Genomic DNA, 57,098 nt, shown 5'->3' on the forward strand with positions numbered 1-57,098 from the left:
GACGCGGGTGTGCTCCAGGTGCGCGGCGCCACCGTGGACGACGTCGGCACCGCGGCCCGCCGGGCCGGCGTGACCGTGCTCGAGCTCGCCAGTGAGTCCGGCTCGCTCGAGGACGCCTACCTCCAGCTCACGGGCGACGCGGTCGAGTACCGCGCGGCCGACGCCGCGGGCGGTGCGCGATGAGCGCCGCGACGACGACGTCCCGGGCGACCCAGGCGGTCACGGCCGCCCGCCCCGGCCCCACGTTCGGCCGCCTGCTGGCCGCCGAGTGGACCAAGCTGACGTCGCTGCGCTCGCCGTGGTGGATCGCCGGGGTGACCCTGGTGGTGGCGTTCGCGATCACTTACCTGAGCGCCGAGGCGTCGTCGGTGAACCCGACGTTCTACCCGCTCGAGTCGCTGCCCACGGGCCTCCTCCTGGCCCAGGTGGGGCCCCTGGTGCTGGGTGCCCTGGTGGGTGCGGGTGAGTTCCGCACGGGCGCCTTCCGCACCACGTTCACGCTGGTCCCGCGGCGGTGGCCGGTGGTCGCGGCGCAGGCGCTCGTGCTCGTCGGGTTCACCCTCGTGCTCGGGGTGCTGACGACGGCGGCGTGCGCCGTGGGCGTGCTGCCCTCGGCGGCGTCACGCGACGTGCCCGTCGACCTGACCGAGGGCGACACCCCGGGGATCATGCTTGGGATGGTCCTGTTCGTCGTGGGGCTGACGCTGTTCGGCTACGCCCTCGGCGCGTTGATGCGGCGCACGGTGCCGGCCGTGGTGACGGCGTTGACCATCGTCCTGATCCTGCCCGTGGTGCTGCTGGTCGGCGGTGACCTGGTGAGTGGCCCGCCCGGGATGGCGCCCGCCGGCGAGATGCCCGCGGAGGCCGAGCTGACCGTGGTCGACACACTCGTGACGGTCTCGCCCGGTGGCGCCGCGCAGCTCCTGACCGTCCCGGCCTCCGAGGGCCCGATCGAGGGCTCGCCGGACCTGGGCCCCGTGGGCGGTGGCCTCGTGCTCGCCGGGTGGACCGGCCTGGTCCTCGGCGTCGCCGTCACGCGCCTGCGGACCCGGGACGTGCGGTGACCACGGCGACGCGAGGCCAGCCGACGTCCGCGCGCGCGGACCACCGCACGGCTCCCCGCACGCGTCCCACCGCGATGCGCGTGCTCCGTGCCGAGTGGACGAAGCTCACGAGCGTGCCGGCGCACCTGTGGCTCGCCCTGGGCACGGTGGCCGCCGCGGCGACGACGGCGTTCGGCCTGGGCATGTTCGTCGACGCCGCTGACGGTCGGTCCGGTGCGTGGGTCGTGACGTCGGGCTTCGTGCTCGCCCAGATCGGGTTCGTCGTGCTCGGCGGGCTGGTCGGGACGTCCGAGTACGTGACCGGCACGGCCCGGACCACCTTCACCGCTGTGCCCCGACGGCTCCCTGTGCTCGCGGCGCAGGTGCTGGTCACGCTCGTGGCGTCGCTCACGACGGCGGTGCTCGCCCTGGGCGCCTCGTACCTCGCGACCACGTGGGCGCGCGCGGCCGAGGCGCCGCCGCTCGACCTCGCGGTGCCGGGCACGGGCCGCGCACTGGCGGGCTTCGCACTCGCCGCGGCGGCCTACGCCCTGCTCGGGCTCGCGTTGGGGGCGCTGCTGCGGCACCCGGCCGCGGCGATCGTCGGCGGCCTGATGCTCACCCTCGTCGGGGACCAGATGCTCGCGACGAACCCTGGCCGGGTGACGGACACGATCCGGGCCTTCCTGCCGTCGGCGGGCTCGCGGCTGCTGCAGGACGACGCCGCGGTAGCGTCGCTCGACGCGGCGAGGCACGGCCCGGACCTGGGGACCTGGGGCGGCGGGGCCGTCGTCCTCGCCTGGGTGGTCCTGACGCTCGCCGCGGCCGCGTACCGGCTGAGGCGGCATGACGTCCGCTGAGGGGCCGACGCACGCGGCGCGGGCCGAGGAGAGCGCGTCCCGGGCGGTCGGGCGACCGGCGGCCGCGGTGGCCCAGCACGCCGGCGCACCCGGATGGGACAGTGGGCCCGTGGTGATCCGACGTCCGAGCGCGGCGCAGGTCGCCGCGTACGGCCCGTCCGGACGGCCCGAGGACGCGCCGCTCACCGAGGCCCAGGTGCGCGGCGGGAGCCCCGTCGCGCGCCTCGTGAACGCCCGGCCGTGGGTCATGGACCTCACGGTGGCCGTGCTGGTGGTGCTCGCCGGGCTGCTGGGCGCGGTCTTCGCGTGGGAGTCCGCCGTCGGCGCCCGGTATCTCGGCATGTACCCGCCGGACTCGCGCATCGAGGACGTGGTCGGCACCACCTGGGTGGTTGGCGTCCTCGGCGGCGGCGCGCTCCTGCTGCTGCGCCGGGCTCGACCCATCACCGTGACCGCGCTGCTCACGGTCGCGAGCGTGGCGTCGCTGCTCGTGGGCGGCGTGCTCGGCATCCTCGGCGTCTGTGTGGCGTGCGCGCTCTACAGCGTCGCGGCGGCGCGAGAACCGCGCGTCACCTGGTCGGTGTTCGGCGGGGTGCTGGTGGTGCTGACCCTGGCGCTGTGGCGGTGGGAGCACCTCGGGATCATCGAGCTGGTCTCGTGGTTCGGCGTGTCCACGAGCATGCCGTGGGACCCGGTGCGAGCCCTCGACGAGCCGACGTTCTCCCCGGCGTCGCGCACCACGTCCGTGCTGCTGCTGCTCGTCCTCCTGCTGCTGGGCCTGGCCGTTGGGTCCGCCGCGCGGTCCCGCCGGATGCACGCGGCGGAGCTCGTCGAGCGCTACCGGGCGCTGGCGCGCGAGCGCGACCAGAGCGCGGCCCTCGCGCGGGCGGCCGAGCGCGCCCACATCGCACGCGAGATGCACGACGTCGTCGCGCACAACGTCTCCGTGATGGTCACCCTCGCCGACGGCGCCGACGCCGCGTTCGACCGCGCGCCAGACCGCTCGCGCGACGCCGTCCGGCAGATCGCCAGCACCGGCCGTACCGCGCTGCTCGACATGCAGGGCGTGCTCGGCGCCCTCGGCCGGCCCGAGGACGACGGCGAGCACCGTGCCGCACCCACCGAGATCGACCTGCCCACGCTCGTCGAGCGCTTCCGCACCGCGGGGGTCCCGGTGCGCGCGACCGGCCTGGACACCGAGCTGCCGCGGGACACGACCGCGCGACTCGCCGTGCTGCGCATCCTGGGAGAGGCGCTCACCAACGTGCTGCGCCACGCGCCGGCCACGTCGCTCGTCGAGGTAGCCGTGCGGCGCGCGTCCGCAACCATCGAGATCGACGTGGTCGACGCCGGCAGCACAGGTCCCGGCGCGGGCACCGGCACCGGACGCGGCCTCATCGGCATGCGCGAGCGCGCGGACCTGCTGGGCGGGCACGTCACCGCAGGTCCACGAGCCGAGGGAGGCTGGCGGGTGCACGCGGTGCTGCCGTGGCCCGGCGACGAGGGGCAGGAACGATGACGACGGTGCTGCTGGTGGACGACCAGGCGCTCCAGCGCGTCGGGTTCCGGCTGGTCATCGAGTCGGAGCCGGACCTGGTGGTCGTGGGCGAGGCCGCCGACGGTCAGGTGGCCCTCGACCAGGTGGCGGCGCTGACGCCCGACGTCGTGCTGATGGACATCCGCATGCCGGGCGTGGACGGCATCGAGGCGACCCGTCGCATCGTCGCGACGCACCCCGGCTCGCGCGTGCTGGTCCTCACCACCTTCGACGTCGACGACCTCGCGTTCGCGGCCCTGCGGGCCGGGGCGAGCGGGTTCCTGCTCAAGTCGGCCCGTCCCGACGAGCTGGTGGACGCGATCCGCACCGTGGCCGCGGGCACCGCCGTCGTCGCCCCTCGCGTGCTGCGCCGCATGCTCGACCTCTTCGCGCCGCACCTGCCCACGGGCGGTGAGGCGGCGCCCGCCGACGACCGCGCGGACCCGCGCCTGGGCTCGCTGACCCCACGCGAGCTCGACGTGCTGCGGCTGATCGCCGGCGGCGCGTCGAACTCCGAGATCGCCGAGGAGCTCGTGGTCTCCGAGACCACGGTCAAGACGCACGTCGGCAACGTCTTCGCCAAGCTCGGCGCCCGCGACCGCGTGCAGGCCGTGATCATCGCCTACGAGTGCGGCCTGGCCCCCGGCGGCGTCAGCCCACCTGGGTCGGCGCGCCCCTGACCGCCCGCCCGGCCCCGGCTCCCAGCCCTCCGGCCAGCGAGGCCGCACATCCGCACCGGGGCCGTACAAGCAGATGTACGGCCCCGCTGCAGAGGTACGGCCTCGGCGCCGGGAGTCAGGCGGTGGTGACCTCGCGGTAGTGCTCGACCGTGGGGAACGGGTCGTAGAAGTGGTGCAGCAGGCGCTTCCACTCCTGGTACTCCGGCGAGGCGCGGAAGCCCTCGGTGTGCGCCTCGAGCGTGTCCCACCGGACCAGCAGCAGGTACGTCCCCGGCCGCTCGACGCAGCGCGACAGCGTGAGGTGCCCGAACCCGGGCATCGCCGCGATGATCGCCTTGGCCTGGCTGAAGGCCGCCTCGAACGCGTCGGCCTGCCCGGGCCGGACGTCGAGGACGGCGTGCTCGAGGATCATGCGCCCATCCTGGCGGAGGGGGGCGCGCTGGTGGGCCGCAGCTCGTCAGCCGGCCTGGCCTAGCGCGTCGCGGCCCCCGCCGCTCGGTAGACCCTCGCCTCCCACGGTGCCAGCGTCGCCGTCGGCCCCGGCTCGACGTAGTTGGCCAGGACCATGTCCCCTGGCCCGGCACCTGCCTCCAGGACCTCCTCGGGCACGTCCTCCGGCGCACCGCTGAGGTTCGCCACCACGGTCAAGGTCTCGTCGTCGAGGCGGCGGACGAACGCGTACACCGTCGGGTGATCCGCCACCAGCATCGTGAAGTCGCCGTCGACCACCACGGGAAGGGTGTGCCGCAGCTCGATGAGGCGGCGGTAGTGGTGGAAGACGGAGGCCTCGTCGTCGTACTGCGCCGCCGCGTTGAGCCAGGCGTGGTTGGGGTTGACCTCGAGCCAGGGCTCACCGGTGGTGAACCCCGCGTGCGGAGAGCCGTCCCACTGCATCGGCGTGCGCGCATGATCCCGGCCCATGGCGAGCAGCCCGCGCCACACGACGTCCGGGTCCTGGCCGAGGGCGACGGCCGTGGCGTGGTGGCGCACCGCCTCGACGTCACGCATCGACGCGATCGACGCGAACGGCGCGTTCGTCATCCCCAGCTCCTCCCCCTGGTACACGAACGGCGTGCCGCGGTGCAGGTGCAGCACCGTGGCGAGCGCGGTCGCGGACTCGCGCCACCACCGCTGCGCGTCCCCGAAGCGCGAGACGGCGCGCGGCTGGTCGTGGTTGCACAGGTAGAGGCTGTTCCAGCCGCGGTCGGCCAGCCCCGCCTGCCACCGCCCGAGCGAGGCCTTGAGGTCGCGGAGGTCGAGCGGCACGGGATCGAACTTGCCCGCGGGCCCGTGGTCGAGCGACACGTGCTCGAACTGGAACACCATCGACAGCTCGCGTCTTGCCGGGTCGGTGAACCTCGCCGCCTCCTCGACCGTGACCCCCGGCATCTCCCCGACCGTCAGCAGCTCCGCGCCGCGTCCCTCGAAGACCTCCCGGTGCATCTCCTGGAGGAACTCGTGCACCCGGGGGCCGGTGCCGTAGTGCTCGAACCCGTCCCCCAGCGCCCCGCGACCGTTCGGCGGGCCGTCCGGTAGCGCCGGGTCCTTCGAGATCAGGTTGATCACGTCCATGCGGAAGCCGTCGACCCCTCGGTCGAGCCACCACCGCATCACGGCGTGCACCTCGCGGCGCACCTCGGGGTTCTCCCAGTTCAGGTCCGGCTGCTTGGCGTGGAACAGGTGCAGGTAGTACTCCCCCGTCGCCTCGTCGAGGGTCCACGTCGGTCCCGAGAAGAAGGACTCCCAGTTCGTCGGCTCCGCACCGGGCTCCCCGACCGCGAGGCCGGGCCGGGGCGGGCGCCACCAGTACCAGCCGCGCTTGGGGCTGTCCCGCGACGAGCGTGACTCCACGAACCACGGGTGCTCGTCGCTGGTGTGGTTGACCACGAGGTCGAGGATCACGCGGATGCCGTGGCCGTGGGCCTGCGCGAGCATCTCGTCGAAGTCCGCGAGCGTGCCGAGGGCCGGGTCGACGGCCCGGTAGTCGCTGATGTCGTAGCCGTTGTCCGAGCCGGGCGACGGGTAGATCGGCGACAGCCAGACGACGTCGACCCCGAGGCGCGCGAGGTGACCGAGCCGTGACGTGAGACCACGGAGATCACCCACGCCGTCGCCGTCCGAGTCGGCGAAGCTGCGGGGGTAGACCTGGTAGACCACCGCCGAGCGCCACCAGGAGCGCGTCGAGGGGTCCGGGGTCAGGGGCGTCAGGCTGGAAGCAGGGCTCGTCGTCATCTCGTTCCTCGGTCGTGTGGTGCGGGCCGGCCCACCTGCCGGCCCGCACCACGGTCGGATCAGAAGGGCAGGCTCCAGCGCTGGCTGACGCCGCCGTGGCAGTCCCACAGGTGCAGCCGGGTGCCGTTCGCGCTCAGCCCCTGCACCACGTCGAGGCAGCGCCCGGACGCGGGGTTGCGGTACTGCCCGTCGGGGGTGTGCTCCCACTGCTGGGACGCCCCGGTGTGGCAGCTCCACAGGTGGACCAGGGTCCCGTTGGCCGTCCCGCCACCCTCGAGGTCGAGGCACGTGCCGAGGACGGTGAGGCGCCCGGCGTCACGGTCCCACTGCATGGCGGGCACACCCGCGCAGTCCCAGAGCTGTACCGCCGTCCCGTCCGCAGCGCTGCCGCCGGCGGCGTCGAGGCACTTGCCGGCGTAGCCGACCACGTTGCCCGGGGACGTCGTGTCGGCGCTGCGGTCCAGGTAGACGAAGCTCCAGGCGTCGAGCTCCGGCACCGTGAACGAGACGAACCGCCCCCCGGCGTCCTTCCCGACGGTGAACGGCAGCGTCGCGCTCACGCCGTTGTCCCGGTCCGGGCTGGCCACCCGCACGGCGCGTGGAGCCACGCCGTCGTCGAGGTAGTACGTCACCGGGACGTCGGTCTGCGTCGGGATGGGGTTCTTGGGGCCCTCCCGCCAGGTGCCGCTGTTCCCCAGCAGGTTGACGAGGTGGACGACGTCGTGCGACGACGTGCGCATCGCCGAGGCCCACACGGTGCCGCCGGTGCCGTCGTCGCTCGCCGGGCGCCCCGCGACCTCGACCGCGTTGTCCGAGGACTCCAGCGTCGGGCCGAAGAGGACGTTCTCGTACGCCGTGATCACGTCGTAGTACGTCTTCTGCCACACCGCGAGCTCGACCGACATCTGCTTCGAGTGGTCGAGGAAGTACGGCGCCGAGAGCATCTGGTCGCCCTGGCCCATCTCGATGTGCGTGGCACCCGACGCCGCGAAGGCGGCGTTCGCGAGCTTCGCCGACGTCGTGTCGAAGGTCCCCAGGGTGATGCTGTCGAGGTTGATGTAGCCGGTGTCGTCGGGCTCCACGGAGACCGTGACCGTGTGCGTGCCCGCCTCCATGTACGCGGCGAACCCGCCGTCCACACGCCAGTCGTCCCAGCCCGAGCCGCTCTGCAGCCGCCAGCGGCCCACCTCGACGCCGTCCACGCTCACCGTGCGCATGGCGACCTGCGGCGTCCCGTTGGCATATCGCGCCACGAGGCCGTACCTGCGCGACTCCGGGACGGTCACGGTCACCGTCACCTCGTCACCCGTGGCACCGAACTGGTCGACGAAGCCGCTGCCGGTGAAGCCCGCGTGGTCGGAGTCCACCGCGGCGTCTCCGCCGAGCACGCCGTCCTCCGCCTCGGCCCGCAGCCCCGTGTTGGAGTGATTGTTGACGTAGGCGGCGACCACCGCGGGCTTGCCCCCCGACGCGTCGCGCTGGGCGTCCAGGTACTGCTGGACCTGCGCGTACGTCTCGTGGTTCTCCCACAGCTCGGTGTAGAGGTAGTCGCTGCGCGACGCGGCGAGCGCCTCGCCGCCGAACCCGTCGACGGCGTTGAAGCCCACGACCGGACCCTTCGTCCCGCTCGTGACCGCCGCGGTGGTGTCCACGAGCGCCGCGAACGCGCCGGGCAGGTCCACGCGCTGCCCGGAGACGTCCTGCATGCCGCCGTCCGTCTCACCACCGGGCACGCTGCGTCCCCAGTTGCCGAGCTGGTCCAGGTGGGTCCCGTCGAAGCCCATCGTGGTGACCTGGTCCAGGTACTCCGCCGTGATGTGGTCCCGCCAGCCGGGGTCGGCCGGGTTCATGAGGTGCAGCACGGTGTCCGGCCGGTCCTGGATCATCTGGAAGCTCCAGTCGGCCCCGGTGTCGGCGTACTGCAGGCGCCACGCCGGGTCCACGCCGTGGGCCTCGAAGCCCTCGAGCGCCGCGTAGCTCATGGTGTACGGCAGCGCCGCGACGCCCCGCTGGTTGGCGTCGGCGATGTAGTCCTGCACCGTCTGCGGAGCGATGACGTCGTCGTTCCACGCCGTCCAGGTGCTCACCGGGTCACCGGCGGCGTCCCGCTCGATCGGCTTCTCGTGCCGCCACATCCAGTCGTAGAACTGCAGCGCGTTGAGGTGGTACCGGCGCACCAGGGTGTCCAGCTCCTCGGCTCGCTCCGCGGCCGTCACGTCGGGCCCGTAGTCGTGCAGGTAGCCCATGCGCGGGAACACGGTCCAGTCGCTCGACACGTCGATCGCCGTCGTCGTCGCGTCACCACCGGCCTCGACCTCCACCAGGTAGCCGGTGAAGTCGGTGCTCGGCGGCGTGACCCTCCACGTCGCGGTGGTCGTCCCGCCCGCGGGCACGGACGCGTTCACGCTCCCGGTCTGCACGACCTCGCCGAGGTGGCTCAGCGTGAACGACACCGCACCGCTCCAGCCGTCGTCGTCGCTGAGCACGGCGTCCACCTGCGCCGGCTGGCCCGGCTCGTACCGGGCGAGGTCGACGTACGCCTCGACGACGTCGACCTCGCCGTCCGCGGCGGCGGCCGCCGACGGCGCCGTCACCGTCGCGACCCCGACCGCCGTCACGGCGGTGGCGACCGCGATCGCGCGGCCCGTCCTGTGCTTCCGTCTCATGTCACTCCCTCGTGTCATGACCTGCCGCGGTCGGGCGGTCCCGCGGGTTCGCGGGGCCGGAGTCTCACCAGTCGACGACGACGACCTGCCAGACGTGCGGCTCGGGCAGCTCGGCGACGGCGACGTCGCCGTCCGCGCGCACGGCCACGTCCACCAGACGCGCCGAGCGGTCCGGGTCCGCGACCCGGACACGGGGCAGGGTGGCGCCCACCCGGCGCACGCGCAGCACCCCGGACCCCACGGCCGCCGGAGGCCGCTTGGGGCCGTCCCAGAGCGTGTCGTCCTGCCCCGCGAGGTTGACGAGGTGCAGCACCAGGCGACCGTCGACCTCGGTCGCGCGTGTCCACACGGCACCCGGTTCGGGCATGGTCGAGGCGCGCACGTCGCCGTGCGTGACCTCGACGGTCTCGTTGTACGCACCGAGCCAGGCGCCGGTGACGTCCGTGACGCCCGGCGCCATGAGGATCTCGTCGTGCTCGACGAGGAAGTCGTACCAGCGGCGCAGCATCTGGGCCGTCGTCGGCTCCACGGGGTGGTTCCGCACGTAGTAGGGGTCGACGAGCACCCGGTCGTCCTCACCCGCCAGGAGCTGTGTCGCCCCGTGCGAGTACAGGGTGGCCATGGTCAGCGCCGTCGCGACGTCGGCCTCGGTCGCGGGCGCGGCGCTGTAGACGTGCTGGTACGCGGCGATCGCCACGGGCTTGCCCTGGCCCTCGTGGCGGGCCCGCGTCACGACCCTCGCCAGGTCGCCCAGCGTGACGTGCGGCTCCCACACCTCGATGTAGACGGCGTCCTGCGGCGCGGACGCCGTGCGCCAGGTCGGGAAGTCGTTGACGTTGTTGAAGACCAGTCGCGCCGTCGGCAGCGCTGCCCGGAGGCCGTCGAGCATCCCGACGAAGGACTCCGCGACGTCCACGCGCGTGCCGTCGCGCCGGACGGCGAGCCGCGGGTACCCGTACTGGTCGAGGTGGAACCCGTCGAAGCCCACCTGCTCGACGGACGCCGCGAGGTCCGTCGACAGGTGCTCGAGCCACCCGGCGTCCACCGGGTCGACGAGGAAGAGGAAGTCACCGAGCGCCCACGGCGTCCCGTCGCTGTGGACCAGGGCCGCGTGCTCCCAGGTCGGCCACTCCTCGGGCCCCACGGCGTACACCGCGGCATAGCCGAGGGCGTCGGCCCCTGCCCCCTGCACCGCGGCGACCAGCCGCCGCACGGTCGCCAGCGAGATCGGCTGGTCGAGTGCGTCGCGGTACTCCTCGCCGCCGCCCACCAGGTCTGCGTGGCGGTAGGCCCAGTCGTAGAACTGGACGCCGGTGAGGTGGAGCCGCCGCACCGTGTCGGCGAGTCCCGTCGGGTCACGGTCCGGCCGGTACGACGCCACGAAGCCGTAGCGCAGGCGGGCCCGCGGGTCGGCGGTCACCTCGACGGCCGTCCGTGCGACCCCGTCACCGCAGCGCAGCTCGACCCCGTACCCACCGGCGGGCAGCGCCCCCAGGTCGATGCGTCCGGTGGGCGGTACCTCGCGGCGCAGCACCTCCTCCCCCAGGTGGTGCACGGTCACGGTGCCAGGCCTGGTCATGCCCCGTACCTCGACGACGACGGCGTCGTCGGGCACGGTGGTGGAGCGCTCGGGCAGGAGCTCCAGCGCGAGCTCGGGCAGGTTCACGGCTGCGGTCCTCCGGTGGTCGTGGGGCCGTACGCGGGCATGCGGCGGCCGGGGTGGGTCGGGCGTGCGGTGTCGGTGCGGCGTTCAGCCCTTGAGAGCGCCGCTGGTCAGTCCCGAGACGATGTGGCGCTGGAAGAGGACGTAGACCACGACCACCGGCAGCACCGCGATCACCGACGCGGCGAAGACCAGTCCCCAGCTCGTCCCGTGCTGCCCCCGGAACAGGGCGATGCCGATGGGCAAGGTCCGGTTCGAGACGTCGTTGATCACGGTCAGGGCCCAGACGAACTCGTCCCAGCTGCCGAGGAACACGAAGATCCCGGTGGTCGCGAGCGCGGGCTTCGACAACGGGAGGGCCAGGTTCCAGTAGCGACGCCACGCACCGGCGCCGTCGATGAGCATCGCCTCGTCGAGCTCTCTCGGGATGCGCTCGAAGAACGCACGCAGCAGGAACGTCGTGAAGGCGAGCTGGGTGCCGACGTAGAACGGCACGAGGCCGGGAAGCGAGTCGATCAGCCCGAGGTCCTTCGCGAGGAGGAACTGCGGGATGATCAGGAGCATCGTCGGGATGGTCAGCCCGAGGACGACGGTCGCGAACAGCACGCCCCTGCCGGGGTAGCGGAACCTCGCGAAGCTGTAGGCCATCATCGACGCGAGCAGGACCGTGCACACCGTCGTCGCCAGCGCGACGCTCGCCGAGTTCAGGAAGTACCGCCCGAAGTTGTTCGCGCCCCACGCGGTCGCGTAGTTGGCGAGGGTCGGGTCCGCGGGGACGAGGGTCGGCGGGTACTCGAGCAGGAGGGTGCGCGGCTTGAGCGACGTCGAGACCATGTAGACGAACGGCAGCGCCAGCACCGCGGCGGCGAGGACGAGTGCGCCGTAGCGAGCCGCCGTGACGGTCCAGCGGCGCCTCGTGGAGCCCGTGATCATCCGTCCACCTCCGATGCCTTGCGGCGGGTGATGCCGTACTGCAGCGCTGCGAGCGCGAGCACGACGAGCGTGAGCAGGAACGAGATCGCCGAGCCGTACCCGAAGTCGAGGAACGTGAAGGCCTGGCGGTACATGTACGTCAGCGGGACCTGCGTCTGGTCCAGCGGCCCGCCCCCGGTCATCAGCAGCACGGAGATGAAGACGTTGAAGCTTCCGATGACGAGCAGGATCAGGACCGTCGAGAGCGTCCCGCGGATGAAGGGCAGCGACACGTAGCGGAAGCGCCGCATCGCACCTGCGCCGTCCAGCGCGGCAGCCTCGTGCAGCTCACGCGGGACCCCGGTCAACGCCGCCAGGAAGATGATCATCGACCACCCGACGCCCTTCCAGATGCCCAGCACGGAGATCGCCACCAGCGCCGGCCAGCGTTCGCCCAACCAGGCGACGTCACCGTCGAACAGGCCCGTGACGTCGACGAGCAGCCAGTTGACGACCCCGCGGTCGGTCGCGAAGAGGTACTGGAAGAGCAGCGAGACGACGACCCAGCTCGTGACCACAGGGAGGTAGAAGAGCACGCGGAACAGGGTGCGACCCGGCAGCTTGGCATCGAGCAGGACGGCGAGGAGGAGGCCGATGACCACCTGCGCCGGGACGGTGGCGACCATGTAGAACCCGGCGTTGACGAACGACCTCAGGAGCACGGGGTCCTCGAGCGCGCGGGCGTAGTTCTCCAGCCCGACCCAGGGGCTCGGCGCCCCGGGCGTGATCGCGTAGTCGCGCAGGCTGATGAGCAGCGCCTGCACGGCCGGGTAGAGCATGATCAGCGCGTAGACCGCGAACCCCGGCAGCGCGAAGGCGTACCCGGCGACGGCGGCACGCCTCCGCGCGGCGGACCCGGGTGCGCCCCGGGTCCGCCGGCGGCCCACGGCCCTCCCCGGCGCCACGGTGGGCGGACGGGACGGCGTGGTGGTGGTGGTCATGGCGTCGGTCAGCCGGCGTACTGGGCGAGCAGCCCGTCGATCTCGGTGGCCGCGTCACCCAGCGCCTGCTCGGCGGTCTTCTCCCCGCGGAGCGCGAGCTGGACCTCGCGCGACAGGACCTCCTCCACACGCGGCCACGCCGGTGTGGGCGGGCGGGGACGGGCGTTCTCGACCTGCTCGACGAAGGGGGCGTAGTAGGGCTGGACCTCCGGGAGCTGCTCGGCCAGAGAGCTGAGCACGGGCATCTGCCCGACGGCCGCGAGCTCGAGCTGGACGTCCTCGGAGAGCAGGAACCGGAGGAACTCGGCCGCCGCGGCCTTGTTCTCGGAGGCCTGCGTCAGGACGATCGACTCACCGCCGACGACGGAGACGCTGCCCCCGTCGCCTGCCGGCACCGGCGCGGTCATGAGGTCGAAGTCGGGGTACTGGCTCTCGAAGATCGGGAACATCCAGGGCCCGTCCAGGATGGTCGCGTACTCGCCCGCGGGCAGGCCGTCCGAGGTCTGGGTCCCGCCCTCGGCCCCCAGCATGAGATCGGGGATCGCACCCTGCTCGTAGAGGTCAACGAGGAGCTCGACGCCCGCGACGGACTCCGGGCTGTCCAGGTGGCCGGTGGCCGTGGTCACGTCGGCGTCGGTGATGTCCCCGCCTGCGCTCCAGATCCACGGCAGCACGTTCCAGCCGCTCGTCCCGTTGTCGGCGAAGAGGTAGCGCCCGTCGTCGGCGAAGGCCGACGCCATCTCGCGCATGTCCGCGAACGTCTCGGGCGGCCCGTCGACCCCGGCCGCGTCGAGCGCCTCCTGGTTGTACATGAGCACGCGGGTGTTCGTGTCGAGCGGCAGGCCGTAGTAGCTGCCCTGCCACAGGTTCGTCTCGAGCGGCCCCTCGTACATCTGGTCCGCGTACTCCTGGAAGTCCGGCATCTCCTCGTCCAGGGGCACCAGCACGCCGAGGTCGGCCAGCTCGGGCACCCAGATGATGTCCGAGCGCACGAGGTCCGGCAGGGCGTCACCGGCCACTGCGGTCACCAGCTTCTGGTGGAGGTCGTCGTAGGGGACGGGCACGGACTCCACGGTGACGTCGGGGTGCTCCTCCTCGAACGCAGGGATGATGCTGTCCTCGAGCGTGCGTACCTCGGGAGAGTCGGCGCTGTACGCGTGCCAGAAGGTCACGGTCCCGCTGAGCTCGCCGGCACCCGCCTCGGCGATGGGCTCACCACCGCTCCCCGAGCCGTCGGCCTCACCCCCGCACGCGCTGAGCCCCAGCGCGAGCACGGCGACACCGGCTCCCCACGCTGCCCTGCTGCTTCTCATCCCAGCCTCCTGTGACATCGTCGTCGCACGGCCGGGCAGCGGTCAGCCGCCCGGACTCTGTGGGTTTTCTTCGTTGCGACACTAACGCAAGGTCGTGGCAACCTGTCAACAGGCCGTCGGCCTGGTTTTCTTCGGAGCGAAACTCTGGATAACGGTTCCGTTACGACACTATGCTGTCGCCGTGAGCTCAGACACGGACCAGGCGACGACGCCTTCGCCCTGGCGCACCCTCTCGCCGACGGCGCGCAGGGTCGCCCTCGAGGTGCTGCTCCACGGGCCCCTGGCGCGCACCGAGCTGGCCCAGCGCCTCGAGCTCTCGACGCCCAGCCTGACCCGCCTCAGCAAACCGCTGCTCGACATGGGCCTGCTGCGTGAGTCCGAGGACACCGCGGCGCGCAACGGCGGCCGACCACTTCAGCCGCTCGACCTCGACCCCGACGTCCAGCACTTCGTCGGGGTGAAGCTCACGGGCTCGCACGCCCACGGCGTCCTGACGGACCTGCGCGCCGGGATCAAGACGGCGATGGACCTACCCCTGCACGAGCACGCCCCCGATCGGGTCGTCGACGCGCTCACCGCTCTCGTGACCCGGCTCACCGCCGGACGAGCCGGGCCCGCCGCGATCGGCGTCGGCCTCGGCGGGGTGGTCCGCGACAACGCGCACGTGCTGCGCGCGCCCTTCCTCAACTGGGGCGCGGTCGACCTGGCGGACCTGATCGAGCAGCAGATCGGCATCCCGGCCGTCATCTCGAACGACCTCGACGCCCTGACCGAGGCCGAGCGGTGGTTCGGCGCCGGTCGGGACGTGGACGACTTCGCCGTCGTCACCATAGGCGCCGGCGTCGGGCTCGGCGTCGTCGTGCACGACGCCCTCGTCACCGGACCGGACTCCGGCCTCGGGCTCCTCGGGCACTTCCCGCTCGACCCCCTCGGTCCCGCGTGTCCCGAGGGCCACCGCGGGTGCTCGAACGCCCTGCTCACCACCGACGCCATCCGCGTCCACGCCTCCCTCGCGCTAGGACGTGCGCTCACGTACGACGAGGTGCTCGACCTCGCGGCGGACGGCGACCCGGCAGCCGACCAGATCATCGGGAACTCGGCGCACGCGCTCGGCGCGCTCGTGGCCGCGGTGGCCAACATCGTGCAGCCCCGCCGCATCATCCTGACCGGTGAGGGCATCCGGCTCGCCGTCGTCGGCCGGGAGCGCCTGGACGCGGGCATCGCGAGCAACCGCCTCCCCGAGGCGTCGCCGCTCGATGTCTCGGTGCTCGAGGACGACCCGACGATCTGGGCGCGTGGCGCCGCCGCCGTCGCGATCCAGGAGACCGTCCTCGCACGGGGGCGTCAGGCGTCCTGACCTGCCGCCGGCGCCAGCGCGCCCGCCCCCGTCAGGCGTCGACAGCTGCCACCGGCACCGGGCCTGTGGTGGCGCGGAGGGTGAGCGACGTCGCGAGCTCGACGTGCCGGGACGCGGGCTCGGTGCCTGCCGCCATGGCGAGCACGGTCTGCACGGCCATGCGCCCCATGCCGTCGAGGTGCTGGTGGACGCTCGTGAGCGGTGGCGTGGTCCAGGCGGCCTGCGGGGTGTCGTCGAAGCCGACGATGCTCAGGTGATCGGGCACCCCCTGCGGGGCGCCTTCACGGCCGACCACGCGCCGGTGGTGTCCGGCGTGCTGGCCGTGGCCCTTCCCCTGCTGGTGGTGTTCGCCGTCCTCGGCAAGCAGCTCGTGGCGGGCGTGATGGCCGGCGCGGTCAAGGGTTGACCGGAAGCCGTCACGGGCACGGGCCCGACGACGCGTGCTCGCGCCCCGCACTGCGCCCGCGCCGAGTTCGTCCTGCCGCACCGAGTTCGCACAGCCGGGAGTGCGAACTCGGTGCGCGAGTGCGAACTCGGCGAGAGCCCGGCCCCGCACACCGGGACGGGTAGCCTGCCCGCGAGAGGAGTCCCCGTGGCAGTCACGATGCAGGACGTCGCCCGGCGCGCCGGGGTGTCGGCGAAGACCGTGTCGAACGTGGTCAACGGCTACCCGTACATCCGCCCCGAGACCCGCGACCGCGTGCTCGCGGCGATCGCCGACCTCGGCTACCGGATGAACACGTCCGCCCGGAGCCTGCGCACGGGACGGAGCGGCCTCATCGCGCTCGCGGTGCCGGAGCTGAGCGTGCCGTACTTCGCCGAGCTCGCGAGCCAGGTCATCACCGCGGCGGAGGAGCGCGGGCTCACCGTGATCATCGAGCAGCACGGCGGGCGCCGGGACCTCGAGCTCGACGTGCTCACGGGCGAGCGGCGCACGCTCACCGACGGCCTGATCTACAGCCCTCTCGCGCTGGGACCGGGTGACGAGGCGCTGCTCGACGTGCCCTACCCGCTCGTCCTGCTCGGCGAGCGCATCTTCCACCCCGGCATCGACCACGTGACCATGCAGAACACCGCAGCGGCGAGGCTCGCCACCGAGCACCTGCTGGCACAGGGCCGACGACGGGTCGTCGCGCTGGGCCCCAACCCGGAGCAGGACGTCGGCTCGGCACCTCTCCGCTTCCGCGGGTACCGGGAGGCGCTCGACGCGGCCGGCATCGCACCCGACCCCTCGCTCGAGGTCCCGACCAACCGGGCCTGGACGCATGCGACGGGGGCGCGCACCATCGGCCGGCTCGTCGACGACGGCGTGCGGTTCGACGCCGTGGTCGGCTTCAACGACTCGCTCGCGCTCGGCGCGATGCACGAGCTCCAGGTGCGCGGGTTCCGCGTGCCCGACGACGTCGCCGTGGTGGGCTTCGACGCCATCGACGAGGGGCGCTACTCCAACCCGACCCTCACGACGATCGACCCGGGGCGCGCCGAGATCCCGCGTGAGGCGGTCCGGATGATCGACGAGCGCAAGCGCGGCGTCGCGGGCGAGCCCACGCGCATCGCCCCCGAGTTCCGCCTGGTGCCCGGGGGCTCGACCGGTGCCGACGAGCGCGTGGACACGGCGGTCGCGACCGCCTGACGGGCCCCGAGGCGCCCGCGAGCGGGATCCGCGTCTCGGGGTCAGACTCGGTCGTGACGGCCCGCACTCGCCTCGGCCGGGTCCTGCATCGATGAGGTAACGAACCTTGACCGCCGCTCTTCATCGATGAAGACTCGCGGCAAGCGTAGGGACGCGACCCCGGGCGACGGCGCGCGGGCTCGGATCAAGGAGGATTCGGATGCGGACGACTCGACGAGCGGGACGGCGCACGGCCGGCCTCGCCCTTGTCCTCGGCGCGGCGACGGTGCTCGCCGCGTGCGGCAGCGGCGACGGAGGCGACGGGGGCGGTGACGGCGGCGGGGGCAGCGCAGCCGGCTCCTGCACCAACACGATCGTCAACGAGGATGCGCCCGTGGTGACCGTCTGGGCCTGGTACCCGGCGATGGAGCAGGTCGTGGACCTGTTCAACGAGACCCACGACGACGTCCAGGTCTGCTGGACCAACGCGGGCCAGGGCGGCGACGCCTACCAGGCGTTCAGCACTGCGCTCGAGGCGGGCTCGGGCGCCCCGGACGTGATGATGATCGAGGCCGAGTTCCTCGGGCAGTACACGATCCGCGACGCGCTGGTGGACATCGGCCCGCTGGGCGCGGCCGAGGTGGCCGACGACTACACCGAGGGCGCGTGGTCCGACGTGAGCACCGGCGACGAGGTCTACGCCATCCCCGTCGACGGCGGACCCATGGGCTTCCTCTACCGCCAGGACATCTTCGACGAGTACGGCGTCGCGGTGCCCACCACGTGGGAGGAGTTCGCGGACGCCGCGCAGGCGCTCAAGGACGCCGGGTACGAGGGCTACATCGCCAACTTCCCGCCGAACTGGTGGGCCTTCACGCAGGCGATGGCTGCGCAGAAGGGCTGGGCGCCGTTCGAGTACGAGGCGGGCAGCACCGACCTCCGCATCGACATGAACAGCCCCGAGGCCGTCGAGGTGCTCGCCTTCTGGAACGAGCTCGTCCAGAACGACCTGGTCGCCACCGACGAGGCGTTCACGGCGGACTACAACGCGAGCCTCGTCGACGGCACGTACGCCTCGTACGTCGCCGCCGCGTGGGGCCCGGGCTACCTCGCGGGGCTGTCCGACGCCGACGCGGACGCCGTCTGGCGCGCCGCGCCCCTTCCCCAGTGGGAGGGCGAGGAGCCGCGCTCGGTCAACATCGGTGGCTCGACGTTCGCCGTCTCGGAGCAGGCGGAGAACCCGGAGCTCGCGGCCCAGGTCGCGATCGAGATCTTCGGTACCGAGGAGGCCTGGAAGATCGGCATCGAGGAGGCCGCGCTGTTCCCGCTGTGGCGTCCGATCCTCGAGTCGGACTACTTCCGTGACCTCGAGTACCCGTTCTTCGACGGCCAGCAGATCAACAACGACGTGTTCCTCGAGGCCGCCGCAGGGTACGAGGGCTTCGCGACGCCGCCCTTCCTGACCTACGTCTACGACCAGGGCACGCAGCAGCTCACGGCCATGGTCGAGGGCAGCGTCGACGCCGCGACCGTGATGGCGAACATGCAGGACGACGTCGCGGGCTACGCGGAGGCGCAGGGCTTCGACGTCTCGCAGTGACCTGAGGACCGCCCGGACCGGACGCACGCCGTCCGGTCCGGGCGGCCGGCGTCCCCGAGGAGGGCGGACAGACATGGCGACGACGACGTCGACCGAGGTGAGCAGGGCAGGCACGGCCACGCGTGCGCCGCGACGGCCACGGGCGGGACGGATCGAGCGGAACCGGCAGCGCTGGGGCTGGTTCTTCCTCGCCCCGTTCGCGGCCGTGTTCCTTGTGCTGCTCGTGGCGCCGCTGGCCTACGCGTTCTGGATGAGCCTGCGCACGGACACCCTGGCGGCCGGCGAGTCCTTCACCGGCCTGGCGAACTATCAGCGGGCCTTCACGGACCCGCTGTTCCTCGGCGGCCTCGGGCGCGTCGGGCTGTTCGTCGCCGTGATGGTGCCGATCCAGCTCGGCGTCGCGCTCGTCGCGGCGCTCGTCCTGGACACGCTCGCCACCCGGCTGTCGCGGTTCTCACGACTGATGATCTTCGTCCCGTACGCGGTGCCGGGGATGATCGGTGCGCTGATGTGGGGGTTCCTCTACAGCCCGCGGTTCGGGCCGGCGACGGACATCTTCGGGCTGTTCGGCGCGACCCCGCCCGGGTTCCTCGCGCCGGGCACGGTGTTCTACAGCCTCGTGAACATCGTGACGTGGCAGTGGGCCGGCTACTACATGATCATCATCTACGCGGCGCTCCGGGGCATCGACCCGGCCGTCTACGAGGCGGCCCGGATCGACGGAGCGAGCGGCTTCCAGATCGCCACACGCATCAAGGTGCCGATGATCTCCGCCGCGCTGGTCATGGTCGTGATCTTCGCGCTCATCGGGACGCTGCAGTTCTTCACCGAGCCCTCGATTCTGCGCAACGTCGCCGCGGGCGCCATCCCGGTGCACTACACGCCCAACATGTACGCGCACGGGCTCGCGTTCTCCTACCAGCAGTTCAACTACGCGTCGACCATCTCCTTCGCCCTGGGCGTGATCGTCTTCGCGTTCTCGTACCTGTTCCTGTTCCTGACCCGCAAGCGGAGCGGACTGAACTCATGAGCCTCCAGACGACCGGTGGCGCCGCCGGCGCCCCGCCCACCGACCGCACCGCCCGTCGGCGCCCTCGTCGGGACCGCGGGACGGACCACGCCGCACGTGGGCCGCACAGCTCGCGCGTCGGGTCCCACCTGTTCCTGCTCGCGCTCGTCCTGTACTTCGTCACCCCGCTGTGGTGGCTCGTCGTCGGAGCCACCAAGTCCAACTCGGGCCTGTTCGCGAGCAGCAGCAGCCCGCTGTGGTTCGCCGACGACTTCTCGTTCGTCGAGAACGTGCAACAGCTGTGGACCTACCAGGGCGGCATCTACTTCACCTGGCTCGGCAACTCGTTCCTCTACGCGCTCGCCGCGGGCGTGGGCGCGACGGTGCTCGCGCTGCTGGCCGGGTACGGCTTCGCGAAGTACCGCTTCCGCGGCCGCAACGCCGCGTTCGCGCTGCTGCTCGGCAGCGTCATGGTGCCGCTCACGGCGCTCGTCATCCCGACGTTCGTGCTGCTGGCCGAGATGGAGCTGGTCAACACGCGTTGGGCCGTGATCCTGCCGTCGCTGCTGAGCCCGCTGGGCGTGTACCTGGTGCGCGTGTACGCGCAGGACGTGGTGCCCGACGAGATGCTCGACGCCGGCCGGGTCGACGGCGCGGGCGAGCTGCGCCTGTTCTTCCAGGTCGCGCTCCCCCTGCTGCGGCCCGCGCTCGTCACGGTGCTGCTGCTGACGGTCGTCGCGACCTGGAACAACTACTTCCTCGCGCTGACCATGGTCCGCAGCCCGGACCTGCTGCCGGTCACCGTGGGTCTCGCCCAGTGGCAGGCGCTGTCCAGCGGCGGCGCGGGCGGCGAGACGCTGTGGAACCTCGTCGTGACCGGCGCGTTCCTGTCCGTGCTCCCGCTCATCGGCGCGTTCCTCGCGCTCCAGCGCTACTGGCAGGGCGGCCTGGCCCTGGGCGCGATCAAGTAGCGAGTGCCGGTCGGGAGCCTCAGCCGCGCCCGCCGGTGATCGGGCGGTGGCGCTGCTGCACGCCGGCCTTGCCGTAGGGGTAGTCGTCGACGCGCGGCGCGCTCGCCTCGGTCAGCCGGTCGAGCTCGTCGCGCGTGAGCTCGAGGTCGGCGGCGCCCATGTTGTCGACGAGCTGCTCGACCGTGCGGGCGCCGAGGATCACCGAGGTCACGGCCGGCTGCGCGGCGAGCCACGCGAGGGCGACCTGGGACATCGAGCAGTCGTGCGCCCCGGCCACCTCACGCACGGCGTCGATCACGCGCCAGGTGCGCTCGTCGGCGTTGCGGGCCTCCCACGCCTCCATGCCCCGCGTCGGGTTCTCGCCGAGGCGCGTGCTGCCTGTGGGCGGCACGTCACGCTCGTACTTGCCGCTGAGCCAGCCGCCGGCCAGGGGTGACCACGGCAGCAGCCCGATGCCCGCGTCGAGCGAGGCCGGCACCACCTCGTGCTCGATGTCCCGCACCAGCAGGTTGTACTGCGGCTGCAGCGTCACGGGCGCCGACCAGCCGTGCGCCGCGGCCACGTGCACCGCCTTGGTGAGCTGCCAGCCGAGGTAGTTGGAGAAGCCGTAGTACGAGATCTTCCCGGCCCGCACGGCCTCGTCGAGGAACCCGAGGGTCTCGTCGACCGGGGTCAGGGCGTCCCACGCGTGCATCTGGTAGAGGTCGATGTGCTCGACGCCGAGGCGGCGCAGCGATGCGTCGAGCGCCGTGCGCAGGTGGCGACGCGAGAGCCCGACGTCGTTCGGTCCGTCCCCCATCGGGAACCGCCCCTTGGTCGCGACGACCACCTGGGCGGCCTCGGTGGGGTGGGCGGCGAGCCACCGGCCGATGATCTCCTCCGAGACCCCGGCGCTGTACACGTCTGCGGTGTCGAAGAAGGTCCCGCCGTTCTCGACGTAGGCGGTCATGATGTCGCCCGACGTCGCCTCGTCGGCCTCGGCCCCGAACGTCATGGTGCCCAGGGCCTGGGTGGAGACGACCGCCCCCGAGCGGCCGAGCGTGCGGTACTGCATGGAGACCTCCATCGGGTGGAGGGACGCAGGACGGCGTCGTGCGTCTGCGTCCACAGTGCAGCACCGGAGCGGTCGCGGCGACCGATCCGACGCGTCCGGACCTTCGACCCTGTCGTGGGGGCGCATCCCGGCATAGGCCTGGAAGGGAGCAGCCGTCAGGACGGGGGCGGTCGACATGCGGACGCGACCACCAGAGCCTGCACCACCCACCGAGTCGGAGATCAAGGCCGACCTGGACGATCTGGCGCGGACCGCCGGCGAGGCGGCGAAGCTGGTCATCGCAGAGGTCGAGGGCCGGCGCGCGGGAGCTCGCACCGTCCAGCAAGCCGCGGCCGGCATCGCGGCCCTGTACACCGGCGTGCTCGGGCTCGTGTTCTCCGTCACGGACAACCCGCTACCCGTCCGTGGCGTGCTGACGCCGTTCTTCCTGGGGCTGGCCATCGTCTTCGCGACGACGTACCTGGCGTGGGTGCCCCCGACGGACCACACTCCCGAGCTGCCGACGACGGGCACCGACCTCCAGGCGAACGTGCGCGAGCGTCTGAGGTGGTTGGCGTCGCTGGCCGCGCGACGCACCCGGACCGGCAGCAGCTCCGTGCGCGTCGCCGTCGTGGCGCTCGGGTTCGGCCTGCTGTGCATCGCCCTGCCGTTCGTGAGCCTGCCCGGTCACCTCGAGCCAGGTTCGGACGAGCCCTGGCCGCCGGCGACGGTGGCGCCGGGCGAGAGCGAGGCACTCGCCGAGCTCCGGTACGCGAGGGAGCTCGAGGAGGCCGTCCGGGAGCGCGCCGACGTCGTCGTCCCCGACCTCGCCTTCGAGGTGCGCCTGGTGGCGGGTGCGGCGGCGCTCGGGCTCTCGCTCATGGCCCTCGCAGCGCTCCTCGACCGTCCCCGGGAGCCCGACAAGACCTGATCCCCCGAGCCAGGTGAGCGGGCCTAGACCCACCCCCAACTGCCGAGTTCGCACGCCCGCATCGAGGCCGCACTCTCGGCGGTGCGAACTCGATGCGGGGGTGCGAACTCGGCGGAGGGGCCGGAGGGCCAGGCCCTAGGCGACCGCTGTCGCCAGGCGCGTGGTTCGGTTCGCAGCGATCGTCGTCGCGACCAGGGCCAGGAGCACCACACCGAGGCTGACGACGGCGTACTGCGCCAGGTCGACCACGGGCGGGCCGTCGAGCAGCCCGGCGCTCACGCCGATCACCGCGGGCACCACCGCGACCGTGCCCAGGGCCCAGGCGGTCACCCCGGTGACGAGCGCCTCGACCGTGGTCATCGCCATGAGCTGGCGACGTGTGGTCCCGGTGCGGTGCAGCAGGCGCAGCTCCTCCCGGCGGGACGCGGTGGTCAGGGCCAGCGTGCTCGCCGCGCCCACCGCCACCACCACGAGCAGCAGCAGGAGCAGCGCGGTGGAGATGTCGTTCTCCCCACCGGCGGACTGCGTGGCCGTCGTCGCGTACCCCGGCACGTCGCTCGTGGTGGCGCCGAGGGCGCCGATCGCCCCCGCGACGTCGTCGGCCACGGCATCCTCCGCCACGTCCACCAGCACGGTGTCGGCGACCACGGGCAACCCGTGCGCCTCGGCGGTCGCCGGGCCGGCGACCAGGCCGGCCACTCCCATGCCGCGCGAGAACTCCGCCACGACGGTCGCCTCGAGCTCGTCCTCGCCCAGTCGCAGGATGAGCGTCTCCCCCACCCCGGCGCCCGTCTCGAACGCCGTGTCGCTACTGACGGCCACGGTGTCCGGAGTCCCGAGGGCCGCGAGGTCGCCCGCGACGACGTCGGGATCCAGGGTGCCCGCGAGGTCGGCGGGCAGGATGCGGACGGCGGCCGCCTCCCACGCGAGCCCGCTCGCGAAGGCGAGGTCCTCGTCGCCGTCGGTGCGGACCTGGGCCGGGACGGTCGCCAGCGGCACGGCCGCGGCCACACCGGGCACCTGGGCCACCTGCGCTGCGAGGTCCGCCGCGGGCTCGTCCGGCACCGCGACCAGGTCGGCCGTGACCGCGGCGTTGATCTCCTGCTCGGCCGCGGTGGTGATCGCCTGGTTGACGCTGGTCTGCACGGTCGCGGTGGCGACCACCAGGGCGAGCGGCACGACGACGGTCGTCAGGCGCCGCGAGAAACCGCGCACGTTGCGCACCGCGAGCATCCCGGCCGGGCCGCCGGCCGACGGGTGCAGCCGCGCCACGCGGTCGAAGAGCCAGCCCACCAGCACCGGCCCGGCGAGCGCGGCGGCACCGACCAGCATGAAGGCCGAGATCGACGCCGTCGCGCCGCCCACGATGCCCGGGATCCACAGCGACGAGAACGCCGCGGCGAGCCCGCCCGCGGTCAGCACGAGGGCGAAGAGGCGTCGCACCCGGCCCACCTCGCTCGCCTCGACGGCGCTGTCCTGGAGCGCCGCGGTCGGCGCGATCCGGGCCGCCTCCCGTGCGCCGAGCCGGCCCACGGGCACCGCGGTCGCGACGATCAGCACCACCGCGACGAGCACCGGCAGGGGCGAGAGGGACGAGGCGAAGTCGGGTGCGACCATGCCGGCCCGCACGAGCATCGGATCCAGGTACCGGGCGCCGAAGAGCCCGGCGACCGCACCCAGCGGTGCGGCGACCAGCGACACCGCGGCCACCTCGAGGGTGACGGTCTGTCGCACCTGGGCCGGCGTAGCACCGACGGCGCGCAGCATCGCGAACTCCCGGCGGCGGCCCCGCAGGGCGAGGCTCACGGTGGCCGCGACCACCATGACCACGACGACGAGCGCGGTGCCCGCGTAGGACGAGGCGAGCGCCATGAGCAGTCCACCGGAGAGAAGGTCACCCGAGGCGCCGGTGCGCAGGCCGGACTCGAAGAGCACGCCGGTGACGGCGATCACGGCCGAGGCGACGGCGAGCACGAGGGCGGTGCCGGCGTAGGCACCGCGGTGGGCGCGGACGCCCGTGGAGGCGAGCTGCCACATGGTGCTCACCGGCCCTTCGCGAGCAGGCGGGCGGTGACCTGCTCGGCGGTGGGCCGCTCGAGGTGGTCCACGACGAGGCCGTCGGCGAGCACGACGACGCGCTCGGCCGCGGCGGCCACGGTGGCGTCGTGCGTGACGACGACGACGGTCTGGCCGAGCCGGCGCGCGGTCTCGCTGAGCACGTCGAGCACGGCGGCACCGGTGCGCGAGTCGAGTGCACCCGTGGGCTCGTCGGCGAAGACGACGGCGGGCCGGGTGATGAGCGCCCGGGCGATCGCGACGCGCTGCGCCTGACCGCCCGACAGCTCCCCGGGCAGCCGGTCCATGAGGTCTGCGACGCCCAGCAGCTCGAGCAGCGCGGACTCCCACACCAGGTCCACCGCGCGGCCCGCGAGCGCGAGCGGCAGGCGCACGTTCTCGCGCGCCGTGAGGTGCCCGATCAGGTTGTACGCCTGGAACACGAACCCCACGTGCTCGCGGCGGAACCGCGTGAGGTCGTCGGGCCGCAGCACGGTGAGTTCGTGGCCGCCGACGACGACGGCCCCGCGGCTGGGGGTGTCGAGCCCGGCCGCGCAGTTGAGCAGCGTGGACTTGCCCGAGCCGGACTGCCCGACGACGGCTGTCACCGACCCGGCGGCGAGCTCGAGGGAGACCCCGCGCAGCGCGTGGACGGGCTCGCGGCCCGGGTAGGTCTTGTGGATGTCGACGAGGCGGACGGCGGTGGCCGTCACCTCGGTGGTCGTGGTGGCCATGGTCGGCTCCTGGGATCGAGGACTGGTGTCGGTCTCGAACCTAGGAATCGACGGGTGGCCCCATCGAGCCTCGCAAGGAGGGCCCGCGAGGGTTCCATCCTTCGATGGAGGAGCTCAGCCGCCGACGTCGACCACGCGGTTCTGGTACGCCCACACCACGGCCTGGAGCCGCGAGCGCACGCCGAGCTTGGGCATCATCCGTGCGAGGTGGGACTTCACCGTGGACACCTCGAGGTAGAGCGCCTGCGCGATCTCCTCGTTGGACATGCCCTGGGCCAGGTGCAACAGGATCTCGAGCTCGCGCGCGGTCAGCAGCTCGTTCGCGCGCGCGGCCGTGACGGGCTGGGTGCGGCGGCGGGTGAGCAGCTCGCTGACCACGCGCTTGGTGAGCGTGTCCTGGAGGGTGCCGTTGCCGGCGGCGACGGACCGCACGGCGTCGACGACGGCGGCCGGCTCGGCGTCCTTGAGCAGGAACCCCGAGGCACCGGCCTCGAGCGCGCCGAACAGGTACTCGTCCACGTCGAACGTCGTGAGGATGAGCACGGGCACCGGGTCGGCGACGTCCGGTCCGCACAGCGCGCGGGTCGCGGTGATGCCGTCCGTGCCGGGCATGCGCACGTCCATGCAGACGACGTCGGCCTCCAGGCGCCGGGCGGCCTCGACGGCCTGCGCGCCGTCGGACACCTCCGCGACCACCTCGAGGTCCGGCTCCACGCCCAGCATCGCGCTGAGCCCCGCGCGCACGAGGGGCTGGTCGTCGGCGATCACGACGCGTGTCATGGGGTTGCTCCCTCGATCGGTGCTGCTGGTCCTGGCGACGGGGCCTCGCCGGCGTCGTGGTGGGCCGGGACCGCGAGCGTGACCCGCCAACCGCCGTCGGGCCGGGGCCCGTGGGTGAGCGTGGCGTCGGTGAGGTCGGCACGCTCCTGCATCCCGACCAGGCCGAGCCCTCCTCCGGTGCGGGCCTCGTGCGCAGGCCCGGTCCGGTCCGGTCCCTGCGGCACCGGGGGCGGGCCGTTGCTCACGCTCACGCGCAGCACGCCGGGATCGCGCGCGTCGAGCACCACCTCGCAATCGGTGCCGGGCGCGTGGCGCACCACGTTGGCGAGGGCCTCCTGCACCGTGCGGAACGTGGCGAGCTGCGCGAGGGGCCCGACGGCGTCCCACTGCGCGGCGGGGTTCCCGAGGACGGTCAGGCTCGCGTCCACGCCCGAGGCACGCGCCCGCTCGACGAGTCCGGGCACCGCCGCGAGCGTCTCGACGGGGTGCTCGGCCTCCTCCGGACCTTCGCGCAGCAGCCGGACAAGCGTGCGCAGCTCGTCGAGCATCCCCGATGTCTCGGCCCGCACGCGCTGGACGGCGGCCTTCGCGGCCTCGGGGTCCACGTCGATCTGCCGGCCGATCGCCCCCGTCATCACGGCGATGCCCGAGAGGTGGTGCGCGGCGATGTCGTGAAGCTCGCGGGCCATGGCCGCGCGCTCGCGCGCGACGGCGGCCTCGAGCAGCGCACCCTGCTCGCGGCTGAGGGCCTCGACCTGTCGGGCGCGGGCCTCGGCCGCCTCCCGCCGGGAGCCGACGACCACCCCGACCACCACGGCGATCCCCACGACCGAGAGCGCTTGCACCACCGGTGCCCCGAGGCGCACGAGCAGTGGGACGTCGTCGGCCGGCTGGGCCATGAAGGTCCCCGCGGCCACGAGCAGCGCGGCCACCGCGAGCGCGGGGACCGTCCGGCGCCACGTCCCGACGACGGTCGCGGTGTAGGCCGCGACGAGCACCGGGACGGACGTCACGCCGATGGCGTCGCCCAGTCCGGCGAGCGCCCCAGCGGGCACGCCGGCGGCCACGAGCACCAGCACCGGGCGGGGGTGGACGCGCCGGAAGGCGACGGCCACTGACTGCGCCACGAGCACGGCGATCGCGAACCACCACGGCCCGCTCCCGGGCGACGGCGTGGCCCCCGCCGCCGTCGGGTCCAGCTGCACCGCGGCGAGCACCGACAGCAGTGCCGTGATCGCGAGCACGCACGTCCCACCCGCCACGGCGAGGTCGGGGCGGGTGGGCGTGCGCGGGCTCGATGGCACGGTCGCCATCCTGTCAGTGCCGGTAGCCGAGCCGCCCGCGGGTGCCGGCGAGCACCACGGCGGCAGCGACCGTGGCCCCGGCGAGCAACGCGTGCTGGACGACGGTGTCGTCCGTCGTGGGGAACACCTCCGCCCAGGCGATCGACGCGAAGTTGTTGACGCTGACGTGCAGCAGCATCGCCATCGGCAGGCTCTGCCCGGTGCGGTTGAAGACCCACGTCATGACGACGTTGAACGCGATGCAGAAGAGCACGAACTCGACCGGCCGGTACCAGGGCGCGTCGGGCCAGCCGCCCCACTCGGTCAGGTACAGCGGCAGGTGCCACATGCCCCACAGGGCACCGATGGCGACGGCGGCTCCGGGCGCGCCGATCAGCCGCTGCATCCGCGGTAGGGCGAAGTCGCGCCACCCGGGCTCCTCGGCGAGACCGGTGGTGATCATCTGGGCGAGGAGCCCCGGGATCAGGGCGAGCAGCACCATGGTGGACGGCGCGCGCACCTCGCCGCCGGAGAAGGCGAGGCCGGACACCACCATGGCGGCGGGGACGCCCAGCAGGATGCCCGCGTACCAGCGCCAGCTGACCTTCCACTTCCACAGGCGCCTCGCCCACGCCCGCAGGCCGGGGCGGCCGTCCGCGATCGCGGTGACGACGAGGGCCGAGCCGATGGGGCCGAGGTAGGCGCCGGGCAGCATGCCGAGCAGCTGCCCGCCGATGCTCCCGCCGGGGAAGGTGAAGTCCCAGACGCCGAGCCCGTGCAGGGACAGGATGTACGGGACCCAGACGAGCCAGCTGGCGAGGTTGGCCAGCACGAAGAACGAGAGCAGGGGACGCTGCCGGACGACGTCGAGCAGACCCCGCCGTTGCGGAGGTGCCGGCCGTGACGAACCTGCCGGGGCTGTGAGGACGCTCATGGGAGTTCCCTTCGTCGTGGTCGCTGAACGTGACTTCGACGCTAGGAACGGGCCCGCTCCCCTCGCGCGAGGCCGAGGGTGGAACCCTGCGGCTTGCATCCAAAGGTGGACGGACAGTCCCCCGGAGGTCAGGGCCGCGCCGTGGCATGCCGGGCCACAGCGGGTGAAACGCCCCAGAACGCCTGTATCCGCCCATGTCTCGCTGCCAGACTGGGGCACCGGCCGCCTCCCCCACGGCCGGCGTAGGAGGTGACGGCCCATGGACCACCTCGTGGCGCTACCCACCGGCCGGCGCGCTGACGACCTCGCCCGCCTGGCGCGGCGCATCGTCGCGCTCGGCATCGCCGTCTGCGCCCCGGTGCTCGTCGGTATCTGGCTGACCGACGGGACCGACGACCGGTGGGTCCGGTGGGGCTACCCACCCCTGGCCGCGGCACTGCTCGGCTTCGCCTGGATCCTGGTCGCACGACCCACGTGGGCCGCACGGGCCGCCGTCGTGACCCTCGTCGGGATCGAGGCGTGGTGGCTCGTGATGATCAGCGGTCGGGTGGCGCAGGCTCCCGACGCCGCGACCGCGTGGGCGTCCTTGCTGCCCACGCCCCTGCTCGACGTCGTCGTGTGCCTCGCCGTGGGGTTCCTGTTCCAGCGGACCCGCACGGCCCTGGTGCACGGCGGCATCTACGCCACCCTGGTCACCGTCGTGCTGGCGGCCGAGCTGGGCCGGCACCCGGGTGGGACCGACCTCTTCTGGCCGAGCGTGCGCTACGGCGTGTACCTGTGGGTGTTCCTGGGGCTGCTGCTCGTCCTGTCCCGGGCCAAGGAACACTTCGCGGCAGCGATGGCCGACGTCGCCAGGTCCGACGCCGCCGCGGCGCGGATGCGCGAGATCGCCCACATGGACGAGCTCACGGGCATCGCGAACAGGCGCCGCCTGGTCGACGAGCTCGGCCACCAGGCGGGACTCGTCGGGCCGGACCACCCGGTGAGCGTCCTGTACTTCGACCTCGACCACTTCAAGCAGGTCAACGACACGTACGGGCACGACGTCGGCGACCAGGTGCTTCGCCTCGTCGCCCAGATCACGGCCGGGACGGTGCGCGACGGCGACCTGCCGGCACGGTTGGGCGGCGAGGAGTTCGTGGTGGTCGCCCCTGCCGCCGATCACGAGAGTGCGCTGGCGCTGGCTGAACGGCTCAGGTTCGCGCTGCCGCAGGGCCTCGAGCTCGAGGTGAGGCTGCGCGTGACGGCGAGCTTCGGTGTGACCCAGCTCGAGCCGGCGGAGTCGGCCGACGCCGTCCTGAGGCGCGTGGACGAGCTGATGTACCTGGCGAAGCTCGGCGGTCGTGACCGCGTGCAGTCCGGCGCACCCGACGTGCCTGACCGCTCCCACTCACCTGCCTGACAATGGGCCCGACGGCGCACCGCGGCGCTGCTAGCGTCCGCGTCGTGGCCACCGACGAGTACCTCGAGCTCAACCGCACCAACTGGGACAGCCGTGCGACGGTCCATGCCCAGGGCTACGGGATCGACCGCCTGCTGGCGGACACGGCCGCGCTCTCGGACGTCGTGGCCTTCGACCGGCCGCGGCTCGGCGACATCAGCGGGCTCGAGGCCGTCCACCTCCAGTGCCACATCGGCACCGACACGCTGAGCCTCGCGCGACTCGGCGCGCACATGACGGGCGTGGACCTCTCGGGTGCGTCGCTCAACGAGGCGCGCAGCCTGGCGGAGCGCGCGGGCGCCGCGATCGAGTACGTCCAGTCGGACGTGTACGTGGCCCCGGAGGCGCTCGGCGGCCGCCAGTTCGACCTCGTCTACACCGGCATCGGCGCCATCTGCTGGCTGCCGAGCATCCGCCGCTGGGCACAGACGGTCGCGGCCCTCCTGCGCCCCGGGGGCCGGCTGTTCATCCGCGACGGCCACCCCGTGCTGAACGCGGCCCTCGCGATGACCATCGGCGCCGAGCACCCCGACCGCGCGCAGCAGACGTGGATCAGCGGGCCGGGGGACATGACGGTCGCGCTCGAGCTCCCGTATTACGAGCAGGCCGAGCCGCTGGTCTGGGACGACGAGTGCACCTACGCCGGCGACGCGAAGGTCGCGCAGCCGCGCTCGATGGAGTGGAACCACAGCCTGGGCGAGATCGTCACGGCGGTGCTCGACGCCGGCCTGGAGCTCACGTCGCTCACGGAGCACGACAGCGTCCCGTGGGACGCGCTGCCGGGCTTCATGGTGCTCGACGAGCAGATCGGCGAGTACCGCCTGCGCGAGCGACCCGAGCGCCTTCCCGCGAGCTTCACCCTCACCGCCCGCCGCCGCTGAGACTCCGCCCACCCGCGAACGCGAGAGCCCTCACTCGTCGCCGGGCGGGTCGACCGCGTTGCACAGCTCGAGCACGACCATGACGGCGTCAGCCTGCTGCATCGCGTACGTCGCCCAGGACTCCTGAGCCTCTGCCTCCCACGTCGTGACGTCCTCGCCATGCTCCTCGAGCAGCGCGAGGGCATCCGCCGCGCCTGACGCCATCTCCTCCACGACAAGGGCGCCTTCGAGGTAGCGGACGTCGTCCTCGGCCGCGAGCCTCAGCTGCTCGGCCGCCAGGGTGAGTGCGCGCTCCTGCTCCCGGAGGGGTGCGGGCTCCGTCCCGCCGAGCGGCATCGCGTCGATCGCCGCGCAGGCCGCGAGCGCGGCGTCCTCAGCGCTCGCCGTCGCGGGAGCGGCGTCGTCCTCGGCTGCGGGCGTGCGGGCAGTCGGAGCGTCGGCCGTCGACGTCGCGTCCGGGGCTGACCCCGTCGGCGATACGCCACCGCATGCCGAGAGGAGCATCGTCACACCGAGCAGACAGGTGAGGTGAGAAGGTCGAGCGGTCGTCATGGAAGTCCCCCTGGATGCCGGCCGGATCGTGGCGCCCGGCGTGCCGCACCTCTCCATCGACACGTCCGACCACCCACTGAAGGGGACCAGCCGGCCCTTCCCGCCCGACGTCCAGCCCGCCGCCGACTACCGTGGCGCGGTGCCCGTCACCCTGCACCGCTCCGAGGTCCGGTCGATGGACCCGCTCACGCTGTACGCGATCCTGCGGCTGCGCGTGGACGTCTTCGTCGTCGAGCAGCGGGCCGCCTACCCGGACCTCGACGGCCGCGACGCCGAGCCCGGTGCCGAGCTCCTCTGGGCCGCCGACGGCGACGAGGTGCTCGCGACGCTGCGGATCCTCCGCGAGCCCGACGGCGCGCTACGGGTGGGCCGGGTCGCGACGGCCCCGGCGGCACGGTCCCGCGGGGTCGCGTCGATGCTGATGCGCGTGGCCCTCGAACGCTGCGCCGCACTGGACCCGACGGCGCCTGTCGTGCTCGACGCGCAGGCGCACCTGGCCGGCTGGTACGCCCGCTTCGGCTTCGAGGTGGCCGGTGCGGGCTTCGACGAGGACGGCATCCCGCACGTCCCGATGCGACGCACCGCCTGACCCCCGGGCCCCACCCTCAGGTCAGCCCGAGCCGCCGAGGTCGTCTCCGTCCGCGAGCTCGGTGAACCGCTCGAAGATGGCGAGGATGGCGCGTGACATCAGCGAGGCGTCCTCCTCACCCAGGGGGTCGTCGAGGAGGGCCGGGTCCGCGTACCAGGTGACCACGGAGCCGGCGATCTGCGCGGCGATCACGCGGGAGAGGTCGCGCACCTCGAACGGCGGTCGCATCCGCCGCCCATAGACCTCGAGCAGGCCCTCGTAGGCCTCGTCGACCGAGGCGTAGAAGGCCTCCTGCCGGTGGCTGAGCGCTGCGCGCACTCGCGCGTCGACCGCACCGATGAGGAAGCTCAGCTCGACCCGGTACATCGGGTCCTCGCGGTAGTGGCGGTGGACGTCCTCCATGATCCGCAGGACGAGCCTCTCGAGCGGCACCCCCGCGGCCTTCGCCTCGCGGAACCGCCGCAGGCTCTCGGGCAGCCCGGGCACCAGCACGGACTGCACGTCTGCGACGTGGAAGAGCAGGTCCACCTGGAAGTCGGCCTGGCTGGGCCACAGCTGGTAGATGGCGCCCGTCGTGATGGCCTTGGCCTTCTCGTCGCCGGTCTCGGCCCTGACGATCTCCGTGGCCCGCGCGGCCACCTGGGTGAGCCGCACGTGCGCGAGGGCTGAGGCGACGACGTCGTCGCCCACGCTCTGCGCGCGCTCGCGGATCAGGTCCGTCGCGGCCCGGAGCATGAGGTCTCGCGTCTGCGCGGGCTGCCGCCTGGGCATGCGTTCGCGCTGCTCAGCGGGCGTGCGCCGGGGTGGGCGCGACTCCGTAGGAGGCACGGACATCCCTTCCACGACGGGGCCTGGCACGGCCGCTCACGACGCTCGGACCATTGACAGCCGATTTCGCGACAGCATAACGTTCGCGATTCGTAGAAGATCTACGGATCTGCTTCACCCGGGCCGCCGAAGTCCCGGAGGGGACCCGGCGGACCGTGCAGGGAGCACGCCCCCCACCGTGCTCCGCCGCCCCCTCACTGGAGAGACCTCGATGACGACTTCCATCTCCCCCGAGCGACCGGACGCCGCTCCCGGCACCGAGCCGCCACGCGGCAACCGAGCCAAGGTCGTGGCCGTCGCCGCGGTCCTGATGATGGTGCTGGGCAGCCTCCTCGCCCACACCGTCCAGACGAGCGCAGGCTCGGTCTCCGTCACGACGACGACGATCTTCGGGGCCGAGGGCCACCGGATCAGCGCGCAGGTGTACCTCCCGGACGACGCCACGGCCGAGAACCCCCTGCCCGGGGTCGCCGTCTGGCACGGCCTGAACAACCAGAAGGAGTACATGAGCAACACCGCGCTCGAGCTCGCGCGACGGGGCTTCGTGGTGGTCTCGGCCGACCAGACCGGCCACGGCTCGTCGTCGGGCGCGAACCAGGACGTCGGCTGCGGTGGGCCGGACGTGCTGACCTACCTGCGCGACCTGCCGGCCGTGGACACCGAGCGCGTCGGCCTGGTCGGGATGTCCCAGGGAGGGTTCTGCGCGGCCACGGCCGCCGCCATGGCCCAGCCGGACGCGTACTCGTCGATCTTCTACCTCGAGTCCGAGCCCACCCCGCCCGGCGTCATGGACGCCACCCCGTTCGTGGACCTGCGCAACGTTGGCGTCGCGATCGGCACGTGGACCGAGCTGGGCGTGATGATCGCCGTCGACAAGGGCGCGAACGCGGGTGCCTCCCCCGTGCTCATGCCGGTGTTCGGCACCGACGAGCCGATCGTGGCCGAGCAGCTCTACGGCTCGATCGAGGACGGCACGGGCCGCATGCTCTACACGCCCTGGGAGAACCACGCGCTGTCCACCGACTCGACCGACGGGATCGGCACGGCGGTCGACTGGATGCAGCGCACGCTCCTGGCCGACGACGGCGGTCTGGACACGTCCGACCAGGTGTGGCCCGTCAAGCTGCTGGGCACCACGATCGCGCTGGCCGGGGCGTTCCTGTTCCTGTTCGCGGCGGGGAGCCTGCTGCTGCGCACCCGAGCCTTCGCCACACTCGTGCGGCCCGTGCCCGAGTACCGCGGCCTGACCGGCGGCGCGTGGTGGTTCGGGGCGCTGCTCACCACGGCGGTGGGCCCGCTGCTCTACCTGTGGGTGTGGAAGAACATGTTCTTCGACCCGATCCTGCCCGCCAACGCCGTATGGCCGCAGACGTTCACCAACGCCTTCATGGTCTGGGCCGTGATCGTCGGCGCGATCACCTGGGCGCTGATCGGGGTCAACCACGCGGTCACCACGCGCAGGCATGGGGCGACCCTCGCCAACTACGGCCTCACCGAGCCGGACCGCCGGTTCGACTGGCGGGCGCTCGGCCGGTCGGCCCTGCTCGTCCTCGCGATCCTCGCACCCGTGTACCTGGTGCTGGCGTTCGTCTCGAGCGCGTGGGGTGTCGACTTCCGCCTGTGGCTGGTCACCCTCATGCCGATGACGGGGGCACGGCTGGGTGCGTTCGCCGGGTACCTGCTCCCGTTCGCGATCTTCTTCTTCGCCCAGGCGATCATCTTCGGCGGGTTCCTGCGCTGGAAGAAGGGCAAGGCGCCCCTGTGGCAGGAGATGCTGGTCAACTCGATCGTGCTGACCCTCGGCGCGTTCGTGTGGCTGCTGCTGGTGTACGTGCCGCTGATGTCGGGCGGGACGATCCTGTTCGGGTCTGACCCCGTCACGGTCACGTCTGCCGGCATGGGCGCCATCAACTACACCGCCCTGCTGGTGCTGTGGCCGCTCAGCGCGTGCCTGTACACGTCCTACTTCCGCAGGACGGGACGCGTGTTCGTCGGGTCGATCCTGGTGACCACGCTCGTCGTCTGGTCGCTCACCGCGGCCAACGACTTCGGGGTGCTCCCGCTGCTGGGCTGACGGCGGCCTCATGCACGACCGTGGGCGGGCCCGGCACCAACCGGGCCCGCCCACGGGGCGCCACCGATCAGGTCACTCCACGGTGCCGTCCTCACGGACATAGATCCTGGTGTCGCCGCAGATCGGCGGATCGACCGTCCCGAGCACCTCGCCAGTAGCGGTGTCGGTGACCGTGGCGCCGATCTCGACGCAGGTGTCCTCCTCGATGAATCTGCCGTCGTATCGGATGTCCGCCCCTTCGCGGGCGGGGAACTCCTGAGGCTCCGTCGATGAGCCGTCGAACGTCAGGGTGACCGGGGCCCAGCGTTCGTTCACCAAGGAGGCGCTGAGCGGCAACGGGGCGTCGTAGATGCAGCCGGACGTCGTGAGAGCGCAGGCCACGCCGAGCGCGAGAGCGGAGAAGCCTCGGCGTGCCGTTGCGGCATGAGCTGTCGTGGCACCGTCCCCTGGGCCGCCCTGCAGTCTCACGCCGGTGCCCCCGTCTCCTCCGTCACGCTCGACCGTGGCAGTCAGCGCCCCCGCGGGCAATCGACGTGGACAGCAGTCATCCGAACGGAGCACAGAGATGGCGGCTCCGTACCGAGCCACCGTCCTGCTGACTACTGTCTGGCAAGCCAGGTGCCCGAGCCGTCAGGAGGCCGCGTGACTCACGAGCGGACGGTCCACGGCGGATGCACGTTCAACAGGTGGAGGTACGCCACCTGGCCGTTGGTCTGGGCCAGGGTCGAGGAGCACGGCTTTCGCTTCGGCGCACGCATCTGGCCAGTGCTGTGGTTCGGGCTCCTCGACATCGACAGGTCGTTGGTCGATCTCTCCCGCAAGGACCGCTCAGCGCTCATCCCCTGGACGGGCGTCCGGAGGGTGGAGCTGCGTCGACCGAACGAGCTGGAGCTGGTCATGGTCGATGGCTGGAAGCTGAGGTTCGCCACAGTGGCGGTGCCCCTCCATCCGCTCGTCGCCGAGGCCCACTCCCGCCTCGTCGGCTCGTCGTAGAGCTCGCGCAACAAGCGAAGTACCCAAGTGGCCTGAGGACCCCGACGCGTCGCGTGCTCGCCGAACAGGTCACTCCACGGTGCCGTCCTCACGAACGTGGATCGTGGTGTCGCCGCAGATCGGCGGGTCAATCGTCCGAGCACCTCGCCAGTTGCCGCGTCGGTCACCGTGGCACCGACCTCTTCCGCATTGATGATCTCGCCCTCGCGCACCCAGGCCCCCGCCTGCGGTCACGCGTCCGCCGTCGTCGTGCGGACCTGCCGCGTCACCCACGCGACGACACGACCCACCACCCGCTCGTCGAGCGACTCTCGGATCTCCTTCTTGTACGCGCTCAGCGACGCGGGGCCCGGCTGCCGCCGCAGGACGTGCGACACGTCGGGCACCTCCTCGACCTCGACCGGCCCGCGCACGAGGCTCTCGATGACGGCGAGGTCCGACGCCTTGGTCTGCAGGTCCTTGCCACCTGTCACCGCGAGCACCGGCACGGCGATCCGCGCGAGGTCGACCCGCGGGTCGTACGCCATGAACTCGCGGTGCCACGCCGCGTTGAGCTTCTGCCCGCCCACGCGGACGACGGCGCCGGTGCTCGCCTTGATCTGCTGACGGTTCTTCTCCGACTTCTCGACCAGGTCGGTGCGCAGCACCGCGAGCAGCACACGCACGGCGCGCGGGAGCGTCGCCGCGACCTGCCGGGCCTGCCAGCGCAGCAGCTCCTCCCCCGGCGTCGCCGACCCGCTGAGCAGCACCACGCCCGCCAGGTCGCCGTCGTCCGCGGCCACCCGCGTCGCATGCAGCGCACCTTCCGAGTGGCCGACGACGACGACCCGCGACGCGTCGACCTCGGGCCGAGCCCGCAGGGCCGCGAGCGCCGTCCGGACGTCGTCGGTCGTGGTGTCGAAGCCTGCCTCGCGCCAGTCGCCGGGGGTCGCGCCCACGCCCCGCTTGTCGTAGCGCAGCGTGGCGACGCCGGCCGCCGTCAGCGCCTCGGCGAGCTCACGCGTGATGCCAAGCGGCATGCGCTTGTGGTTCGAGTCACGGTCCACCGGGCCCGAGCCAGGGACCACGAGGGCCGCCGCGAAGGGGCCGGTGCCCGCGGGCGTCGCGAGCGTGCCGGCGAACGTCACGCCGCCGGAGGTGAAGGTCATGTCGGTGGAGTGCACGGGGGGTCCTCGAGGTGGGGGCGCGGTCAGGCGCCGGCCGGGGTGAGGGCTGAGGCGAGCGCCGCCGGGTCGTCGACGTCGAGCAGCAGCTCGGCCCAGCGCTGCCCCTCGAGGCGGACGCGCAGGGCGGACCGGCCGGCGCGCACGGACACCAGCTGGTTGCCGCGCCCCGACCTCCACGTGCCGACCTTGCGCAGCCGCGGCAGGCCGAGGCCCGGGGCTCGCGGGCCGCGCACCGCACCGAGCCCGTCCGGCACGACGTCGGCCTCGGTCACCGCAGCGCGCGGGAAGGCCTGGTCACGCACCAGGCCGGCGACCTTCTCGCCGGTCGTGAAGGTCACACGCAGCGTGTCGGGGATGAGGGTGATCGTCGTCATGGGGCTCATCGTTCCCATACATGCGAATGGTGTCAAATGTGAGTACGGTGGAGGGGTGACCACGGAGATGAAGCCCAGCGACGTCCTCCTGCACCCCGTGCGCCTGCGGATCGCCCAGGCATTCCTGGGGGACCGTGAGCTCACCACGGCCGCGCTCCGCGACGAGCTGCCCGACGTCGCGACCGCCACCCTCTACCGGCAGGTCGCGGCCATGGTCGATGGCGGCGTGCTCGACATCGCCGCAGAGCGACGCGTGCGCGGCGCCGTCGAGCGCACCTACCGGCTCCGCACGGGCGCGGCCTACGTGGACGCCGACACCGCACGCTCCATGACCCGGGACGACCACCGGCGCGCGTTCCTCACCTACGTCGCCGGGCTGCTCGCGGACTTCGACCGCTACCTCGAGCGGGACGACGTCGACCTGGGCCGCGACCTCGTCGGGTACCAGCAGAACGCCCTGTGGCTCACCGACGCCGAGCTCACCGAGCTGATCATCGACCTCCAGGCGGCCATCCGGCCTCGCCTCGCGCACCAGCCCGACGGCGAGCGCACCCGTCGCCTCCTCGCGACGGTCCTCATGCCGGGCGACGACGCACCGAGCGCGCATCTGAGCGCTGGCGACCGCGCCGCAAGGGCATGAAGACGAACGACAGAAGGGTCGACGTGAACGCACAGCGCCTCATCCGACTGACGCAGTCCGCCGTGGCGGTCGTGACCGTTGCCGCCGTCGCGTTCCTGCTGCTGTCAGGGCACACCGGCCCGGCGGTCGGTGTCGGTGTGGCGGGAGCTGTCCTCGTCGCAGCCCTCGCCCTGGTCCAACGGCAGGCGGCCCCTTCGCGGCAGGAAGCGCTCAGCGCAGGCAGGCGTGAGCGCAACCTCGCGCTCGCCCTCAGGCTGGGACACGCCCTGACGGCGATCGGCCTCGCGTCGATCGCCGTCGGGGCCGTGCTGAGCGCCACCGGGTCCGGTGACGACACCGTGGCGCGCATCCTGCTCATGTCCGCCGGGCCCTTCGCGATCGCCGCCGGCCTCGGGGCCTACACGGGCTACACCGTGATGCGGCGCGACCTCACCCGGGACGGGCGCTCTGGCTAGGTGGGCGGTGGCCACCCCAGGGCCAGCAGGCCAGGCGCCATCTTCGACTCGGCCTCCGAGGAGGCCGAGTCTGCGGTCCTGCGCTCAGCCCGGGTACGTCGTCTCCCCCAGCTCGCCCATGAGCTCGGCGAAGCGGCCGGGCTCGTCGAGGTGCGGCGTGTGCCCGGAGTGGTCGCACATGACGAGCTCCTTCGACGGCGCCTCGAGACCCGCGAACCACTCCTCGGCGAGCACGGCACGCCCGTCGGCCTCGTACGCGCCCTGGACCAGCAGCACCGGGACCTCGAGCCTCGGCACGTCGCGCCGGAAGTCGATGCCGAGCAGCTGCGGGTACAGCACGGCGAAGGTCTCGTAGAGGCCGGCGATCGCGCGCACCTGCTCGGTGAGCGTGTACTCGGCCACGAACACGTTCGCCGGGTACGACGCACGCCAGTCGCTGTCCGGGGCCGGTGTGAAGTCGTGCCACTCGGGGTTCGAGGACAGCGCGAGCGGGTAGGCCAGGGGGTCGTCGTACGGTGGCCGGCCAATGTCGCGCAGCGTCTGCGCGAACGCCTCATCACCGGAGCTGGTCGCGTACGCGAGCGACTCGTCGTACATGATCTGGTCGGTCGCGGCCTGGCTCACCATCTGGCCCGTGCCCACGTAGGCGTGCAGCAGGTCCGGCCGCTGCTGGGCGACCAGCACGCCGAGGGTGCTCCCCCACGAGCTCCCGACCAAGTACACGCGCTCCTCGTCGAACCTCTCGCGCAGGTAGTCGATCACCTCGACGGCGTCGGCGACCACCTGGTCCACGGTCATCGTCTCGACCGGCGCGAGCTGGTCGGCGGAGCGGCCGGTGCCACGCTGGTCCCACGTGGCCACGACGAAGTCCTGCTCGAGGGGCTCGCCCGCGTACCGCATGGAGCCGACGGCGGTTCCGCCGGGCCCGCCCTCGAGGAACAGCAGCACGGGCGCCTCGACGTCGGTGCCGCGGATCACCAGCGACTGGTCGTGCCCACCCACCTCGATGGTGATCAGCTCGGCGACGCTCCCGGCCAGCGGCCCGCCGTCGGGCCCGAGGATCGCCTCGGTCGACGCGGGCCGCACCAGGGCGGCCGCGAGCACGACGACGCTCAGGGTCGCGACGGTCAGCCCGGTGCGGCGGACGACGCGCCAGGCCCGCGACCCGCCGTCGGCTCCCGCCCGACGTCGTGCCCACGCCGCGCCGAGCAGGGCCGCCACGGCCATCGGCGCGAGGATCACGAGCAGGTCGAACCCGCGGCCCGCGATCATCGCGCCCGTCGCGAAGATGCTGTCGAACCGGATCCGGTCGACGGTCGGCCCGTCGGTGCCCAGCCGCACCACCTCGAACAACAGGGCGTACACGACGGGGGCGCCCAGGGCAGCCCACCGGCTGCGGGACAGCGCGCCGGCCGCGGCGCCCACAGCGAGCGCCACCAGCAGCGCGACCACGGACTGCCCGGTGGTCATGGGCCCCCGGGGCATGACCACCCCGAGCACGACAGCGGCCGAGGCCGGGGCGAGCACCACGGGGAGCACCCGGGCGAGGAGGGGCGAGGCCGCCGTCGTCTCGCCCGGCTCCCTCGGGGGCGCGTCGGTCGTCGTGCTCGAGGCCATGGCCGCCTCCGGTTCCCGGTGCTCCGTGGTGGGCGGCTGTGCGGGCCGCGCGCTGCCTCGGGTGCAGCGACGTGCCCGGCCGTCCCACCTCCCGGCGTACTCCGCGGTGACCGCCACCTGCCAGGGCCGTTCGGCCCACAGGGGCGAGGCCGACGGGTGTGCGCATCAACGACGTCAAGCGCTTCGTCCACCCGGAGGTCGGCCACCTCGAGCTGCACTGCCAGACCCTGCTCGACCCCGAGCAGTCGCACCTGCTGCTCGTCTACACCGCCGTCCCCGGCAGCGAGAGCCACGAGAAGCCCCAGCTCCTGTCGATGGGGGCCCCGCACCCGGTGGCGACCTGAGCCACTGGACGGGTGCGGTGGACGTCGCGTGGGCACCGTGCACGTCGCGTGAACGGGCGCCGGGCGGTCCGGGCGGCTCGCTAGCGTCTGGCCCGTGCCCCATCCGGACGTCCAGCCGAGCGCGCCCGTCGGCGCACCCATCGTCGGGGGCGAACCGCCCAGGCTCCGCCGCGTGGGGCGGATGGTGGTGCTGGCCTCGTGGGTGGTCGCGGTTGCCGCGACCCTGGCGGCCTGGGTGGCGTCCGAGCACGTGGTGGTGCTGGGCGGGACGACTCCCGGCCGCCCGGCGCTCGCGCTGACGGCCTTCCTGGCGAGCCTCACCTTGGCGGTGGGGCATGGGCTGTCCCGGCACCCCGGGCCGATGCGGGATGCGGAGCGCGCCGCCGTGCGCGGCGTGGTGATCGCGATCGCCGTCCTTTCGCTGCTCGGGATCCCGATCGTCGGCTTCTACGTGTTCATGGTGGGGTTCGGGCTCTGGGTCGCTCTGGCCCAGCCGCTGCCGGTGGCCGTGATCGTGGTGGCCGTGGGGGTCAGCGCGGGAGTGCTGCAGCGAGGAGAGGTGCTGGCCCGTGAGCGGGCACGGGCGGGAGCGCCGGAGCCGGCCGCGCTCCCGCGGGTCGCCCACCCCGCCCTCCGGTGGCTCGCCTCCGCGGCGCTCTCCGCGGGGGTCATCCTGCTCACCACGCTGGCGGTTCCCGGAGCCGTCTTCGCCGCGAGTGACGACCTGCTGGTCGCGCACCATCCCGGCGGCTGCACCGCCGTCGTGCGACAGAGCCAGGTCCTGTTCGGCGGCGACGCGATCCTGTACGTCGCGTCGCCGGGATCGGTCGTCGCGAGCCGCTGGGCGACCTACCCGCTCCTGGAGACCCTCCCCTTTCCCGACGGCGACGTCGAGCTCGAGGCCGGGAACGCGCGCGTCCGGATCGCATTCGACGACGGCCGGGGCCCCGTCGACGAGGTGGTGCCATGCCGCTGAGCGCGTGCCTGTGCAGCCACGCCGGAGGGGCGCGGCTCGCTAGCGACGGACACCAAAGGCCTCGATCAGACTCCGACGACGGTCACCAACAGCGGGTCCTGCTCAAGCAGGCGGTTGATCACCGCTTGTGAGCCCCCGCCCTGCGCCAGGGCGAGCGTGTCGGCATCGACCGCGACCACCTGGAGGAAGCGAACGCGGCCGTTCGCCGTGTCGATCTCCCCCAGCTGAGGGTCCGTGGCCAGGAGGACGCCCGTCAGTGGGGTGTCGGGTCCGTCGGTGTCGGGGTAACCGGTGATGGGATGGCCGATCGTCACCTGGCTCCCCTCCTCGAGCAGGAACCGGCTGTCAGAGGACCACTTCGCCAGCCGCTGCAGCACCGTGAAGGGCCACCCCGGCGCCTGCTCTTCGGTGCCGTCGGCACGCACCCGCCACGTGAGCTCGTAGCCCCAACCGCTGCAGCCGTCGTTGTCGCCCTCGTCATCGTCGAAGAGGTTGCTCAAGCCGTACGTGACGTAGTGCCAGTGACCGTCAGCCCGGTATGCGCTGCACCCCTGGAGCGCCGAACCGAACGCGCGGCCAGGCATGTAGCCGACGTGACGCGGGGTCTGCTCGCCGCACAGCCGACGGCACTGCTCGTCGATGGCGTCCCAGCCGAGTGTCGTCGGCTCACCAGGCTCGGGGGAAGGCTCGACGGGCTCTCCGCCGTCGGGTCCACTTGCCGGCGGTGCGGTGTCCGTACGCCGGCCTCGCCACCACGCCATCGTTCGCCCCCTCACGCGCTGCGAAGTCCTTGGCGAGCCAGACTGCCACGTCGCGCCACCTCACGTGGCTACCCCGGCCCGTCACCACAGCGAGGAACGCCGGCCGGTCGCCCAGCTGCCCGACGGCGACTCCCCCCAGCGTCGAGGGCAGTGGCGGTGCGGTTGGCGGCGGCCTGAGATGGGAGGCTTCGGCCGTGAGCTTCGACGTGTACGCCCTCGCGGGGCATCTGCCAGTCTGCACCGCGTCCGTCAACATCCGGCTGTAGGCGAGGTGCCCGACGTGCACAAGGTGTCGACAGCCCGCCAGGTCTTCGCCCTCGCCGCCAGGTGGATCCTGCGGGGGTTGGCCGCCTACGTCGTGCTCGCACTGGCTCTTCTCGCCGGGGGACTCCTCGTCGGTCCTGAGCCGGACTGGGACAGGGTCGGAGGTGTGGGGAGCCTCCTGGTGGCCTATGCGTTCTGGATGGTGCTGTTCCTTCCAGTGCTCGTTGTCGTCGGCACCGTGCAGGCAGTCGTCGTCTGGGTCGCGTTCCTTCTGTCGCGGGGATCGCGCACGGTGTGCGGCGTGGCGGGCGGTGCCGGCGCGACACTCGTCTCGGCATCGGTCGCACTCGTCTCCTCAGATCCCACCGGGCTCGACCTAGCGGCGTATCTCGCCGCGAGCGTGTGCGTCGGTGCCCTTGCCGGGTGGATGGCTGCGCGGGACGCGAGGCGTCTGTCGGCGGCCAGGTCTAGCCAGCCCCCAGGTGTCACGCGGCCCGCGTCCACGTGACACCTGCGGGCGAGTCGGACGGTCTCCGGCACCCGGCGTTCGTGGGTGACCAGCAGCAGCTCAAGGCGTAGACCCAGAACCGAGTTCCACCAGGTCATCCGCGACGTCTCGTCGCGCTCCCGCACGAGCGTCCTGCTGACCACGCACGACCTGAGCGAGGCCGAGCAGCTCGCCGACCGCGTCGCGATCCTGACCGACGGCGTCATCGTCGCCTCGGGTACCCCGGCAGAGCCGGCACGCCGGTGGTGCTGCGTCGGATGGCGCGCCGCGAGTCGGGATCGAGCGTCGAGGTGCGGCGGGCGCGCCTGGCACAGCAGGTTGGTTAGGAGAGCCACGCACGAGGACTGCGTCGCGCGATCTCGGCGACGCGACCCCCCTTAGGATTTCGATCTTGGACCACGCGTAACGCGCTGACCTGCGGAAATACAAGCGGGTAGTTCGTCGGATGACCCCGTTCCGGGGTGCTCGCTGACCATGCCATGCCGGAAATCACGCAGGCGGCGGCTCGTCCGACGGGGCCTCCGACGCAAGTAGTCGTGGGTCGCCGCTTGACTCGCCCAAGCCGGCCGTCAGCACCACGCGCGCCGCGATGCGCTGGTCAGCCTCGTCCACCTGCGCGAACAGGGCCCGTGTGTAGCCAGCGGCCACCTCGAACCCGACGGCATCCACGAGGCGGCTGTGGTAACGAGTTAGGGCGTCGAGTAGTGGATCAGGGAGGCCCAACTGGGAGCTTGCATCCCTGAGCCCTTGCACGGCGTAGTGCGCATGATCAGGCCCGAACCACTCCTGAGCAAGGACTGCCTCCCCCCAGAGTGCAAGGTTCCCGCGCGCCGCCGCGGCACCGCCAGCAATCCGCCCGAGGCCAACGCCTGCGGCGGCAACCCAGCCGCGAAGGGCCGCGGGATCCGATGTCTGCACCTCACGCAGCGCCTGAAGCACGAAGCCCATCACAGACTTGAACTCGCGCCAGGGCCCAACTCTTCGAAGCGAGCTCGCTACGCCTTGAGGTTGCCAGCCATCCCGCTGGGCAGACAGAACCCAGACCTCTCGACTGAAGGGCACGTCCACGTAGTAGTTCGAGAGCAGCGTCGCTGTCTCGGCGTCGATGACCTCGCTTGACGGACCGCCCGGTCCGTTCGTGGCCCATCGCAGGAGGCCAAGAGTGCCGAAGGACCTCAGCCCGAATTGCCGCGCCACATCGCTCAACACGCGATCGTCCGTCCAGTACGGGCAACCGAGCTCGAGCGCTAGGTCGATTCCTGAGATCCATGCCCCGTTAGGAAGGGAGTTGAGTTTGCCCAAGTTCGACAGCGTGCGCCTGGGCAGTCGCCGGATACTCGTAAGCAACTGAACGACGCCCGCGCTCATCTCCGCCAGCCAGTCAGCGTCGCTTTCCGCGATGGTGGAGACGACCGGCGACCCGGTCTCCGAGTCCCAGGCAAGGGACATTGTCGACTTTTGCGCGAGGCCGTCTCGCGCCTGGAGGGCGTCGTCGAATAGGGCATCAGTAGTTGTGACGTTCGGGACAGCACCTAGGAGGTAGGCTGCCGTCGACTGACTGAGTAGTCGAAGCGTGTGCGCAACCGTTGGATCGATTACCACTGACTGCGAGCGGTCCAGCACTTCGCCCAGGTCTTCAACAAGATTATCGAGGTTCTCCGCATAGACCACTCCAGCGGCTCGCCGCAACGAGGCTTCTGTGAATGTGCGCCCCACAATAGATGCGAGGGCACCGAGGGGAAGGCGCCCGGCCTTGACCGCCTCATGCACCTTCGACAACGCACGCTCGCGCTCCTCGTCGAAGAGTTCGGCACGGACGGATTCCAGCGGGTTCTCTAGATCAACTTGGACGGCACGCAGGTACTCGCTCTCCGGAAACCTTTCTGTGAACTCCGCGATCGCACCTCGGACACCCTCCACCTCGTCGACACTCGGTCCAGCCGCCGCTCCCGGACTCGTCAGGAATGTTTGCACAAATGCGGCATATACACGCTCGTCTGCGGTCCACTTGGGCAACTCTTCTAGTAACGTCTTGAGCAGGCTCTCTGGAGCCAAGCACCGCCCACATAGGTCCACCCACACGAGCGCCTCCACAGACGTTCGGGGATCGACTGGACGGCCCGATGGCGTCAGCGCGTACCAAGCCTGCGCGAAGTCTCTTTGCATGTGGAGGCATCTCGTCAGCGCCCAACGCGCACTCGCGTCAGCCTGATCGAGGGCCACAAGCGCTCGAGCCGCATCAGCTGCTTCATGCCACCGGCCCATGTCGGAGTGGACCTCTACGAGCAGGATGTAGGCGTCACGGAGTCCCGACCACTGGGTGGCACCCGAAGCGATGGCTCTCCGCGCAGCCTCAATAGCCTCCGCCGGCCGGCCTGCCGCACGGTAGTCGTTAGCCGCCATGACCATCAGATGCGGATCCGACCATCGCTCCCCGGCGTCGCGAAGCGCCTCGGCGGCCATGTCAGGTTGGCGCACGAAGCGGTAGTGCTCGGCGAGCCGCACGGCGACTACGGGGCTCTGATGTGCACCCGCCCGCATCCGGACGACCCTGTCCTCACCATCAGCCAGCGCCGTTGCGATGGCACGAATCTCCTCGACGAGTTCGGGGTAGTCCGCCGCCAAATCGGCCAACTCGGGAGCGGTGAGGCCGTCTTCGGCCAACGCCCGGGCCGCCTGCAGTCTCTCTGAGTCGCTTCGGGCCAGCCCGATCGCCGCGGACCATGCCTCCCTCGTGCTCGTGTAGCTGGGGTCGACGACCTCGCCGCGCTCTAAGAGCGTCGCGACAACGCAGAGACGGGGAAAGTCGTCGACAACGCTCGCAAAAAGCGCCCGCGCCTCTGCTACGCGACCCGTCAGAGCAGCCGTTATCGCCGCGTGTTCAAGGATGGCCGTGTCGCCAGCTTCTGCATCCGTGGCGTCGCCCGTCGGAGCGGGCTGGGTCAGTCTCCAGGCTCCTTCCAGGTCGCCGGACAGGACCGAGGCGACAACTGCTAGCGCCGCCGGCCGGGCCGAGTCGCCGCCCCAACTTCTTCGGGAGTTTCGCGCGCGAAGTGCCAACTCGAGGGCACGACGCGCGTCTGTCATTCGATCAGCCGTGCGCCGGAGGACCCCTCGCTGGAGCAACACCTCTGCGGCCTCCAACAGGACCCCAAACACACCGCAGTCGGCCGCAACTTGCTCATACAGGCTCACCGCGACCGAGAGATTACCTCGCGCTCGCTCAAGCCGGGCCAGAAGCACTCCTTTCTCATACTGCTGTTCTGGTTGGCGAACCTCCCACGCGGAGAGATGTTTGCCAGCATCGTCGAGCCTGCCCTCGATCGCCGCGGCTATGGCGTTCGCGTAGCGGTCGCCGCCTTCGGCTGCTTCTTCGAGTAATTCCAGTGCACGTCGGCGGTCCCCAGCGGTCTCGGCGCACTGGCCGGCACGAGCCAAGTAGTATGTACGCGGCGCGCACCCCTCTTGCACGGCCCTAACAAAATGCTCGCTCGCAGCCGACGGCTCCCCATAGTTCGCGGCTGCTGTTCCGAGGATTGCGTGGACGCACGGCGGCGCCATACTCATCCACGAAGGCGGCAGCTTCGCCCATTCTCGAAGCAAGGTCCGCTTGTCCTTCGAAGCAGCGACTTCGGAGATAGCACGCTCCATGTCCGGCCAACGAGACCGAAGGGCACGAGCAGGTTCGGCGATCAGTGGGGGCAGAAGCCCTAGGTTGGCCTCGAAGGAACTCTTGGCATCGAGCCGACTGTGCAAACCCGCTTCCACCGCCGCAAGCGCCGCTCGAGTCGCTTCGCCCTCGTGCCGCGTTGTCGCCTCCACCCAGGCGGCGGTCAGCCGGGTCGCCTCAGACGGGTTCAGGTCGTGGACGTAGGCCCTCAGCACATGGGCCAGGACTATGCGGGCGCTCGCTTCCCGAACATCCGCAGCCTCGCCAGCAATCACAACCGAAAGGGACCTAGCGGCCTCCGCCAAAGCCGCCTCCGTCCTAGCCTCGATCAGGCGCGACGAGTCCTCGCGTCCAAGCCAGCGACGGATCGCCCGAGGCGTGACTCGAATGCCCTCCATACGCGACGTTCGTGCCGCGGCCCTTGCGACACGCGTTCTCCGCGTTCTCTTCCTGAGGACGTCCGAGCCGAACTCGCCCAGCAGCGCTGCAGCTTCGAGGCTGAACGACAACACCACAGCTGGCTCCACGCCCGCCCCTTTCGATCACGCCTGGCCACAAGGCTCCCACGGGTGCGCAGCATGGATCTGGCGCTTGCCGAGGTTGGTCTGCGCACTTGGGCGACGCGCGGCCCCCAGCACCGTTGGCTACGGGACTGAAGTAGGCGCACTGCCATCGGCATGCAAGAGGAGTCACGGCCCGTCATCGGCTTCCACGCCCCGAACGAGCCGGCCGCCAGCTGGCTCCCCACTCACCGTCGTCTGACGAGCCCGACCGTCAGAGGGCCGTCGGGGCACAAGGACACCCGGCCCACTCACAACCGTGACTGGCCTCACGTCAGCGAACCTGGCGCACCTCGGCGAGGTTCAGATGCTCGTCGACGAAGCGCGCGCCGTCGGGAAGGAAGCCGTTGCGCTCATAGAACCGCCGCGCACGCGGGTTGCTCTCGGCGACCCAAAGCTGAGCCGGCGTCCCCGGCGCCAAGACGGTGTCGAGCAGCGCCTGGCCGATGCCCGTCCCGTGGTGTGCCGCAAGCACGTAGAGCGAGTACAACTCGCGGTCGCGCACCGGCTGATGATCCCCAACGTGCCGTCCCGTGCCGTCCATGGCGAAGCCGACGACCTGCCCGCTCACCTCAGCCACCGTCACCCCTGCACCGCCGCCGAGCCAGCGGCGCCAGGTCTCGGTCCGCCGCTCCAGCGTGTCGGACTCCCAATGGGCTGCAGGGAGCAGCTCGGAGTACGTCTCGACCCACGACGTGTGGTGGGCGTGCGCGCAGCCAGCCGCGTCGCCGGGCGTGGCGGCACGGATGACGAAGGACTCACCGGGCACGGCTCGCATGGCGTCATCCTCCCGACGTAGCCGCCCCCACGCCAGACGTGCCCGCATATCGCCGGGCGACACGGTCCAGGCGACCACGGGGCCAGGGCGCACCCCTCGACTCGTCGGCATGTGCCACGACGGTGCGACTCGGGCGGTCTTCCCGCTCGATGCGATCGCGTTGCGCGTAGCCAGTGGGCTCAGCCATTGCGCGAACGCTGCAGGGGTAGTGCGCCGGCACTGCCGCTGCTCGGTAGTCGGCCACACAGGACGTTGGTCGCCTCGCTGGCACACCTCTTCCTGAACGCCGTCGCGGCGGCAGGTGCGCATCTTCTCCCCCGCTGCCGCACACCTGCAGGTAGCGACGGTCTCGCCAGTGGAGGTGGTGCGGGTGATGTCGATGCACAAACTGACGGCCGGAAACGGGTACGCCTACCTGACCCGGCACGTCGCCGCGGGCGACGCCGGCCTCGACGCGGGCGCCTCCCTCACCGCGTACTACGAGCAGACCGGCAACCCGGCTGGCCGCTGGTACGGCGAGGGCCTCGCTGGCCTCGGCGACGAGAAGCACCGGCTCCGATCCGGCGACATCGTGACCGAGGCGGCGATGACGGCCGTGTTCCGCGACGGGGTCGACCCGTTGATGGACGACGCGCTCGGCCGCCCCTATAGCCGGTTCGATGACGGGAAGCGGCACGCGGTCGTCGGCTTCGACCTCACCTTCACCGCCCCGAAGTCCGTCTCGGTGCTGTGGGCGCTGGCCGATGACGCAACGCGCGCGTCATCGTCTATGACGCGCACCGGGCCGCGCTGACGTCATCGCTGGAGTTCGTCGAGCAGCGCGTCATCCGCACGCGCACCGGCGAGCGAGGCCGTCATCAGGTCCGCACCCGCGGGATGGTCGCCGCGGCGTTCGACCACTGGGACACCCGGGCCGGTGACCCGAACCTGCACACCCACGTCGTCATCGCGAATAAGGTCCAGGGGCCCGACGGCGCGTGGCGCAGCGTCGACGGGCGGACCGTCCACGCAGCCGTCGTCACCGTCTCCGAGCTCTATGACGCGCTGCTGGCCGACGAACTGGCGCGGCGGTTGCCGGTGGAGTGGTCGATGCGCGACCGCGGCCCGCGGCGGAACCCTGCGTTCGATATCCACGGGATCGGCGAGGACGTGCTCGCGCACTTCTCGAGCCGGGCGGAGGTGATCCACTGCGCCGAGCAGGAGTGGCTCGCCCAGTTCGAGGCCACCCACGGCCGGGCGCCGACGCGCGTGGAGACGACTCGAGCGCGGCAGCACCTGACTCGTGCAACCCGGCCGCCGAAGACCCTCCGGCCGCTCGCGGATCTGCTGGTGGACTGGGCGAACCGTGCCCGCGCGCTGACTGGGCTCGAGCCGCATGACCTCGCTGCCCGGGCGCTGGCCGGCGCCTACGGCCGACCGCTGCACGCGCACGACGTCGGCCCGGAGGTCCGCGCGGCGATGGTTGCTCAGGTCATCGATGACGTGTCGACGCGGCGGTCTGTGTGGACGACGTGGAACCTCGGCGCCGCCGCCGTTCGCTCCTCCAAGCTGCTGCGGATGGCGTCGCCCGAGGAGCGGCGTGCCCTGCTCAGCGCGATCACCACCGAGGCCACCGTGGCGTGCGTGCACCTGGACGACAACCGGGACCCGGCCACCCGCAGGGTCGGCGAGTCGCTGTACACCTCGACCGAGCTGCTCGGCGCGGAGAAGCAGCTGATCGACGCCGCAGAGACCACCGGCGCACCGCACCGACCAGCGGAGATGCTCGGCGCCATCCGGCTGCGCACCGAGCACCACCTCGGCGCCCTCGCCCCGGACCAGCGCGCCGCCGCGGAGGCCATCATCACCTACGGCCGGCTGCTCGACGTGCTCGTCGGGCCGGCGGGGTCGGGCAAGACCACAACCCTTGCCGCGCTGACCTCGTTCTGGCAGCACGGGATCGGGTCGGTCGTCGGGCTCGCGCCGTCGGCCACGGCAGCTCGGGCGCTCGCTGAGTCGCTGGGGATCCCGTGCGAGACGACGGCCAAGTGGCTGCACGAGTCCACGGGCGACGGCGGCACGGCCCGCGCACTCCGGTACGCCGACGCCATCGCCCGCATGGAGACGCGGGACTACCGCGAGATGCGTGCGGCTAACGAGGAGCAGTGGCGGCTCCGCGCCGAGCAGGACCAGTGGCGGTTCTCGCCTGGCCAGCTCGTCGTCGTCGACGAGGCGTCCCTGGCCGACACCCGCACGCTCGCGGCCATCGTCGGGCAGGCAAGGGCGGCCGCGGCGAAGGTGCTAATCGTCGGGGACCACCTGCAACGCGGGTCGGTCGGCGCCGGCGGCGCGTTCGGCATGCTCGCCCGCCGCGGAGCCACCACCGAGCTCACCAGCCTCTGGCGGTTCACCCACCCGTGGGAGGCGCGGGCCAGCCTCGAGCTGCGCCTCGCTCACCCGGCAGCGCTGGACGCCTACGAGGCGCACGGCGCGATCGCCTCCGGCGGGCACGACGCGATGCTCGACACCGCCATCGAGGCGGTCACCACCGCCAGCGAGCAAGGCCGGGTCGCGGTGCTCCAGGCTGTCGACAACCGGACCGTCCGCGAGCTCAACGCCCGCATCGGCGCCGACCGCATCGCCACCGGCGACGTCGCACCCGCGCGGGTGAGCCTGCACGACGGGCTGACGGCCGGCGTCGGCGACCGGATCGTCACCCGCCGCAACCACCGGCGCCTGACCACCGCCGACGGGTTCGTGCGCAATGGCGCCCTCTGGGACGTGACCGCCGTCCTGCCGGACGGATCCCTCCGCGCCCGCCCCGCCAGCCGGCCCGACGCGGCCACCGTCCGCCTCCCGGCCGAGTACGTCGCCGAGCACGTCGAGCTCGGCTACGCCACCACGAACGCCCGCACCCAGGGCATGACCGTCGACGAGACCCACACCATCGCAACCCCCGGCATTGGCCGCGAGGACCTGTACGTCGCGATGAGCCGCGGCCGCCATGCCAACCGTGCGTACGTCGTCGTCGACCAAGGCGACCCGGAGTGCCTGCCCGGCCAGGCGCCGTCGTCGGGCCGCGGGGTGCTCGAGCAGATTCTGGCCACCAGTCACGCGGAGCCCAGCGCCACCGAGACCTGGGACACCTACCACCCCGGCCATGCCGCGCCGACCGTGCCGCCCGCGCGTTCACAGCAGCCCTGGAGTGTCGTGCCTCCACAGCCTGCACCGCACTACTTGACCGCCGCGCCGCCGTCGTCCGCCGATGGACCTGTGCTCGGCCGCTGACCGCACCACCCAAACCAAGAAGAAGGAGAAGGACGATGGCCATTACAACGCAGCACAGCGAGAGCTCCACCCCAACGCCGGCCCGGCAGTACTACCGCGTGAAGGACGCGGCGCGGGTGCTCGGGGTGCCGCCCCGGACGCTGTACCACCTGGTCGAGCGCGAGCAGATCCCGTGCCGGCGCCTCGGCACGGTGATCCTCCTCCCGGCGGCGTGGGTCGAGCGCGAGCCGACGATGCCGGTGAAGCGGCGCTGATGTCCGTCACGAGGCGGGCGCACCCGACGGGCAACGTGACCTGGCGCGCGAAGGTGTTCTTCGAGGGCCGCGTCATCGCGCAGCGGTCGTTCGAGCGCCGAGTCGATGCCAAGCGCTGGGAGGCCGACCAGCTCGCGAGGCTGGACGCCGGCTCGTGGATCGACCCGGCGCGTGGGCGAATGACGTTCGCGGCGCTGGCCGAGGAGTGGCAGGCCTCGCGTGGTCACCTGGCGGTGCGCAGCCAGGAGACCACGCGGTTCCTGCTGGACAAATACGTGATCCCGGAGATCGGGGCTTACCCGATCTCCGGGATCTCGGCGGCCGACATCGAGCGGGTGATGTCGGCGCTGACGGCGCGCGGTCTCGCGACGGCGACGCGGCGCCGGGCGCTGTCGATGATCCGGCTGGTGTTCGACTACGCGATCCGCGACCGGCGGCTAAGCGTGAACGTCGCGCGGATGGTGGCGCTGCCGCGCGGGGGGACCAAGCGTGAGCCGCACTGGCTGCGGCCCGAGCAGCTCGGCCGGCTGGTCATGGCGGTGCCGCCGCTGTGCCAACCGGTCGTGCTGTTCCTCGGGACCACGGGGTGCCGGTTCTCGGAGATGGCCGCGCTGCGGGTCGACGCCGTCGTGCAGACCCCGCACGGGCTCGGCGTTCGGGTGCACCGGGCCGCGACGCAGTCCAAGCGGACCAGCGGGGCGGTGTTCGGGCCGACGAAGACGCATCAGACGCGGACGGTGCCGGTACCGGCAGCCTTGGACGAGTACGTGCGGACGCGGGTCGCCTTCACCGCGCCCGGCGGGTACCTGTTCCCGAGCCCGACCGGGGGTGTGTGGACGAACACCAACTTCCGGGCGCGGTCGGGCTGGATGGAGGCGACCCGGCGCGCGGGCGTCGAGGGGACGACGATCCACGACCTGCGGCACACGGCGGCGTCGCTGCTCATCACGGCAGGCGCGGACGTGAAGGCGGTGCAGGTGATCCTCGGGCACTCCACCGCGACGATGACGATGGACCTCTACGGGCACCTGTTCAGCGAGGCGACCTGGCAGGCGATGGAACGGCTGCCGGTGATACCGCTCAGGGCCCGGCCGATGGCCATCGATCCCCCCTCAGCGCGCTCCGACTCGCCCTGATCAACAATCCCTTCGGACCCACGGCGACAACTTGCTGCATGCCGCTCGGCTTCGGCGGCCGCCCAACCAGGCAGCCGCCGTGCACGTCGTGGCACCCCCCCAGCTGAGGCGAAGACTGCCCGGCAGATGAAGCGAGCGAGCCACGACCGTCTTGACGCCGGCAGCCGTGCGCAGCACGTCGAGCCGCACGTCTCATCCGGTGAACCTTGACCTCCGCCTCGGCAGGCGTGACCATGGTGACGCGGCCTGACTGCGGGTCCGGTCGCAAATTGCCAGCACCGCCCGTCGTAGCTCAGCGGTTGAGCGTCCGGCTAAGAACCGGGAGGTCGCAGGTTCGACTCCTGCCGACAGGTTGTCCGCGTCGCTGCAGTGCAGCATCGCCCCGCGCCGGAGTGTCCCAACAATGGCGCGGGAGAGCCACCAATCAGGTGGGATCGCTGGGCTGGCGCGGCTTCCACTCCGTTCGACGGGGAAGCCGTTCGTCCCGAACAAGGTGACGGCCCGTGTGTGCCGCTGCCGGGTCGAGCCACTGAAGCGACTCGTCGCTAGCATGCGATCCATGCAGACGACGACGGGCCGCCGCCGCCGCGGCTTTGTCGCCCTCCAGTTCCCCATTATCGATCTTCGCACCCTGCAGGACGCTCCGGGGCGCCTACCCCGGCCAGCTTGGCCCGACCCAAGGGTAGGCACTGATTTCGTCCGGGGAATTGGCAGAGTTCGTGTGCGTCCCCGCGGTCCGGTTGTCGGTCTGCTCGATGAACGGGTCTACGTTCCGGCGGCGCGACTACTCCACGTACCACAACGGATCACTACAGCAGATGGCGGCGAGGCCACAAGGGTCTACACGCGGCTCTTCGGCACTGAGTATTCGTACCGCATCGACACCGGTTTTGTTATTCGCGGTCCTGAACAGCGGCCCGTTGACGCGCCGTCGGTAGCATCCATACTAGGTGCACTCGCAACCGTCTCAGGTGTCACCTCGTTACCGCTGGGGTCAGCCGGGCAGGCACTCTCGCGTGCACTAGCGGCGCGAACCTCGCCGCACGGGCATGCGAGTGACTCGGCATTGGCCGGCTTGGTGGTCCCTGGGCAGGCGTTTGTCATCGTAGAAAAGCCACGCTCGAACGATCGCAGTGTCCGCGGAATCTTTGTCGGCCCGAGGTCGGCGCCGGTGCCCGCGTACCTGTTGAGCTTCCCCGGAAAGACGCCATCTGCACACGACCGGAACGTTCGCGGAGCCGTTTGGCGCCTCCACGCTGACCTAGAACTACTCCGTGAGGTTGGCCGACATTGGAACTCTGATCCCGAGATCCTCGACCGAGGCGCGCTTAGGGATCTACTCGAGGACGTGAGTCGCCGACTGGTTGCCACCCACCGGGGCGGCGTTGATCAACCAGCCCTCTTGGCAATCGTTGAATCGGTTCGAGGTTTCGATCGAACCGAGTTGTATGACCTCGCAATTTCTGTCGGACGACGAAGTAGGGGCCTCGCCCGGCGGCTAGAACTAATTCTGGAGCGTTCGGCCGCCGCTCGAATCGAATCAGTGACACTAGGAACGGGATCAGTATTCGCGGGAGGCGACGTAGTAATGGGTGACAAGAACAAGTTTGATTTCCACGGGCCGGCGAGCGGGATCTTCGGATCACATAATCAATCTAGCGGCGGGAACTTCCGAGCATCCACCGGAGGCGGGTGGGAAGAGCTGGATCGTGAACTCGCGGCACTCGAATTCAGAGTGGAAGGGGAAGACCGAGAGGCTGTCCAGAGTTTCCGGCGCCAACTCGAGACGTCGCCGGAGGAACAGAAGCGCGCCTTGCTACCTGCGGTGCACGAGACCATAAAGACGTGGGGCCCCGTAGCAGCAGCGGCCCTGGCGGTAATCAACCAGATCATGGGCATGGCATAGCGCCCATGGGAGACGGCCGCCCCGCCGGGATACGTTGCCGTCGGGCATCTGGCCACGCACTCGTCCTACTGACGACGTGGGACGCCCTCAGGCTTGCTACGCCTACCCGACCGCCTATCGGGTCGGCACTGAGGCGCTGGCGGCTCCGCGCTGCATCCTGGAGCCCATTTTCCGCCGTGCGACGGACGAACGGAGGCGACCAGTGACATCGAACCAGCCGGTCGTCGATCCGCGATTGATGCCCGGCCAACCGGTCGAGATCGCGTGTGACGAGAGCGGCAGCGAAGGCGAGAACCTCATCCAGGGCACGCATCGCATCTTCGCCCATGGCAGCATTGACCTGTCGATGTCAGAAGCCAACGCCGTACTTCAAGAGGTCAAGATTCACCTAGGAGTCGGCGGCGTGGAACTGAAAGCCAGGCGACTCCTCGAACCATCGAATATCGACAGAGTCGTCCCACTGCTAGCCCCAGGGGGCGTCTTGCATCTTCACGCTCACGTATACCTCCTCGACAAGCTTTACTTCGCTGTCGGCAAGATCGTCGACTTGCTCGTCGAAGAGGAGGCATACGATCGGGGCATTCGACTCCACGACGACGGCTCCGCTCGGGCGATGGCGTCAACGCTGTTCATGAAGGGACGACGGGCGCTCGGAGGGGCGAACTGGACTCGACTGCTCGAAGCCTTCGTGTCTTTGGTTCGCCGGAGGCAACGCTCTGGGATCAAGGCAACACTCGATGACTTCTACCACATCGTTGACGATGTCCGGTTGCGCAGCCATGACAAGCATGTCGAGGCAATCCTCCAACTGATTTGGGCTTCGCGACGGCAAGCCGAGCAGTATGTCGGACCCGATGGACCGCTATCCGACCGTCGGAACCTTGAGCCGCTGCTTGCGGCGATTCCCATGACTACGGCTTTCTGGTCGGAGAAGCATGCGCGAGCCGTGCGCATCGTGCACGACCAGCAGACTCTCTTGACGCCCGAGATAGTCGGTCCGATGATCGAGGTGATGAACAACCCTCATCCAGACTTCCCTTATCTGATTCCGATTGTCGGCGTCGACCAAGTCGATTCCAGAGCGGACGCCAGGATCCAGCTGGCAGACCTGGTGTCAGGATTCGGGCGGCTCGCGGGAGAGCATGCCCTAGCCGGCACTCTGACGCCGACGATCACTTCGGCGATTAGGCCCATGCTCGACGCAAATGCCGTGTGGGGCGATGACCTCAGCTGGGCGGCGCTCGCCGGTCAGCGATAGCGCACCAACGGTGACGGGTGATCGGCTCGCCCGTCGATGGGACCCACGCGACAGGAGGGCCCCGTCAGGGTGGGCGCGCTCGCGAGGCTGAATCGCAGATCTCTCCGCTGTGTCGAAGATCCGGAGTCCATAGGTCTTCCGAGTGCGTCGAGCCGGCTCCTCTTCTGGAGCGCCATCAAGCCGACCGGCCACAGCGCCGCAACGCGCGTGTCGCTGGCGTCCGTCCACGTCCTTGACAGGCCATCCACGTGCTGAGACAAGTCACTGACCACACGCTGACCAATGCCCGGCAAATCGGACAGGGTCCCAGCGCGATCGCGGCGCCGATATCGCCTCTGACCTGCACGAACACTCTGTGCGCCTGGGCAGATTCGAACTGCCGACACCCGCTTTAGGAGAGCGGTGCTCTATCCCCTGAGCTACAGGCGCATGGAACCGGAGCGGTTCCGTGCGGCCGTCGAGGCTGGACTCGCCGGCCCGAGAAGCCTACCGGCCGCCCGTGGCGCCGTCGCCCACCCGATGTCGACCTGCCACAGCTCTGCCCCTGATCCACGATGGTCCCGGACGGACAGTCAACCTGGTGTGGAGGGGCTCTCGTGACTCGTGTGCTGGTGACCGGCGTGCGCGGCAAGACCGGCGTTCCCCTGGGGCGAATGCTCGTCGCCCGGCAGAGGGTCGATGTGCTCGGCGGCAGCAGCGACCCGGCGAAGGTGACAATCGAGGGCGTGCGGCCCACCGCCTTCTCCTGGGACGACGCGTCCACCTGGGCGGCCGCGACCGACGGCGTCGACGCGGTGTACGTGGTGCGGCCGGATCGCGCGGACGCACCCGAGCTGATCGACGCGCTGCTCACCGACCTGCCGGCCGAGACGCGCGTCGTGCTGCTGTCCGAACGGGACGCAGACTCCATGGGTCCCGAGGGCTGGGCCGCGCGCACCGAGCAGGTGGTGCGCAGCAGCGGCCGGCCGTGGACGATCCTGCGGCCGAGCTGGTTCATGCAGGTGCTCACGGACGAGCGCTTCTACCTCGGCCCGGTGGTCGAGGAGGGCGAGCTCGCCTTCTCCAGCGGCGGGGCGAGCCTCGCGTGGATCGACGCGCGGGACATCGCCGCGGTGGCCGAGCAAGCACTGCTCGACGACGGTCACGAGGGGCAGGTCTACGAGCTCACCGGGCCGGAGTCGCTCACACTGCCGCGGGTCGCGGACCAGCTCTCGACCGCCGCCGGCCGTCGCGTGACCCACCGGGAGATCACCATCGACGAGGCCCTCGAGGGCCTCAACGGCTTCGAGCGCGACCTCACGCGGTGGACCTTCGAGCGCGTGCACGCCGGCAGCTTCACACCGGTGACCGACACCGTCGAGCACGTCACGGGTCGCCCGGCCCGGACCCTCGAGGCGTTCCTCGCGGACTCCGCCGCGGAGCTGCGGCGAGGGTGACGGGGCCGGGCGCACGGCGAGGCAGGCGGGGCCTTCCCACCGCAGTACCGCGTCTTGCGCGCGTGATCCCACGACGGTCTCCGACCGCGACGGCCGCCGTTCCGCCGATGAGGCCGGCCAGCCAGGCGGCTCAGAAGCGGTGCGCGCCATCCGATCGGACACCC

General features: G+C 71.6%; 51 protein-coding genes, 2 tRNA genes and 1 pseudogene (1 of these 54 only partly in view). 30 read left to right on the forward strand and 24 right to left on the reverse strand.

Features of this window, described 5'->3' with window-relative positions; translation table 11 throughout:
- The 5 genes from GXB85_RS05740 to GXB85_RS05760 form a co-directional block, all read left to right on the forward strand.
- On the forward strand, window positions 1-183 hold the end of the coding sequence (locus tag GXB85_RS05740; protein ID WP_161916691.1) for an ABC transporter ATP-binding protein. Its footprint begins 744 nt before the window's first position; 183 of the gene's 927 nt are visible here — the last part of the coding sequence; its start codon lies beyond the left edge, outside the window; the stop codon is at window positions 181-183.
- Window positions 180-1,064, forward strand: a complete 885-nt coding sequence (locus GXB85_RS05745) for a hypothetical protein (RefSeq protein ID WP_161916692.1) — start codon at window positions 180-182, stop codon at window positions 1,062-1,064. Before GXB85_RS05740 ends, GXB85_RS05745 begins: the two co-directional genes overlap by 4 nt.
- Complete coding sequence (locus GXB85_RS05750) at window positions 1,061-1,903, forward strand: hypothetical protein (RefSeq protein WP_202627623.1); 843 nt, start codon at window positions 1,061-1,063, stop codon at window positions 1,901-1,903. The genes GXB85_RS05745 and GXB85_RS05750 overlap by 4 nt, the downstream gene beginning before the upstream one ends.
- A gap of 109 nt (window positions 1,904-2,012) precedes the next feature.
- Window positions 2,013-3,422, forward strand: coding sequence for a sensor histidine kinase (locus GXB85_RS18765; protein WP_370524023.1), 1,410 nt, complete (start codon window positions 2,013-2,015; stop codon window positions 3,420-3,422).
- On the forward strand, window positions 3,419-4,120 hold the full coding sequence (locus tag GXB85_RS05760) for a response regulator transcription factor (protein WP_161916695.1): 702 nt from the start codon (window positions 3,419-3,421) through the stop codon (window positions 4,118-4,120). The genes GXB85_RS18765 and GXB85_RS05760 overlap by 4 nt, the downstream gene beginning before the upstream one ends.
- Before the next feature lie 115 nt (window positions 4,121-4,235).
- Here GXB85_RS05760 and GXB85_RS05765 read toward each other — a convergent pair whose 3' ends face one another.
- The 7 genes from GXB85_RS05765 to GXB85_RS05795 all read right to left on the reverse strand — a co-directional run bounded on the left by GXB85_RS05765 (window position 4,236) and on the right by GXB85_RS05795 (window position 13,907).
- Window positions 4,236-4,532 (reverse strand): antibiotic biosynthesis monooxygenase, encoded by a 297-nt coding sequence (locus tag GXB85_RS05765; RefSeq protein WP_161916696.1) that lies wholly within the window; start codon window positions 4,530-4,532, stop codon window positions 4,236-4,238.
- A gap of 59 nt (window positions 4,533-4,591) precedes the next feature.
- A complete protein-coding gene (locus GXB85_RS05770) occupies window positions 4,592-6,352 on the reverse strand; it encodes an alpha-glucosidase (RefSeq protein ID WP_161916697.1) in 1,761 nt (586 codons plus the stop codon).
- Between the two features lie 59 nt (window positions 6,353-6,411).
- Window positions 6,412-9,018: a glycoside hydrolase family 66 protein gene (locus GXB85_RS05775; RefSeq protein WP_161916698.1), complete on the reverse strand. Its 2,607-nt coding sequence runs from the start codon at window positions 9,016-9,018 to the stop codon at window positions 6,412-6,414.
- Between the two features lie 64 nt (window positions 9,019-9,082).
- Complete coding sequence (locus tag GXB85_RS05780; RefSeq protein ID WP_202627624.1) at window positions 9,083-10,684, reverse strand: glycoside hydrolase family 66 protein; 1,602 nt, start codon at window positions 10,682-10,684, stop codon at window positions 9,083-9,085.
- 84 nt (window positions 10,685-10,768) lie between these two features.
- Window positions 10,769-11,614 carry a carbohydrate ABC transporter permease gene (locus tag GXB85_RS05785; protein WP_161916699.1) on the reverse strand — a complete coding sequence of 282 codons (846 nt, stop codon included), beginning with the start codon at window positions 11,612-11,614 and terminating at the stop codon, window positions 10,769-10,771.
- Window positions 11,611-12,594 carry a carbohydrate ABC transporter permease gene (locus GXB85_RS05790; RefSeq protein WP_161916700.1) on the reverse strand — a complete coding sequence of 328 codons (984 nt, stop codon included), beginning with the start codon at window positions 12,592-12,594 and terminating at the stop codon, window positions 11,611-11,613. Before GXB85_RS05790 ends, GXB85_RS05785 begins: the two co-directional genes overlap by 4 nt.
- A gap of 8 nt (window positions 12,595-12,602) precedes the next feature.
- The gene (locus tag GXB85_RS05795) at window positions 12,603-13,907 is read right to left on the reverse strand and encodes an extracellular solute-binding protein (protein WP_161916701.1); all 1,305 of its coding nucleotides are present in this window, start codon (window positions 13,905-13,907) and stop codon (window positions 12,603-12,605) included.
- Between the two features lie 181 nt (window positions 13,908-14,088).
- Here GXB85_RS05795 and GXB85_RS05800 point away from each other — a divergent pair, with 181 nt between their 5' ends.
- Window positions 14,089-15,264 (forward strand): ROK family transcriptional regulator, encoded by a 1,176-nt coding sequence (locus GXB85_RS05800; protein WP_161916702.1) that lies wholly within the window; start codon window positions 14,089-14,091, stop codon window positions 15,262-15,264.
- Between the two features lie 31 nt (window positions 15,265-15,295).
- Here GXB85_RS05800 and GXB85_RS18770 read toward each other — a convergent pair whose 3' ends face one another.
- A complete protein-coding gene (locus GXB85_RS18770) occupies window positions 15,296-15,529 on the reverse strand; it encodes a substrate-binding domain-containing protein (RefSeq protein ID WP_370524024.1) in 234 nt (77 codons plus the stop codon).
- Here GXB85_RS18770 and GXB85_RS18775 point away from each other — a divergent pair.
- The 5 genes from GXB85_RS18775 (at window position 15,518) to GXB85_RS05830 (ending at window position 20,456) form a co-directional block, all read left to right on the forward strand.
- Complete coding sequence (locus GXB85_RS18775) at window positions 15,518-15,670, forward strand: hypothetical protein (protein ID WP_202627625.1); 153 nt, start codon at window positions 15,518-15,520, stop codon at window positions 15,668-15,670. The genes GXB85_RS18770 and GXB85_RS18775 overlap by 12 nt on opposite strands.
- Window positions 15,671-15,856: 186 nt before the next feature.
- On the forward strand, window positions 15,857-16,897 hold the full coding sequence (locus GXB85_RS05815) for a LacI family DNA-binding transcriptional regulator (protein WP_370524025.1): 1,041 nt from the start codon (window positions 15,857-15,859) through the stop codon (window positions 16,895-16,897).
- Window positions 16,898-17,096: 199 nt separating this feature from the next.
- Complete coding sequence (locus GXB85_RS05820) at window positions 17,097-18,476, forward strand: ABC transporter substrate-binding protein (protein ID WP_161916703.1); 1,380 nt, start codon at window positions 17,097-17,099, stop codon at window positions 18,474-18,476.
- Window positions 18,477-18,549: 73 nt separating this feature from the next.
- Complete coding sequence (locus GXB85_RS05825; RefSeq protein ID WP_161916704.1) at window positions 18,550-19,506, forward strand: carbohydrate ABC transporter permease; 957 nt, start codon at window positions 18,550-18,552, stop codon at window positions 19,504-19,506.
- Entirely contained in the window at window positions 19,503-20,456 is a 954-nt protein-coding gene (locus GXB85_RS05830; RefSeq protein ID WP_161916705.1) for a carbohydrate ABC transporter permease, read from the forward strand. The genes GXB85_RS05825 and GXB85_RS05830 overlap by 4 nt, the downstream gene beginning before the upstream one ends.
- Window positions 20,457-20,475: 19 nt before the next feature.
- Here GXB85_RS05830 and GXB85_RS05835 read toward each other — a convergent pair whose 3' ends face one another.
- Entirely contained in the window at window positions 20,476-21,510 is a 1,035-nt protein-coding gene (locus GXB85_RS05835; protein ID WP_161916706.1) for an aldo/keto reductase, read from the reverse strand.
- Between the two features lie 175 nt (window positions 21,511-21,685).
- On the opposite strand from GXB85_RS05835, the gene GXB85_RS05840 reads away from it, so the two are divergent.
- On the forward strand, window positions 21,686-22,420 hold the full coding sequence (locus GXB85_RS05840) for a hypothetical protein (protein ID WP_161916707.1): 735 nt from the start codon (window positions 21,686-21,688) through the stop codon (window positions 22,418-22,420).
- A gap of 135 nt (window positions 22,421-22,555) precedes the next feature.
- Here the strand turns inward: GXB85_RS05840 and GXB85_RS05845 are convergent, their stop codons facing one another.
- From GXB85_RS05845 to GXB85_RS05865, 5 genes are all read right to left on the reverse strand, one after another.
- Complete coding sequence (locus tag GXB85_RS05845) at window positions 22,556-24,457, reverse strand: FtsX-like permease family protein (RefSeq protein ID WP_237728023.1); 1,902 nt, start codon at window positions 24,455-24,457, stop codon at window positions 22,556-22,558.
- 5 nt (window positions 24,458-24,462) lie between these two features.
- Complete coding sequence (locus GXB85_RS05850; protein WP_161916709.1) at window positions 24,463-25,209, reverse strand: ABC transporter ATP-binding protein; 747 nt, start codon at window positions 25,207-25,209, stop codon at window positions 24,463-24,465.
- Between the two features lie 114 nt (window positions 25,210-25,323).
- On the reverse strand, window positions 25,324-25,989 hold the full coding sequence (locus GXB85_RS05855) for a response regulator transcription factor (protein ID WP_161916710.1): 666 nt from the start codon (window positions 25,987-25,989) through the stop codon (window positions 25,324-25,326).
- Window positions 25,986-27,293 (reverse strand): histidine kinase, encoded by a 1,308-nt coding sequence (locus GXB85_RS18780; RefSeq protein ID WP_161916711.1) that lies wholly within the window; start codon window positions 27,291-27,293, stop codon window positions 25,986-25,988. The genes GXB85_RS05855 and GXB85_RS18780 overlap by 4 nt, the downstream gene beginning before the upstream one ends.
- A gap of 13 nt (window positions 27,294-27,306) precedes the next feature.
- On the reverse strand, window positions 27,307-28,206 hold the full coding sequence (locus tag GXB85_RS05865) for a CPBP family intramembrane glutamic endopeptidase (RefSeq protein ID WP_161916712.1): 900 nt from the start codon (window positions 28,204-28,206) through the stop codon (window positions 27,307-27,309).
- Between the two features lie 259 nt (window positions 28,207-28,465).
- Between GXB85_RS05865 and GXB85_RS05870 the strand changes: the two genes are divergently transcribed.
- Together GXB85_RS05870 and GXB85_RS05875 are read left to right on the forward strand one after the other, a co-directional pair.
- Window positions 28,466-29,608, forward strand: a complete 1,143-nt coding sequence (locus tag GXB85_RS05870; RefSeq protein ID WP_161916713.1) for a diguanylate cyclase — start codon at window positions 28,466-28,468, stop codon at window positions 29,606-29,608.
- 44 nt (window positions 29,609-29,652) lie between these two features.
- Window positions 29,653-30,528, forward strand: coding sequence for a class I SAM-dependent methyltransferase (locus tag GXB85_RS05875; protein WP_370524027.1), 876 nt, complete (start codon window positions 29,653-29,655; stop codon window positions 30,526-30,528).
- 30 nt (window positions 30,529-30,558) lie between these two features.
- Here GXB85_RS05875 and GXB85_RS05880 read toward each other — a convergent pair whose 3' ends face one another.
- Window positions 30,559-31,032, reverse strand: a complete 474-nt coding sequence (locus GXB85_RS05880) for a hypothetical protein (protein WP_161916715.1) — start codon at window positions 31,030-31,032, stop codon at window positions 30,559-30,561.
- Window positions 31,033-31,078: 46 nt separating this feature from the next.
- On the opposite strand from GXB85_RS05880, the gene GXB85_RS05885 reads away from it, so the two are divergent.
- Window positions 31,079-31,669 carry a GNAT family N-acetyltransferase gene (locus GXB85_RS05885; RefSeq protein WP_370524028.1) on the forward strand — a complete coding sequence of 197 codons (591 nt, stop codon included), beginning with the start codon at window positions 31,079-31,081 and terminating at the stop codon, window positions 31,667-31,669.
- A 21-nt stretch (window positions 31,670-31,690) separates the two neighbouring features.
- Here the strand turns inward: GXB85_RS05885 and GXB85_RS05890 are convergent, their stop codons facing one another.
- Window positions 31,691-32,440, reverse strand: a complete 750-nt coding sequence (locus tag GXB85_RS05890; protein WP_161916716.1) for a hypothetical protein — start codon at window positions 32,438-32,440, stop codon at window positions 31,691-31,693.
- A 268-nt stretch (window positions 32,441-32,708) separates the two neighbouring features.
- On the opposite strand from GXB85_RS05890, the gene GXB85_RS05895 reads away from it, so the two are divergent.
- Window positions 32,709-34,571: an alpha/beta fold hydrolase gene (locus GXB85_RS05895; protein ID WP_161916717.1), complete on the forward strand. Its 1,863-nt coding sequence runs from the start codon at window positions 32,709-32,711 to the stop codon at window positions 34,569-34,571.
- Window positions 34,572-34,643: 72 nt separating this feature from the next.
- On the opposite strand, the gene GXB85_RS05900 is transcribed toward GXB85_RS05895, so the two are convergent.
- On the reverse strand, window positions 34,644-35,039 hold the full coding sequence (locus GXB85_RS05900; RefSeq protein ID WP_161916718.1) for a hypothetical protein: 396 nt from the start codon (window positions 35,037-35,039) through the stop codon (window positions 34,644-34,646).
- A gap of 174 nt (window positions 35,040-35,213) precedes the next feature.
- On the opposite strand from GXB85_RS05900, the gene GXB85_RS05905 reads away from it, so the two are divergent.
- A complete protein-coding gene (locus tag GXB85_RS05905) occupies window positions 35,214-35,564 on the forward strand; it encodes a hypothetical protein (protein ID WP_161916719.1) in 351 nt (116 codons plus the stop codon).
- A 230-nt stretch (window positions 35,565-35,794) separates the two neighbouring features.
- Here GXB85_RS05905 and GXB85_RS05910 read toward each other — a convergent pair whose 3' ends face one another.
- Window positions 35,795-36,727, reverse strand: a complete 933-nt coding sequence (locus GXB85_RS05910; protein ID WP_370524029.1) for an alpha/beta hydrolase family protein — start codon at window positions 36,725-36,727, stop codon at window positions 35,795-35,797.
- 26 nt (window positions 36,728-36,753) lie between these two features.
- Entirely contained in the window at window positions 36,754-37,104 is a 351-nt protein-coding gene (locus tag GXB85_RS05915; protein WP_161916720.1) for a hypothetical protein, read from the reverse strand.
- A 55-nt stretch (window positions 37,105-37,159) separates the two neighbouring features.
- Between GXB85_RS05915 and GXB85_RS05920 the strand changes: the two genes are divergently transcribed.
- Both GXB85_RS05920 and GXB85_RS05925 read left to right on the forward strand, forming a co-directional pair.
- A complete protein-coding gene (locus GXB85_RS05920; protein WP_370524030.1) occupies window positions 37,160-37,744 on the forward strand; it encodes a helix-turn-helix domain-containing protein in 585 nt (194 codons plus the stop codon).
- A gap of 23 nt (window positions 37,745-37,767) precedes the next feature.
- A complete protein-coding gene (locus GXB85_RS05925) occupies window positions 37,768-38,199 on the forward strand; it encodes a hypothetical protein (RefSeq protein ID WP_161916721.1) in 432 nt (143 codons plus the stop codon).
- A gap of 84 nt (window positions 38,200-38,283) precedes the next feature.
- On the opposite strand, the gene GXB85_RS05930 is transcribed toward GXB85_RS05925, so the two are convergent.
- Complete coding sequence (locus tag GXB85_RS05930; RefSeq protein ID WP_161916722.1) at window positions 38,284-39,816, reverse strand: alpha/beta fold hydrolase; 1,533 nt, start codon at window positions 39,814-39,816, stop codon at window positions 38,284-38,286.
- Window positions 39,817-39,971: 155 nt separating this feature from the next.
- Here GXB85_RS05930 and GXB85_RS05935 point away from each other — a divergent pair.
- Both GXB85_RS05935 and GXB85_RS05940 read left to right on the forward strand, forming a co-directional pair.
- Window positions 39,972-40,160 (forward strand): annotated as a pseudogene (locus GXB85_RS05935) (transcriptional regulator); the annotation flags it as partial.
- Between the two features lie 94 nt (window positions 40,161-40,254).
- Window positions 40,255-41,136, forward strand: coding sequence for a hypothetical protein (locus tag GXB85_RS05940; RefSeq protein ID WP_161916723.1), 882 nt, complete (start codon window positions 40,255-40,257; stop codon window positions 41,134-41,136).
- 65 nt (window positions 41,137-41,201) lie between these two features.
- On the opposite strand, the gene GXB85_RS05945 is transcribed toward GXB85_RS05940, so the two are convergent.
- A complete protein-coding gene (locus GXB85_RS05945; protein ID WP_161916724.1) occupies window positions 41,202-41,720 on the reverse strand; it encodes a suppressor of fused domain protein in 519 nt (172 codons plus the stop codon).
- A gap of 457 nt (window positions 41,721-42,177) precedes the next feature.
- Here GXB85_RS05945 and GXB85_RS05950 point away from each other — a divergent pair, with 457 nt between their 5' ends.
- A complete protein-coding gene (locus GXB85_RS05950; RefSeq protein WP_161916725.1) occupies window positions 42,178-42,669 on the forward strand; it encodes a hypothetical protein in 492 nt (163 codons plus the stop codon).
- A 489-nt stretch (window positions 42,670-43,158) separates the two neighbouring features.
- On the opposite strand, the gene GXB85_RS05960 is transcribed toward GXB85_RS05950, so the two are convergent.
- Together GXB85_RS05960 and GXB85_RS05965 are read right to left on the reverse strand one after the other, a co-directional pair.
- Window positions 43,159-46,866 (reverse strand): hypothetical protein, encoded by a 3,708-nt coding sequence (locus GXB85_RS05960; protein ID WP_161916726.1) that lies wholly within the window; start codon window positions 46,864-46,866, stop codon window positions 43,159-43,161.
- A gap of 307 nt (window positions 46,867-47,173) precedes the next feature.
- Complete coding sequence (locus tag GXB85_RS05965; RefSeq protein WP_161916727.1) at window positions 47,174-47,677, reverse strand: GNAT family N-acetyltransferase; 504 nt, start codon at window positions 47,675-47,677, stop codon at window positions 47,174-47,176.
- 301 nt (window positions 47,678-47,978) lie between these two features.
- On the opposite strand from GXB85_RS05965, the gene GXB85_RS18545 reads away from it, so the two are divergent.
- From GXB85_RS18545 to GXB85_RS05995, 7 genes are all read left to right on the forward strand, one after another.
- Complete coding sequence (locus GXB85_RS18545; RefSeq protein WP_370524031.1) at window positions 47,979-48,470, forward strand: relaxase domain-containing protein; 492 nt, start codon at window positions 47,979-47,981, stop codon at window positions 48,468-48,470.
- An 8-nt stretch (window positions 48,471-48,478) separates the two neighbouring features.
- Entirely contained in the window at window positions 48,479-50,944 is a 2,466-nt protein-coding gene (gene mobF / locus GXB85_RS18550; RefSeq protein WP_255465777.1) for a MobF family relaxase, read from the forward strand.
- Window positions 50,945-50,979: 35 nt separating this feature from the next.
- Window positions 50,980-51,198 (forward strand): helix-turn-helix domain-containing protein, encoded by a 219-nt coding sequence (locus GXB85_RS05975; RefSeq protein ID WP_161916728.1) that lies wholly within the window; start codon window positions 50,980-50,982, stop codon window positions 51,196-51,198.
- A complete protein-coding gene (locus GXB85_RS05980; protein WP_161916729.1) occupies window positions 51,198-52,334 on the forward strand; it encodes a site-specific integrase in 1,137 nt (378 codons plus the stop codon). The genes GXB85_RS05975 and GXB85_RS05980 overlap by 1 nt, the downstream gene beginning before the upstream one ends.
- Before the next feature lie 280 nt (window positions 52,335-52,614).
- Window positions 52,615-52,688, forward strand: a tRNA-Leu gene (locus GXB85_RS05985).
- Window positions 52,689-53,505: 817 nt separating this feature from the next.
- The gene (locus GXB85_RS05990; RefSeq protein ID WP_161916730.1) at window positions 53,506-54,240 is read left to right on the forward strand and encodes a hypothetical protein; all 735 of its coding nucleotides are present in this window, start codon (window positions 53,506-53,508) and stop codon (window positions 54,238-54,240) included.
- Between the two features lie 202 nt (window positions 54,241-54,442).
- On the forward strand, window positions 54,443-55,498 hold the full coding sequence (locus GXB85_RS05995) for a DUF3800 domain-containing protein (protein ID WP_161916731.1): 1,056 nt from the start codon (window positions 54,443-54,445) through the stop codon (window positions 55,496-55,498).
- A gap of 356 nt (window positions 55,499-55,854) precedes the next feature.
- Here GXB85_RS05995 and GXB85_RS06000 read toward each other — a convergent pair.
- A tRNA-Arg gene (locus GXB85_RS06000) sits at window positions 55,855-55,927 on the reverse strand.
- Window positions 55,928-56,094: 167 nt separating this feature from the next.
- On the opposite strand from GXB85_RS06000, the gene GXB85_RS06005 reads away from it, so the two are divergent.
- Complete coding sequence (locus GXB85_RS06005) at window positions 56,095-56,934, forward strand: NAD(P)H-binding protein (protein WP_161916732.1); 840 nt, start codon at window positions 56,095-56,097, stop codon at window positions 56,932-56,934.
- The last annotated feature ends 164 nt before the right edge of the window (window positions 56,935-57,098 follow it).

The organism is Cellulomonas sp. APG4 (assembly GCF_009996735.1).
Classification (GTDB): Bacteria; Actinomycetota; Actinomycetes; order Actinomycetales; family Cellulomonadaceae; genus Actinotalea.

What these genes read in the sequence shown, in the direction of transcription:
- GXB85_RS05745 (WP_161916692.1), top strand. Translation starts at nt 180, where the DNA reads ATGAGCGCCGCGACGACGACGTCCCGGGCGACCCAGGCGGTCACGGCC.
- GXB85_RS05760 (WP_161916695.1), top strand. Translation starts at nt 3,419, where the DNA reads ATGACGACGGTGCTGCTGGTGGACGACCAGGCGCTCCAGCGCGTCGGG.
- GXB85_RS05765 (WP_161916696.1), bottom strand. Translation starts at nt 4,532, where the DNA reads ATGATCCTCGAGCACGCCGTCCTCGACGTCCGGCCCGGGCAGGCCGAC.
- GXB85_RS05770 (WP_161916697.1), bottom strand. Translation starts at nt 6,352, where the DNA reads ATGACGACGAGCCCTGCTTCCAGCCTGACGCCCCTGACCCCGGACCCC.
- GXB85_RS05775 (WP_161916698.1), bottom strand. Translation starts at nt 9,018, where the DNA reads ATGAGACGGAAGCACAGGACGGGCCGCGCGATCGCGGTCGCCACCGCC.
- GXB85_RS05785 (WP_161916699.1), bottom strand. Translation starts at nt 11,614, where the DNA reads ATGATCACGGGCTCCACGAGGCGCCGCTGGACCGTCACGGCGGCTCGC.
- GXB85_RS05790 (WP_161916700.1), bottom strand. Translation starts at nt 12,594, where the DNA reads ATGACCACCACCACCACGCCGTCCCGTCCGCCCACCGTGGCGCCGGGG.
- GXB85_RS05795 (WP_161916701.1), bottom strand. Translation starts at nt 13,907, where the DNA reads ATGAGAAGCAGCAGGGCAGCGTGGGGAGCCGGTGTCGCCGTGCTCGCG.
- GXB85_RS05820 (WP_161916703.1), top strand. Translation starts at nt 17,097, where the DNA reads ATGCGGACGACTCGACGAGCGGGACGGCGCACGGCCGGCCTCGCCCTT.
- GXB85_RS05825 (WP_161916704.1), top strand. Translation starts at nt 18,550, where the DNA reads ATGGCGACGACGACGTCGACCGAGGTGAGCAGGGCAGGCACGGCCACG.
- GXB85_RS05830 (WP_161916705.1), top strand. Translation starts at nt 19,503, where the DNA reads ATGAGCCTCCAGACGACCGGTGGCGCCGCCGGCGCCCCGCCCACCGAC.
- GXB85_RS05835 (WP_161916706.1), bottom strand. Translation starts at nt 21,510, where the DNA reads ATGCAGTACCGCACGCTCGGCCGCTCGGGGGCGGTCGTCTCCACCCAG.
- GXB85_RS05840 (WP_161916707.1), top strand. Translation starts at nt 21,686, where the DNA reads ATGCGGACGCGACCACCAGAGCCTGCACCACCCACCGAGTCGGAGATC.
- GXB85_RS05845 (WP_237728023.1), bottom strand. Translation starts at nt 24,457, where the DNA reads ATGTGGCAGCTCGCCTCCACGGGCGTCCGCGCCCACCGCGGTGCCTAC.
- GXB85_RS05850 (WP_161916709.1), bottom strand. Translation starts at nt 25,209, where the DNA reads ATGGCCACCACGACCACCGAGGTGACGGCCACCGCCGTCCGCCTCGTC.
- GXB85_RS05855 (WP_161916710.1), bottom strand. Translation starts at nt 25,989, where the DNA reads ATGACACGCGTCGTGATCGCCGACGACCAGCCCCTCGTGCGCGCGGGG.
- GXB85_RS05865 (WP_161916712.1), bottom strand. Translation starts at nt 28,206, where the DNA reads ATGAGCGTCCTCACAGCCCCGGCAGGTTCGTCACGGCCGGCACCTCCG.
- GXB85_RS05870 (WP_161916713.1), top strand. Translation starts at nt 28,466, where the DNA reads ATGGACCACCTCGTGGCGCTACCCACCGGCCGGCGCGCTGACGACCTC.
- GXB85_RS05880 (WP_161916715.1), bottom strand. Translation starts at nt 31,032, where the DNA reads ATGCTCCTCTCGGCATGCGGTGGCGTATCGCCGACGGGGTCAGCCCCG.
- GXB85_RS05885 (WP_370524028.1), top strand. Translation starts at nt 31,079, where the DNA reads ATGGAAGTCCCCCTGGATGCCGGCCGGATCGTGGCGCCCGGCGTGCCG.
- GXB85_RS05890 (WP_161916716.1), bottom strand. Translation starts at nt 32,440, where the DNA reads ATGCCCAGGCGGCAGCCCGCGCAGACGCGAGACCTCATGCTCCGGGCC.
- GXB85_RS05895 (WP_161916717.1), top strand. Translation starts at nt 32,709, where the DNA reads ATGACGACTTCCATCTCCCCCGAGCGACCGGACGCCGCTCCCGGCACC.
- GXB85_RS05915 (WP_161916720.1), bottom strand. Translation starts at nt 37,104, where the DNA reads ATGACGACGATCACCCTCATCCCCGACACGCTGCGTGTGACCTTCACG.
- GXB85_RS05930 (WP_161916722.1), bottom strand. Translation starts at nt 39,816, where the DNA reads ATGGCCTCGAGCACGACGACCGACGCGCCCCCGAGGGAGCCGGGCGAG.
- GXB85_RS05945 (WP_161916724.1), bottom strand. Translation starts at nt 41,720, where the DNA reads ATGCCTGGCCGCGCGTTCGGTTCGGCGCTCCAGGGGTGCAGCGCATAC.
- GXB85_RS05965 (WP_161916727.1), bottom strand. Translation starts at nt 47,677, where the DNA reads ATGCGAGCCGTGCCCGGTGAGTCCTTCGTCATCCGTGCCGCCACGCCC.
- GXB85_RS05975 (WP_161916728.1), top strand. Translation starts at nt 50,980, where the DNA reads ATGGCCATTACAACGCAGCACAGCGAGAGCTCCACCCCAACGCCGGCC.
- GXB85_RS05980 (WP_161916729.1), top strand. Translation starts at nt 51,198, where the DNA reads ATGTCCGTCACGAGGCGGGCGCACCCGACGGGCAACGTGACCTGGCGC.